Origin of the sequence: Streptomyces niger (genome assembly GCF_000718305.1) — a bacterium.
Classification (GTDB): Bacteria; Actinomycetota; Actinomycetes; order Streptomycetales; family Streptomycetaceae; genus Streptomyces; species Streptomyces niger.
Genome location: NZ_JOFQ01000033.1, coordinates 1 through 51,649 on the forward strand (window position 1 = coordinate 1; position 51,649 = coordinate 51,649).

Annotated in this window: 40 protein-coding genes; 15 read left to right on the forward strand and 25 right to left on the reverse strand. The window is 69.5% G+C overall.

The features are described from left to right. Both IF20_RS34615 and IF20_RS34620 read left to right on the forward strand, forming a co-directional pair. A partial coding sequence (locus IF20_RS34615) for a hypothetical protein (RefSeq protein ID WP_052869416.1) occupies positions 1 to 1,988 on the forward strand: 1,988 nt, incomplete at its 5' end. 6 nt (positions 1,989 to 1,994) lie between these two features. Next, positions 1,995 to 2,861 (forward strand): immunity 49 family protein, encoded by an 867-nt coding sequence (locus tag IF20_RS34620; protein ID WP_199896892.1) that lies wholly within the window; start codon positions 1,995 to 1,997, stop codon positions 2,859 to 2,861. Positions 2,862 to 3,208: 347 nt separating this feature from the next. On the opposite strand, the gene IF20_RS34625 is transcribed toward IF20_RS34620, so the two are convergent. Both IF20_RS34625 and IF20_RS34630 read right to left on the reverse strand, forming a co-directional pair. Continuing rightward, positions 3,209 to 5,908 carry an ATP-binding protein gene (locus tag IF20_RS34625; protein ID WP_052869417.1) on the reverse strand — a complete coding sequence of 900 codons (2,700 nt, stop codon included), beginning with the start codon at positions 5,906 to 5,908 and terminating at the stop codon, positions 3,209 to 3,211. A gap of 128 nt (positions 5,909 to 6,036) precedes the next feature. Continuing rightward, a complete protein-coding gene (locus IF20_RS34630) occupies positions 6,037 to 6,669 on the reverse strand; it encodes a helix-turn-helix domain-containing protein (protein ID WP_052869418.1) in 633 nt (210 codons plus the stop codon). A 513-nt stretch (positions 6,670 to 7,182) separates the two neighbouring features. Here IF20_RS34630 and IF20_RS34635 point away from each other — a divergent pair. The 3 genes from IF20_RS34635 (at position 7,183) to IF20_RS34645 (ending at position 10,570) form a co-directional block, all read left to right on the forward strand. Then, entirely contained in the window at positions 7,183 to 7,401 is a 219-nt protein-coding gene (locus IF20_RS34635) for a DUF397 domain-containing protein (protein ID WP_052869419.1), read from the forward strand. Positions 7,402 to 7,764: 363 nt separating this feature from the next. Further along, entirely contained in the window at positions 7,765 to 10,023 is a 2,259-nt protein-coding gene (locus IF20_RS34640; RefSeq protein WP_199896893.1) for an ATP-binding protein, read from the forward strand. Between the two features lie 163 nt (positions 10,024 to 10,186). Then, a complete protein-coding gene (locus IF20_RS34645) occupies positions 10,187 to 10,570 on the forward strand; it encodes a hypothetical protein (RefSeq protein WP_052869421.1) in 384 nt (127 codons plus the stop codon). 539 nt (positions 10,571 to 11,109) lie between these two features. On the opposite strand, the gene IF20_RS34650 is transcribed toward IF20_RS34645, so the two are convergent. From IF20_RS34650 to IF20_RS34665, 5 genes are all read right to left on the reverse strand, one after another. Beyond that, positions 11,110 to 11,646, reverse strand: a complete 537-nt coding sequence (locus IF20_RS34650) for a hypothetical protein (RefSeq protein WP_052869422.1) — start codon at positions 11,644 to 11,646, stop codon at positions 11,110 to 11,112. A gap of 152 nt (positions 11,647 to 11,798) precedes the next feature. Continuing rightward, the gene (locus IF20_RS39585; protein ID WP_324605617.1) at positions 11,799 to 13,613 is read right to left on the reverse strand and encodes a hypothetical protein; all 1,815 of its coding nucleotides are present in this window, start codon (positions 13,611 to 13,613) and stop codon (positions 11,799 to 11,801) included. Positions 13,614 to 13,637: 24 nt separating this feature from the next. Next, complete coding sequence (locus IF20_RS40310; RefSeq protein ID WP_110944834.1) at positions 13,638 to 13,856, reverse strand: hypothetical protein; 219 nt, start codon at positions 13,854 to 13,856, stop codon at positions 13,638 to 13,640. Next, positions 13,853 to 15,046 (reverse strand): 5'-methylthioadenosine/S-adenosylhomocysteine nucleosidase family protein, encoded by a 1,194-nt coding sequence (locus tag IF20_RS34660; protein ID WP_052869423.1) that lies wholly within the window; start codon positions 15,044 to 15,046, stop codon positions 13,853 to 13,855. Before IF20_RS34660 ends, IF20_RS40310 begins: the two co-directional genes overlap by 4 nt. After that, on the reverse strand, positions 15,047 to 15,811 hold the full coding sequence (locus IF20_RS34665; RefSeq protein WP_052869424.1) for an NUDIX hydrolase: 765 nt from the start codon (positions 15,809 to 15,811) through the stop codon (positions 15,047 to 15,049). Between the two features lie 167 nt (positions 15,812 to 15,978). Here IF20_RS34665 and IF20_RS40630 point away from each other — a divergent pair, with 167 nt between their 5' ends. Then, positions 15,979 to 16,242, forward strand: coding sequence for an oxidoreductase (locus IF20_RS40630; protein WP_267881158.1), 264 nt, complete (start codon positions 15,979 to 15,981; stop codon positions 16,240 to 16,242). Positions 16,243 to 16,369: 127 nt separating this feature from the next. Then, positions 16,370 to 16,591, forward strand: a complete 222-nt coding sequence (locus IF20_RS40635; RefSeq protein ID WP_052869426.1) for an oxidoreductase — start codon at positions 16,370 to 16,372, stop codon at positions 16,589 to 16,591. Between the two features lie 413 nt (positions 16,592 to 17,004). Here IF20_RS40635 and IF20_RS39600 read toward each other — a convergent pair whose 3' ends face one another. The 4 genes from IF20_RS39600 to IF20_RS34695 all read right to left on the reverse strand — a co-directional run bounded on the left by IF20_RS39600 (position 17,005) and on the right by IF20_RS34695 (position 24,741). Then, positions 17,005 to 17,526, reverse strand: coding sequence for a hypothetical protein (locus IF20_RS39600; protein WP_199896894.1), 522 nt, complete (start codon positions 17,524 to 17,526; stop codon positions 17,005 to 17,007). Between the two features lie 713 nt (positions 17,527 to 18,239). Continuing rightward, complete coding sequence (locus IF20_RS34685; RefSeq protein ID WP_324605618.1) at positions 18,240 to 19,019, reverse strand: hypothetical protein; 780 nt, start codon at positions 19,017 to 19,019, stop codon at positions 18,240 to 18,242. Positions 19,020 to 19,280: 261 nt separating this feature from the next. Continuing rightward, a complete protein-coding gene (locus IF20_RS34690) occupies positions 19,281 to 23,948 on the reverse strand; it encodes a DUF6531 domain-containing protein (RefSeq protein WP_052869428.1) in 4,668 nt (1,555 codons plus the stop codon). A gap of 154 nt (positions 23,949 to 24,102) precedes the next feature. Continuing rightward, positions 24,103 to 24,741: a hypothetical protein gene (locus IF20_RS34695; protein WP_052869429.1), complete on the reverse strand. Its 639-nt coding sequence runs from the start codon at positions 24,739 to 24,741 to the stop codon at positions 24,103 to 24,105. 154 nt (positions 24,742 to 24,895) lie between these two features. On the opposite strand from IF20_RS34695, the gene IF20_RS34700 reads away from it, so the two are divergent. Beyond that, positions 24,896 to 25,204 carry a hypothetical protein gene (locus IF20_RS34700; RefSeq protein ID WP_234426957.1) on the forward strand — a complete coding sequence of 103 codons (309 nt, stop codon included), beginning with the start codon at positions 24,896 to 24,898 and terminating at the stop codon, positions 25,202 to 25,204. 380 nt (positions 25,205 to 25,584) lie between these two features. Here the strand turns inward: IF20_RS34700 and IF20_RS34705 are convergent, their stop codons facing one another. The 5 genes from IF20_RS34705 to IF20_RS34725 form a co-directional block, all read right to left on the reverse strand. Then, positions 25,585 to 27,303, reverse strand: coding sequence for an ABC transporter ATP-binding protein (locus IF20_RS34705; RefSeq protein WP_324605619.1), 1,719 nt, complete (start codon positions 27,301 to 27,303; stop codon positions 25,585 to 25,587). Positions 27,304 to 27,551: 248 nt separating this feature from the next. Continuing rightward, positions 27,552 to 29,303 (reverse strand): ABC transporter ATP-binding protein, encoded by a 1,752-nt coding sequence (locus IF20_RS34710; RefSeq protein WP_052869431.1) that lies wholly within the window; start codon positions 29,301 to 29,303, stop codon positions 27,552 to 27,554. A 245-nt stretch (positions 29,304 to 29,548) separates the two neighbouring features. Further along, the gene (locus tag IF20_RS34715) at positions 29,549 to 29,680 is read right to left on the reverse strand and encodes a SapB/AmfS family lanthipeptide (RefSeq protein ID WP_052869432.1); all 132 of its coding nucleotides are present in this window, start codon (positions 29,678 to 29,680) and stop codon (positions 29,549 to 29,551) included. 41 nt (positions 29,681 to 29,721) lie between these two features. After that, entirely contained in the window at positions 29,722 to 32,349 is a 2,628-nt protein-coding gene (lanKC, locus tag IF20_RS34720; protein ID WP_052869449.1) for a class III lanthionine synthetase LanKC, read from the reverse strand. 540 nt (positions 32,350 to 32,889) lie between these two features. After that, positions 32,890 to 33,375 carry a hypothetical protein gene (locus tag IF20_RS34725; protein ID WP_052869433.1) on the reverse strand — a complete coding sequence of 162 codons (486 nt, stop codon included), beginning with the start codon at positions 33,373 to 33,375 and terminating at the stop codon, positions 32,890 to 32,892. A 990-nt stretch (positions 33,376 to 34,365) separates the two neighbouring features. Between IF20_RS34725 and IF20_RS34730 the strand changes: the two genes are divergently transcribed. Together IF20_RS34730 and IF20_RS34735 are read left to right on the forward strand one after the other, a co-directional pair. After that, positions 34,366 to 34,980, forward strand: coding sequence for a PadR family transcriptional regulator (locus IF20_RS34730; RefSeq protein ID WP_234426958.1), 615 nt, complete (start codon positions 34,366 to 34,368; stop codon positions 34,978 to 34,980). A gap of 107 nt (positions 34,981 to 35,087) precedes the next feature. Further along, positions 35,088 to 36,461 (forward strand): FAD-dependent oxidoreductase, encoded by a 1,374-nt coding sequence (locus IF20_RS34735; protein WP_052869434.1) that lies wholly within the window; start codon positions 35,088 to 35,090, stop codon positions 36,459 to 36,461. 478 nt (positions 36,462 to 36,939) lie between these two features. On the opposite strand, the gene IF20_RS34740 is transcribed toward IF20_RS34735, so the two are convergent. Together IF20_RS34740 and IF20_RS34745 are read right to left on the reverse strand one after the other, a co-directional pair. Next, entirely contained in the window at positions 36,940 to 37,908 is a 969-nt protein-coding gene (locus IF20_RS34740; protein WP_052869435.1) for a M56 family metallopeptidase, read from the reverse strand. A 7-nt stretch (positions 37,909 to 37,915) separates the two neighbouring features. After that, positions 37,916 to 38,173 carry a BlaI/MecI/CopY family transcriptional regulator gene (locus IF20_RS34745; protein WP_052869436.1) on the reverse strand — a complete coding sequence of 86 codons (258 nt, stop codon included), beginning with the start codon at positions 38,171 to 38,173 and terminating at the stop codon, positions 37,916 to 37,918. 841 nt (positions 38,174 to 39,014) lie between these two features. Here IF20_RS34745 and IF20_RS34750 point away from each other — a divergent pair. Continuing rightward, positions 39,015 to 40,109 carry a DUF418 domain-containing protein gene (locus IF20_RS34750; RefSeq protein ID WP_052869437.1) on the forward strand — a complete coding sequence of 365 codons (1,095 nt, stop codon included), beginning with the start codon at positions 39,015 to 39,017 and terminating at the stop codon, positions 40,107 to 40,109. 181 nt (positions 40,110 to 40,290) lie between these two features. On the opposite strand, the gene IF20_RS34755 is transcribed toward IF20_RS34750, so the two are convergent. The 3 genes from IF20_RS34755 to IF20_RS34765 form a co-directional block, all read right to left on the reverse strand. Beyond that, on the reverse strand, positions 40,291 to 40,470 hold the full coding sequence (locus IF20_RS34755) for a metal-sensitive transcriptional regulator (protein ID WP_052869438.1): 180 nt from the start codon (positions 40,468 to 40,470) through the stop codon (positions 40,291 to 40,293). Between the two features lie 13 nt (positions 40,471 to 40,483). Then, positions 40,484 to 42,748 carry a heavy metal translocating P-type ATPase gene (locus tag IF20_RS34760; RefSeq protein ID WP_110944838.1) on the reverse strand — a complete coding sequence of 755 codons (2,265 nt, stop codon included), beginning with the start codon at positions 42,746 to 42,748 and terminating at the stop codon, positions 40,484 to 40,486. A 67-nt stretch (positions 42,749 to 42,815) separates the two neighbouring features. Next, the gene (locus IF20_RS34765) at positions 42,816 to 43,106 is read right to left on the reverse strand and encodes a heavy-metal-associated domain-containing protein (protein ID WP_052869440.1); all 291 of its coding nucleotides are present in this window, start codon (positions 43,104 to 43,106) and stop codon (positions 42,816 to 42,818) included. A gap of 117 nt (positions 43,107 to 43,223) precedes the next feature. Between IF20_RS34765 and IF20_RS41020 the strand changes: the two genes are divergently transcribed. Together IF20_RS41020 and IF20_RS34775 are read left to right on the forward strand one after the other, a co-directional pair. Continuing rightward, entirely contained in the window at positions 43,224 to 43,622 is a 399-nt protein-coding gene (locus tag IF20_RS41020) for a hypothetical protein (protein ID WP_052869441.1), read from the forward strand. Between the two features lie 367 nt (positions 43,623 to 43,989). Further along, on the forward strand, positions 43,990 to 44,811 hold the full coding sequence (locus IF20_RS34775) for a hypothetical protein (protein WP_052869442.1): 822 nt from the start codon (positions 43,990 to 43,992) through the stop codon (positions 44,809 to 44,811). A 197-nt stretch (positions 44,812 to 45,008) separates the two neighbouring features. Here IF20_RS34775 and IF20_RS34780 read toward each other — a convergent pair whose 3' ends face one another. Together IF20_RS34780 and IF20_RS34785 are read right to left on the reverse strand one after the other, a co-directional pair. Then, positions 45,009 to 46,733, reverse strand: a complete 1,725-nt coding sequence (locus tag IF20_RS34780; RefSeq protein WP_052869443.1) for a flavin reductase — start codon at positions 46,731 to 46,733, stop codon at positions 45,009 to 45,011. Between the two features lie 82 nt (positions 46,734 to 46,815). Next, positions 46,816 to 48,036 carry a styrene monooxygenase/indole monooxygenase family protein gene (locus tag IF20_RS34785; protein WP_052869444.1) on the reverse strand — a complete coding sequence of 407 codons (1,221 nt, stop codon included), beginning with the start codon at positions 48,034 to 48,036 and terminating at the stop codon, positions 46,816 to 46,818. 327 nt (positions 48,037 to 48,363) lie between these two features. Here IF20_RS34785 and IF20_RS34790 point away from each other — a divergent pair, with 327 nt between their 5' ends. Together IF20_RS34790 and IF20_RS34795 are read left to right on the forward strand one after the other, a co-directional pair. Continuing rightward, a complete protein-coding gene (locus IF20_RS34790; protein ID WP_052869445.1) occupies positions 48,364 to 49,344 on the forward strand; it encodes an AraC family transcriptional regulator in 981 nt (326 codons plus the stop codon). 302 nt (positions 49,345 to 49,646) lie between these two features. Next, positions 49,647 to 50,189 (forward strand): NADPH-dependent FMN reductase, encoded by a 543-nt coding sequence (locus tag IF20_RS34795; protein WP_052869451.1) that lies wholly within the window; start codon positions 49,647 to 49,649, stop codon positions 50,187 to 50,189. Between the two features lie 66 nt (positions 50,190 to 50,255). Here the strand turns inward: IF20_RS34795 and IF20_RS39605 are convergent, their stop codons facing one another. Together IF20_RS39605 and aroC are read right to left on the reverse strand one after the other, a co-directional pair. Beyond that, entirely contained in the window at positions 50,256 to 50,417 is a 162-nt protein-coding gene (locus IF20_RS39605) for a hypothetical protein (protein ID WP_199896895.1), read from the reverse strand. After that, complete coding sequence (aroC, locus tag IF20_RS34800; protein WP_110944840.1) at positions 50,414 to 51,598, reverse strand: chorismate synthase; 1,185 nt, start codon at positions 51,596 to 51,598, stop codon at positions 50,414 to 50,416. Before aroC ends, IF20_RS39605 begins: the two co-directional genes overlap by 4 nt. Positions 51,599 to 51,649: the final 51 nt, after the last annotated feature.

A 51,649-nucleotide genomic window follows, 5' to 3' on the forward strand; every position in this document is an offset into this window, starting at 1 on the left:
CCGGCCTGGCTTTCGCTGTCTCGCCCGGCGTGCAGACGCTGTTCGGGACGCTGCCGGATGACCAGTTGCCTTCGTGGATTCGTGAATCGCGCAACACGCTGAAGGCGACCGGCAAGGCGTTGGTCGCTTGGGATGAGTGGGGCAAGAATCCTGCCCGTGCCGCGGGCGGGGTCACCTTCAACGTCCTGACCACGGTCTTCACCGGTGGTGCGGGCGGCGCTGCGGCCGGGGTGGGCAAGGCCGGCGCAGTCACCCGGGCCATCTCCGTGGCCGGCAAGGTCGGCAAGGTCATCGACCCCATGACGTATGTGGGGAAGGCGGCCGGGGCGGGCCTGTCCAAGGTCGGCGACATCGCGAAAAGCCTCAAGGGCATCGGGAAGGTGGACGTCTCGGCCCTGCCCGCGGACGCAATCAAGCTACCGGAAGGCTCACTGAAGCTGCCCGACGGTACGGTGCACCTTCCGGAGGGTGCGCCGCTGCCGGAGGGTGCCACCCGGCTCCCGGACGGCAACGTCCAGCTCCCCGACGACGTCCCGGCCCTGCCCAAGGACGCCAACCCGCTGCCCACCGGCCCCGGCGAGTCGGCCCGCTACTTCGACGGCCAGGGCAACCTCCTCGACGAACACGGCAAGGTGCTCCACAGCATCGACGACGCCCCCAAGGAAGACGTGGGCGACGTTGGCCGCACAGGAGACGACGTACACCCCACCGGCACCCACGCTGGTGACCGCCTTCCCGGTGCAGGTGATCATCTGTCGTCGGGGCGACCCGGTGAGCACTTCTCCGGTGGCAGCCTGGGCGACCACATGCCTGGCAGCCGTGCCGATGACCTGGGTACGGGCCCTTCCGCCAGTCACGAACCACCCCCCAGCCACACTGGTGGCCACGGCGGTGGCGCCGGAGAGGGACATGGAGGGCATGAGGCCATCGGCGGCGGTCACGGTAGCGGCCCCGAAGCGGCGGACCACCATGGTCCCGCCCGTGGTCACAGTGGCACCCCGCACGGTGCCGACCACGAAACCTCCGCAGGCGGTCATGGCAACGGCCCTGGCATTGGTGATGATGCAGCTGGTTCCGGGAGTCAGGTGGACGAGGGCGGTACCCCACGCAATGGCGTTCACGGCCCGGAGCAGGAGCTCACTCCCGAGAGGCGGAAGGAGATCCTCGAAGAGCAGATTTGGAAGGCCAACAACGACGACGCCTGGTTCGAGAAGTACTACCGGCCCGACGGTCACCGCTGGAGCATCCGTGCCAAGGAGAACGGTGTCGAGCTGCCCATCTTGGCCAAGGACCGGCAGGGCAACTGGATCTCCAAGCACGCCCTGCCGTCCGGACCGTCCGAGGTCAGGTTCGACCAGCAGGCATTCCACCCCGGTTCAGTCCGTGATGAACATGCCGGTCATCTCGACGATGTGGCGAAGGGACGCAGGGTGTCCGTGGACCTCAACAATGCCGAGAGGGAATTCAAGGACACCCATTCGGAGGCTGCGCACGAGGCACTTCACGACGCGCAGGAGGCGTACACCGAGCATCATGGCGATACGCCGAACAACAGCAAGCACTCGGAGAAGCTTGGCGAGGATGCGGCCCGGTACCACGTCATTCCGGAAAAGTTCCCGGATGCGGAGTGGGTGGAGCTCCCCAAGACTCCCAGCGGCGCCAACATGTTCGATCAGCTGTACAAGCTGGACAACGGTGACTACCTCATCGTCGAGGCGAAGGCCCCGTCCGCCGATCTCGGCTGGCGCCAAGGCGTCGGTGACACGGCGGGCGGCATGATGGTCAAGCAAGGCACGAAGGAGTACGTCCACACCATCCTTCAGGAGATGTGGAACCGCGGTCTGCGCTCGCCGCGGGACGCCGAGCTCGCGGATGAGCTCTTCGACGCGCTGGAAGACAAGAAGTTGCAGTACGTGCTGGTCAAGGCGAATGACAACCCGGGTACCACCTACGCTGGGGCGGTGCTGGAACACTTCAGGATCAGTTAGAGGAGAATGTCAGTGGTCACGAGCGTTCCTCGCCATGGCTTCCCCACGGACAACGCGGCCGAGGGACTGGCGGTGCTCACCAAGAGTGCAGGACGAGTGCTGGGCCGGCTCGAGGGGTCGGAGACTTCCCGTGCGCGGGCCCTGAACGCCACGCTCAGCCTGGCGAAGGCGCGCTGTGCGACGGACCCCGAGGCCGCGCAGATCGAGACGTGGGAGGCGTGGGTCACGGCGATGCAGGTCGGCTCCGGGCTGTTCGCTGCAGCCTGTACGACTGAGGGCAGCGTTCCGTGCCGTATCGCGGGCGAGACGAAAAATCTCCCCGCGACGGGCCCCCAGCCCTACACACATGCGGGGGCCTGGGTCACCTCGTTCTACCTCGCGATGATCTGCCGTGAGAAGCAGCGGCTGACGGAGCTGGCCCAGGTGCCCGTCTCGCTCCTGCGGGAGTCCGGGCAAGTATTCGACGAGTACATCTATGCCTGGGTGGAGGCTCTGCAAGGTGCCTGGCTCGGGCGGGACGATGTGGGGGACAAGCTGGTTGCCGCGGTCGACGGAACCAAGCCCGAGGCGGCCCGTGTGGCCGATGTGGAGCTGATGTCGAACATCCTCTATCCGCCGATCATTCTCTTCTACCGCTACCTGCGCGGGGACCGCGAGCATTTCACCGAGGCGCTTGTCGACGCCCTGCGCTGGCACAAGGCCTACTGGACGCGCGACGAGGACCGGTCCATGAGTAGTGAGGGCCTTGTCTCGCTCGGCCCGCTGGCCATTGCCTGCCTCGCCCGCGATACCGGTTTCCCCATCGAGGTCGAGTCGGAATACCTGCCCAAGGCACTCCTGGACTTCGCCTGGGCGGGCGAGCTCGACACCTGATGCCAGAGGCGCGACGGTCGGGCGCTCCGGGGTTCGGTCCTGAGATCCTGCGCCTGCACCCAACAGAGGCCAGCAGTCTCGCTGAGCGAAGAAGGCACCGTCACCTGGGCACTGACCATGCTGGCTGAGGCCTGCGAGTTGGTAGCCCAGGCCGCAGGCGAACTCGACACGGCTCAAGCCAAGGAACGTCCGGACGTCTTCCCGCCCCGAGTGCGGCACGCGCTGCCGGCGGGGGCGTCGCAGTTCTGTGAATGGCAACCTACGGAAACGGATCGCGGCAATGTTCCCGCAGCACTTTCGCCGATGATGGTCATTCGTGAGACCGCTGCTGCCCCTCCAGTCTCAGGTCAGCGCATGCCGAGTCCTGTGGCTCGTTCGGTTTCCAGGCGGGTGAGGCATTCGGTGGTGGCGGGTATCTCGGCGGCGCCGATGCGTTGGTAGATGGTCACGGCCTTGCGGAGGTAGGCAATGGCGGCCTGCGTGTCAGTGGGTACTTGGCAGCGAGCGATCCCTTCGAGGGCGTGTGCTTCATCGAGGGGGCTGCGGACCTGACGAGCCAAGAGTAGAGCTTGCTGGTAGGTGGCAAGCGCCCGCTGCGGCGTCCCGGAGCGGATGAGTAGGACACCCGCGCTGTTCATGGCTTCGGCTTCCCCCCGGGTGTCACCGACTTCTGCGAACAGGGACCGTGACCGGGCCAGGAGATCGGCTGCTGCGGTGAAGTCCTTCAACTCGGTCTGTACCCGGCCCAGGTTTTGCAGGGCGTTGGCTTCGCCGTGGCGGTTGCCGAGGGTGCGGTACAGCTCCAGGGCCTGCCCGAACAGCTCACCTGCTGCCGTATAGTCACCCGTCAGATACCGCACCCGGCCCAGGCTCTGTAAGGCGTTGGCTTCGCCGAGGCGGCTGCCAAGGGTGCGGTACAGCTCCAAGGACTGCCCGGCCAGCTTCCCCGCCCCCGTGAAGTCCCCCGTCAGCCGCTGCACCCTGCCCAGGTTCTGCAGGGCGTTGGCTTCGCCGTGGCGGTTGCCGAGGGTGCGGTACAGCTCCAGGGACTCCCCGATCAGCTGCCCAGCCCCCGTGAAGTCCCCCGTCAGCTCCCGCACCCGGCCCAGGTCTTGCAGGGTGCCGGCTTCGCCGAGGCGGTTGCCCAGAGCGCGGTACAGATTCAGGGCCTGCCCGGACAGTTGCCCCGCCCCCGCATAGTCCCCCGTCAGCCGCCGTACGCGGCCCAGGTTCTGCAGGGCGTTGGCCTCGCCCAAGCGGTCACCGAGACCCTGGTACAGATTCAGGGCCTGCCCGGACAGTTGCCCCGCCTCCGCGAAGTCCCCCGTCAGCCGCTGCACCCGGCCCAGATCCTGTAGGGCGTTGGCCTCGCCCAGGCGGTTCCCCAGGGTGCGGTACAGCTCCAAGGACTGCCCGGCCAGCTTCCCCGCCTCCGCGAAGTCCCCCGTCAGCCGCTGCACCCGGCCCAGGTCTTGCAGGGTGCCGGCTTCGCCGAGGCGGTTGCCCAGAGTGCGGAACAGTTCCAGGGCCTGCCCGGACAGGTCACCCGCTCCCGCATAGTCACCCGTCAGATACAGCACCCGGCCCAGTTCCCGCAGGGCGCTGGCTTCGCCGAGGTGGTCGTTGGCGTGGTGTGCAGCGTTGGCGGCGTCGCGGTGGAGGCTGAGGGCCCGGTCCCAGGGGCCTTGCTGGCGTAGGTAGGCGGCCACGTGGTGGGCGAGTTGGATGTGGATGGGCCGGGTGTGGTCGGTGGTGTGGTGAGCACAGGCGATCAGGTTGGGGAGTTCAATGCGCATCCAGGCCAGTGCCTGTTCGCGGGTTTTGAGGTCGGGTGCCGCGGCGGGTGCGGGGGTGGGGCGGGTGTGGAGGCGTGGCATGCCGTCGAGGTGGTGATCGGCGGTTTGGGCGGTGTGGGTGTAGTAGTCCAGGAGGCGTTGGATGGCGTGGGCGCGGGCTTCGGTGGGGTCGTGAGTGGTGAGGGTGTGGGCGTATTCGCGCAGGAGGCCGTGGAGGCGGTAGCGGCGGGGGGCGGGTTCTTCGATGAGGTGGTCGGCGTAGAGGGTTTCCAGTTGGCGTCGTGCCTGAGCTAGACGGATGCCGGTGAGGGCAGCGGTGGCGTAGGGATCGATGTCGGGGCCGGGGTGGAGACCGAGGTGGCGGAAGAGACGTTGCAGGTGGGGTGGGAGGTCTTGGTAGGAGAGGTCGAAGGCGGCGGCGACGGCACGGTTGCCGACTCGGAGTTCGCTCAGGCGATCCTGGGCGGTGGCGAATTCGTCGGTGAAGGTGGTGAGGTCCCAGGCGGGGTGGTGGGCGAGGCGGCCAGCGAGCAGGGTGATCGCGAGGGGGAGGCGGCCGCATAGCCGTACGGCTTCGGTGACCGCGCTGTGGTCGGCTTCCGTGGAGGTGCGGCGGGCCAGGCGGGTGAAGAGGTGGGCGGCTTGGTCGGGGGGCAGGGGGTCGAGGGGGAGGGGGGCGGCGCCGTCGAGGGCGATCAGGCGCCGCCGGCTGGTGATGAGGACCAGGCACTGCTGTGAAGCGGGCAGGAGAGGTTCGACCTGGGCCGGATCCGCGGCGTTGTCCAGGATTAGCAGCACTCGGCGTCCGGCCAGGCGGTCCCGCCACAGGGCGGCGCGTTCCTCCAGGGTGTCGGGAAGGTGCTGTGGGCTGATTCCGATGCTGATCAGCAGGGTGGCCAGGACGTCGGCAGGGTCGGCGGGAGGCTGGCCGGTGGTGTGGGCGTGGAGATCGATGAAGAACTGTCCGTCCGGGTAGCGCGCGATGAGCTGGTGGGCGGCGTGGATGACCAGGGCGGTCTTGCCGACGCCGGGCATGCCGTCGACGGTGTGGATGCTGATGACGGGGACGTGTCCGTCTTCGGCCGCGTGCAGGAGGCGGTGTAGTTCGCTGTCGCGGCCGGTGAAGTCCGCGATGTCGCGGGGAAGGGTGCTGTGCAGGGCGACGGGGGTGGGCCGAGGTGAGGCCTGGTAGGTGATGTACTGGATGTTGTGATCGCCGATCTGCATGTTGGCGGTGCCGCGCGGTTCCATCCGTGAAGGTCCCTACTGTGCGCTGCGGTACCCGGGGACCTGGGGTACGAGATGGGTGGTGCGGAGCCGTCGCGCACGCGCGGCACTGCCGCAGGGTGTGGGCGCGTGTGCGTCGGGCGGGGCGGGTTTCAGCAGGTGATGTGCTGGGTGTTGTGGTCGCCGTACTGCACGTTCACTTTTGCTCCGCGCAAGTCGAAAACCGGCAAAGCACCGGGCTGTCCGCCGCTGCCTGTCTCGGGGACGGCGGAGGGATGCTCACCCGCGTCATGCGGATCGCGTGCTGCGGCCTCCGGGCCGGGCCCCTCCAAGGCGTCGACCGTAGACCGGGCGTCTTGCGGTGGCTGGCGCCGACCGGCGGCGCGGGCGGTGTGGTAGGCGTGCCACAGGCGTGACAGGGCTCCGCCGGAGCCCAGGAAATGGTCGGCTTGGCGGGCGACGGGCTGGGTGGGGGCCTGGGTGCAGCGTTCGAGATGGGTGACGTAGGACTTGTCATACCCCAGGCGCCGGGCCAGAGCGGACTGGGAGAGCCCTGCGGCGGTGCGCAGCCGGATCAGCTCGTCCGCGAACGCCTCGGCAGCCTGCCGCACCGGATCGTCCGCGACCGGGAGAGGGGCCTCCGGTGCGCGGGATCTCGGCGGAGGGTGCGGCTGGTCTTCGGCCGGCGGCCCGGCGGCTGCGTCTGACACAGCCGCCGGGCCGCCGGCCTGCCGGAGCCGGTCCGTCATGTCTTCGCCGTCTGATGTCGTGCCGGTGGCGTCCACGTCGCGCCCCTCATCGTCCAGGTCCCCGTCACCCGCCCTCGCGGGTCGGCGGCTCCTGGCCCCGCGGAAGGCATGTCCTTGGCAGGGTCATGATCAGATGACGCGCCGGGGGCGTACCAGAAGCGCACAGGAGCACATTCCAGCGCAGAGGTACGACCTCGTCACGTCAGAGCACTCCTGCCTCGGTTGTGATCGGTCGTCCGCCGCACGGAACGGCGCCTGCGCCTCCCGCCGCGCGCTTACACCTACGGACGGGCCGTTCCGCGGACTCGCCGAAGCGTTGGTGCCCGTGGGCGCCGGGAGCATTCCGCCACCGGCCCGCCTCGTCGGCACGCGCCCGGGCCGGTGGTGATCTCGGTGACGGCCGGGCGCACAGCTCGGCCGACGCGGAATGGTGAGCGAGAGGTGAGTGAGTGCTGCTCACCGTGGTCTCACCTGTGGGTTCACCGGTGTGCTCGTGGCACCGGGACGCCGCAGCAGGGCGTGCGGCCCGCGCAGGGGAAGGAGAAGGCGATGACCGTGAGCACGGTGATCCCGCCGGGGGACGACGGATGGTTCAAGAGCAGCTTCAGCCCGAACCAGGGAACGTGTGTGGAAGTCCGGTTTGCGGAGGGCCTGGCGCACGTGCGCAACACTCGTGACCGCAGCGGTCCCATGGTGGCGTTCGACCGGGCCGAGTGGGAGGCGTTCCTGCTCGGGGTGTGGAACGGCGAGTTCGAGATGCCCGCCTGAGGCAGGCGGCCGTCGCCAGGTGCTGTGGGCCGAGGCCGGTCCACAGCACCCTTTCGTCTGGCTTGCGCCAGGCCCCGGAGTCGGCCCCGCCCTCCAGGCGGTCGTGACAGACGGCCTTGGGTGTGTGAGGTTGGACAGCGGCACAGACTGTATCGCTCTTGCCGCGGCACTGGACTGCCGCGCAGAGCACAGGGGGAGGGCTCGGGAATGAGAGATGCCTTGCCCGGCAGACCAGGGGACGGGACGGCGGCCGGTGGGGTGTGGTCGGATCTGTCCGGGGCGGCCCGGGACGTGGTGCAGGCCGGGCAGGTGCACGGGGGTGTGCACTTCCACAGCCCCGCCCCGCTGAGGGGGGAAACGCCCGTGCCACGTCAGCTCCCGGCCGATGTGTCCGGCTTCGTCGGCCGGGCCGCCGAACTCGCTGAACTGGATGCGCTGCACGCCGTCGACGCCCCGGACAGCTGGGTGCCGGTGGTGGTGATCGCCGGGACGGCCGGGGTGGGCAAGACCTCGCTCGCCATTCGCCTGGCCCACCGGATCAGCGGGCGCTTTCCCGATGGCCAGTTATTCGTGAACCTGCACGGTTACGACACCGGACCGCCTCTGGCGCCCGCAGCAGCCCTGGAACGGTTTCTGCGCGCGTTCGGCGTTCCCGCACCGGCAATCCCGGCCGGGCTGGAGGAACGTGCGGAGCTGTACCGGTCGCTGGTGGCGGGCAAGCAGGTCCTGGTGGTGCTGGACAACGCCGCCACCGTCGGGCAGGTCCGTCCGCTGCTGCCCGGCACCACGGGCTGCCTGACGGTGGTGACCAGCCGACACCGCCTGTCCGGTCTGGCCGTGCGCGACGGCGCCCGCCGCATCACCCTGGGCATGCTCGCCGAGCAGGAATCCGCCGACCTGATCACCGCGGCCACCCGCGGCTACCGCGCCGGCGACGACCCGGCCCAGATCGCCGAACTGGCCCGGCTGTGCGCACGTCTGCCCCTGGCACTGCGGATCGCCGCCGAACGCGCCGCCACCCATCCCTGGCTCGCCCTGCCCGATCTGACCGCCCAGCTGCGCGACGAATCGACCCTGTGGGAGGCGCTCTCCAGCCCCGACCAGGAAGAAGCCGACGCGGTCCGCACCGTCTTCGCCTGGTCCTACCGCACCCTCCCGTCGCCGGCCGCCCGCCTCTTCCGTCTCCTGGGCCTGCACCCTGGCCCCGACTTCTCCGTCCAGGCCGCCGCCGCTCTCACCGGCCAGGAGGTCCGGCAGACCCACGGCCTGCTGGACCTCCTGGCCGGCGCCCACCTGATCGAGCCCACCGGGGCGCAGCGGTATCAGTTCCACGACCTGCTGCGCGCCTACGCCACCGACCAGGCCCACCAGGAAGAAACCAGGGAAGAACAGCACCGTGCGCTCCACCGGGTGGCCCTGTGGTACCTGCACACCGCTGACGCCGCCCGCGCGGCGGCCCAGACCTTTCACCCCTCGGTCCTTTCGCTCGAGCAGGCCCGCCCGGCGCCGGCAGTGGCCTTCGACGGACAGCAGGACGCGTTCGCCTGGCACCGGCGGGAGCAGGCCAATCTGCTGGCCGTCGCGCGGGCCGCCGAACAGGCCGGGATGGACGAGATTGCCTGGCAGCTGCCGGCGACCCTGCACTGCCTCCACTCCGCCCGCAGCACCTTCGACGACTGGCTGGCGATGGCCCACACCGGTCTGGATGTCGCCCGGCGCCTGGGCGATCAGCAGGCCCAGGCTCTGATGCACGACACCCTGGGGACCGCGTACAAGGACTCCAGGCGGCTGGCTGAGGCCGGCGAGCACCATCAGGCCGCACTTGATCTGCGCACCCGTATCGGCGACCTGCCCGGTGTGGCCGAATCCGCCGGCGGCCTGGGCTTGGTCCGCCTGTGGAGCCGCGACCTGGAAGCCGGCCGCACCCTCCTGGAACAGGCCCTGGCCTTCTACCAGCAGCACGGTCCCCATCACCGCACCGGTCCCGTCCTGTGCGGTCTCGCCTACGTCGCCGCCGACCTCGGCGAACACCAGCAGGCTGCCCGATTGGCTCACCAGGCCCTGGCCGTGTATCGCGAGACCGGAGCCGACCAATACATGGACATCGACGCCCTGGTCCTGCTGACCCGCGTCGCCCGGGAAGCCGGCGATCACGCTCAGGCCGAGGAGCACTTGGCGCAAGCCACTGCGATGCTGGACGCCACTGCCTCCCCCGCGCTCGAAGCGGCCCTCCGCCTCGAACAAGCCACCCTGCACCGCGAACAGAACCGTCACGATGAGGCCCTTCAGACGTACTGGGCGTGCGAGACCCTCCAGCGCTCCGTCGGCAACCGCCTTGGCCAGGCTCTGGGCTACGACGGCATCGGCCAGACCCTGCACGCCCTCGGCCGCATGCCCGAGGCCATCGACTTCCACATCACGGCCGCCCGCATCCTCCGCGACCTCGACCAGCCATGGGACCTCGCCCAGGTCCTGGTCCACCTCGCCGACGCCCATACCGACAACGGCCAGCCCGAGCAAGCCCGCCAACACTGCACCGAGGCCCTCACCCTCATTGACGGCTTCACCGACCCGCCCGCCACCGACCTGCACCGGCGTTTGCAGGAGCTGACTACCGGATGACGACACAATGGCTCCGTTAGCGCCGGTGTGCCATGCGACCCGCCCGCCACTGATGTCAGCAACTGCGCAACGCCATTCACCCGCGTGCCAGTTCACCCTGCATCCCACTGCTGTATCCGCGACGTACGCCCCAGATCACCGGACTCGCCGGAGGAGAACAACCGTGGAACCCATCGCCCCAGCCTTGCTGATGGCCCTCGCCGGAGGAACGGCGGGCGCTGCAGGACAGCAACTCTGGTACTCGCTGCGGGACTTGATCAGACGCCGTCCGACGGGCAGCGAACCGCACGGCGAAGACGAATTGACAGCCCTCGACGAGACGTCGGAAGACACGCAGCGGGCACAGGAACTCTCCCAGACACTGGCTCTCCGGGCCCAACAGGATCCAGCATTCGCCCAGGCGCTTCAGGCCTGGCGCAGGCAGGCCGAGGCCCTGCCCGCTATCCGGACAGGCTCGGGCGATGTACACAACCAGATTCCCGGCACGGTCTACGGCACGGTGGTACAGGCACGGGACATCAACGGGCCGCTGAACTTCGGCCGTTGAAAGTATTGCCTTCTCGGTCCCGAGCACCCGGCTTCGATGGGTGAGGTCACCCCGGCGACCGCGCGCCTGTGGTGGGAGAGGCTCACCCGCCCCCGCCCCCGCCGCCGACCGAAGACACAGGCTGTGCGGTAGGGCGGTGAATGGCGGGCGACCGCGCCTTCCGCTGCCCCGGCGCTCACCATCTGAAGGGGCGGTTGAGTCGCCGCCGGTAGCTGTCGCTCATGTTCGTCATGGCGGTATCTTTCGCCGCGGGCAGTATCTCGCGGTGCCGCCACCTGCGCGACGGCAGGTCACTCCTGTGGGGGAGGGGGGATTTACAGCCACAGGACCGGAGGCCGCTGCCTGCAGGCCATCCGGCGGGTATGGCCTCGTGGCATTGGGCCATACCATCCCGATGCCTGTCACTCAACCTTGCAGCAGACCCGCAGGTGGTTGCCGAGATGGCGACATTCAGGCGAGTGATCGAGACCAGCGCCGAGCCTCCATCAGCCCCGGAACACCTCAGAACGAATCTTCAGTCCGTAGCATCGGGCAGCGTCTCACCTCTCGGCGTATTGCAGGAACAGCACACCCAGGATGACGAGCCCGGCGGTTTCCAGGATGGAGACGGAGACCAGCAGAGTGTTGCCCGTGCTGTGGCACCAGAAGACGATAAGTGCGGCAAAGGGAGTGACGAGGAAGGTCACCAGTTCGATGATCGTCTGGGTGATCTTGCGTGAGCTCCGCTTGGCGTCGCTGCGATGGTAGGCCTCCCAGCCGAACAGCGGGTCTTCTACGCCTATGGTCTCTGCAAGCCGGGACGCGAGATCGGTGCGGACGTACCGTCCGATGGCTGAGATCTTTTCGTCGTTGACCAGGTGCGTCCATCCGAGCACAAGACACACCACAGGAAGGGCCAGGATCAACTGCAGGTTGTCCGACTGCACAGCGACGGCTGCAACGGCGGTCACGGCTGCAAGAGTCACGTACAGCAGGTTGTCACGGAAGCCGATACGTGCGCGCTGCTCGTCCTTGATCTGTGCGTACTCGGCAAGGAGTACGGCGCTGGTGCTCCGGTTTCTGTTACTGGCGGTCATGACTGACTGTCACCTTCGTTTCGCGACACCTTGGCAGGGGGTGGCTCGGTGGTACGCGTACTCGGCCCTCGTGGTGCCTGGACCTTCAGGGAACTGCCGTGCTGCTCAGCAGCTCCCTGGCCGGTCGGCCTCCGTATCCGGTCCCGGAGGACTCAGTCGGTGCTGCCCGCAGGCGGCGGATTGTCGGCGTTGTTCCGCTCGATCCAAGCCTTCCCGTCGGCCGCGATGCCCTCCAGGAGACGGAACGTATGGGCGAAGCCGGCCGCGTCGAGGTTGATCTCCGAGAGTTCCCGGGCGTTCTCATTCGGTTCGAGCTGGTGGCTGTCGGCGTCCTTGATTCGGATGGTTCTGGCCGGGCCGCTGGAGAGTAGTAGCGCCATCTCGTAGCCGACGCGGTCATTCTCGGTAACCTGCACGGAGGAGAGCGCGTCGAAGCGGTAGTTGGTGCGTTGTTCGCCCAGGCGGGTGGCTGGGGCGAAGTCGGTTTCGGTGCTGATCTCGCGGATACCGTCCCGTGTGGCCAGGAACAGCCGGAGAGTGTACCGGGAGTAGCGCCAGGGTCCGCCCCGCCTCCGTGCTCGTCTGTAGGGGTGTGCCGGTGTCGTCAGGATCGTGTGAGCGATGATGTCGTACCAGGTGAGCTGGTAGTGACGGAGCACATCGGCGGTGAACAGAACCTTGTCGTGGTTGAGCCACGTCTCCATCTCGGCGTCGGAGGGCCGGACGGCTTCCAGATGCTCCTTCCAGCGCTGGAACTCCGTCTCACGCGCGTACATCCGCCGGTGGTACTCCTGCGTCTCCTCGACGAACCTCTGTTCCTCGCTGCGCATGTCCAGCCACACCGACGCCGCCCGCCGCCCGCTCACGACTGCGCCGAAGAGCACGGCGAAGGTCAGGAGGACGTGGAACACACTCGCCGAAGCCGTTGCGGCGGTGACGGTGACGGCCAGGGATGTGACGCCCAGGACGGCGAGGGTGAGCACGCAGGCGAGTTTCGTCGTCACCGGTGTCCGGTACCGCTGCCGGTGGGTGAACAGCGTGCCGTTGTTGTGGCGCTCCCTGGCGTCCCGGGCCAGGTAGCGGATCAGCCAGTTGAGCCGGTCGACGCTGATTCTGCTCTCCCGGTAGAGGAACGCGACCTCGGCGGCCAGAACGGCGCGGACGCCGACGGTGTGGGCGAGCCACTCGGACCGGTCGAGCCCGTGCGGCACGTGCTTGCTGAAGTAGCGCTTGAAGGACTTACGGACGTGGCTGGTGAACCCGTCTTTCGCGAGAGTCCCGCCGCCCGCGGATGCGAGGGAGGGGACAGCCGGGGAGTGGTCCGAATCCTGTAGCGGCTCCTGGCCCGGCCCTTGGTCCGGCTCCTGGCCCAGTTCCTGCTCCTTGGCCTGCAGCCGGAGCTGGTTGTGCCACCATCGCTGACCGAAGCGGGCGGCGAGGAATCCGGTGCCGAGCGCGATCAGCAGCTCACCGATCGCGGTCAGCGGCTCCGCGATCATTGCCGAGACCTCGAGGAAACCAGCGGCGACGACGAACAGACCCGTCCAGGCGGCCAGGCGGGGACGGTAGCGGGAGGCGGTGCTCTCCTCGGGAGGCCGGGTCCGTGCCCCGATGGGATCGGGTTCGAAGTAGTACCGGACCCGCCGGGAACGGTCACCGCTGCACTGCCCGGCCGTGGCGAGCTCGCAGGTCTCGGCCCACAAGGTGGTTTTCGTTCGGCTGTTGAGCACGAGGTCCAGGTGGTGGACGATCAGGTCACGCTGGAGCGGCGCCAGATCCCTCAGCCGCTTCAGTACGTCGGCAGTCTCACTGTCCGCTTTGCCAGGCAGCGCCAGCAGATCGAATACGACCTGCAGACCGGGTTTCCAGGTATCGTTGTCGGCGTAGCTCTGCACGACGTCCCGTGTCCGGTCCAGCTGACGGCGCTCCTCGGCGCTGAGGTCATGGTGGGCGCGTTTGCTGAGCATGGCGAGCGCCCAGTGAAAACGGATCTATGGGCCGTCGTGGTTGTGGGTGATCGCTTCCCAGATCAGTTCCCGCGCCCGGCCGGGCAAGCCTTCTTCCAGACAGCGGACCCCGACCTCGTACTTCTTTTGGGGCGAGGCGTCCGGCGGGACGATGTTGATGGTGGAGTCGTGTACGGCCTCGGCCTGGAAGCCGACGAAGGAGTCGTGCGCCTCGTTGTGCGTGTAGGGGAAATCCTCGGTCATGCCGGGTCACCCGCCGCCGCGGTCAGGGCCGCAAGGCCGGCGGCCAGTTCCGCGTGATCGGCGAGCAGACCGCGTAACTTCCTGAGCGCCAGAGCTGCCTTCTTCGGAGGCGCAGGGGCGTCCGCGGTGCATTCCTCCGCTGCGCGCCTCGCGATGCTCAGCTCGACCTGCGCCTCGTGGTGAATGTCTGCGTCGAGGTCCCCGTCGGCGTGGTGTCGTGTCAGTTGCTCACGGAAGCGGTCCAGCTCCGCGACCAGTTCCGTCGGGGTGGACGCCTTCAGATCTGCCGCGTTGACGTGGACGGTGCTGCCGGTGACCTTTCCGGCCATGAAGCCCACAGTGCTGGAAACGGCCGTGTTGACGACGCTTCCGTTGCCCCTGCCAGTTCTGTCTTTCTGGGCCATGACGATCTGCTCCTCTTCCTCCGCTTTCTCTGCCAGTTCTGCTTCCTTGATCAGTTCCGCAGCCAGACGTACCGCGAAAGCCGCCGCGTTCGCTGCGGCGCGCGGTTGCCGCTCGCGGTCCTCCGCGCCGTTCTTCGTGCCGTCCGCTCGGTCGCTGATGCCGCGGATGATGCCGACCGGCAGACCGCTGAGATGGCCGGCCTGTGCCACACCGGCGGCTTCCATGTCGATCGCGAACGCGTCGTTGTAGTGCTGCCGGAGCCATACGGCCTCGGCGGAGTCCCGCGAGTTCTGCAGGACCTCACCTGCGGCTATCGGGCCGAAGTGCACCCGCGGCACTTTCCCGTTCTTCGGCGCGTGGCCGACCCGGTCCGTCCTACGGGCCAGATCCTCGCCGAGCTGGATGAGAGGGTGCGGTGTCTCCCACACCCGGGGCCGAGCCTTGAGTCCGTCGTCCTCGCTCGTAGCGCCGTGGTAGGCGTACACATGGGTGGCCATCACCACGTCGCCCAGCGCGATCGAGCTCCGCATGCGCCCGGCGACACCGACGAACAGCACGGCTGCCGGGGAGAAGTGCTCGATCGCGCGTTCTGTCAGCACCGCGGCCGAATGGTTTCCCTTGCCCATCAGACTGAGCGCCACACGGCACGAGGTGCCCGGCACGGTCCCGACCTCGAACCGCGTGCCGCTCTTGTGCACGGTCATCTGCGGATCGGCCAGTTTCCGGTGCACAGCCTCGTACTCGAGATTGAGGGCGGTGAGAATCACCACCAGGTCGTTCGGCATCTATCCTCGTTCCTTTGCGTGTTCTTCTGTTTGTTCTTCCGCCTGCTGTTCCGCCAAGGGCGGAACGGGCCGGACCAGTGGGGGCGACAGCACCGTTGTCGGTCCCGCGCGGAACAGTCGCGCGGGTCGCCCCACCGTCGTCCTACGTTCCGTTCCGGCCGGTACTATGAACCCATCTACGGCTTGGATCTTCCGGTAGAAATTCCGAGTGTCGAGCGGGACGCCCCACACTGCCTCGTACACCTGCTGCAACTCGGCGACGGTGAAGAGGTCTTCGCAGAACGCCGTGGCCAGCGCCGAGAACTCGAGTTTCGTACGCGCTCGTTCAATGCCGTCCGCCAATATCCGGTCGTGATCGAAAGCCAGCTTCACTTTTCCGGAAAGGACCACCTCCGCGGGGACCCATGAGGCATCCGCGGCATCCGTTCCCGCGACCGGATCAGGAAGGCGCGGGGCGATCGCCAGATGTGCCACGGAGACGACCCGCCCACGTGGGTCACGCCCTGGATCCCCGTAGGTGGCCAACTGCTCCAGGTGAAACCGTCCGGCATCCACGGCGGTCTCCTCGCCCAGCTCACGGCGAGCGGCGTCGGGGATCGCCTCATCGACGTGGTCGAGAAAACCACCTGGCAGTGCCTGCATGCCCGCAAAGGGCTCCTTGCCTCGTTCCACCAGCAGGACACACAGCTGCCCCTCGCGCAACGTAAGGATCACCAAATCAACTGTGAGCAGAACGGACGGCGGCAACCAGGAATCATCACGCATGATGCCGACCGTATCGGATTACTGTCACATTGACAATATACCTCTTCGATCTGCCACCTGCGGCAGATCACCTCCACGACGTGGGCGAGCGAGAAACCGGTGAGTGGTGTAACCCCCAGTTGGTCAGCGTCCGTTAGGGCTGCTGAGCCTCCTGGGAAGGAACTCTCCTGCTCAACCGGGTCGTGATGCCGCCGCTGACCCGCAACCGGGCCGGCCAGGGCGACATGCCCACAGGTCTGATGGCGCTGTACTACGCCCAGCGTGCGAGCGCCGGGCTCCAGATCGTCGAGGGCGCCCAGATCGGCGGTGAAGCCGCCGCCTGTCCGGGAACGCCTGGCATCTACAACGCCCAACAGGTGGCCGCATGGCGGCGGGTGACGGACGCCGTACACGCCCGCGGTGGTGTGGCCTTGGTCTTCCTCCAGCTCTGACACGTCGGCCGGCAGTCCCACTCCTCCGTCCAGCCTGGCGGTGCCCTGCCTGTCGCCCCTTCTGCGGTGTGCATTGACGGCAAGCTCTTCACGCGCAATGGTCCACAGTCGTTCGAGCCCCCTCGCCATGGAGCTCGAGATTGAGGGCGTCGTCGGCACCTACGCCGTAGCCGCGCGTAACGCTCTGCGGGCCGGTTTCGACGGCGTGGAGATTCACGCGGCCAACGGCTACCTGCTCGACCAGTTCCTCAATGACCAGGTGAACCTGCGGGCCGACGCCTACGGTGGGCCTGTCACTCATCGGATGCGCCTGCTGCTGGAGGAGACTGACGCCGTCTCCAAGGTCTGAGGATCTCGGCGTGTCGGGGCGAGGCTCTCGACATCCAGCACATGGATGGACTGCCTGGACTCCGGTCCAAGACATCTCTACTCGGAGGTCGTGAGCGCGCTCGCTCCACGCGACCCGGCCTATGTGCAGGTGTTCCGGTTCTAACCCGGCCGGTACCGTGTTGGATGTCCTCGTCGAGCCAGCGCCGGCGCCGGTGCCGTGGAACGGCTCGCGGAGTGGCTGAGGCGCGGATCGGCTCTGCGGGGAGTCCATGTGGCGCGGTGCACCGTGACGGCGGGGGGAGGCACGGTTCACCATGCGCAGCCACATCCGGGGCGAGGACATGATGGTCAGCGGCACGTGGCGGAACGGGCAGCTGACGCTGGAACAGGCGAGGCAGGGATGGCGGATAGCCCGGCGGCAATTTATGCGTATCAGCGACGGCCGCGCCTGGTAGGCACCGCCCGGCGTACGGTCCCCGTCCCCGCCAGCGCGTCGGCGATGTCGCCGGCGGCGTGAACGAGCCCGCTGACCTGATCCCGGGTGAGTCCGGGGTTCTTCTTCTCCTGCAGCCGGGCGGCGGCGGTCTTGCGGCGGGCCTCGGTCTCGCTTATCCACTGGGCGACGGTGCCGGAATTGGCGGCACCGGAGTCGAGAAGGTTGCGGTAGTTCGTGAGCTTGCGGTCGCAGTCGCGGATGATCGCCTTGGTTTCCTCTGCGGGCTCGGGTGCGGTCAGGCGCTGCGCGGCGTGGAGCCGGTCGATGGCGGCTTGGCGGTGCCCAGGTGTGAATTGCAGGGAGATCCACTCGTCGAGGACAGGGAGGATGTCTTCTCGCGGAGGAAGATGTTGCGGGGGTGGGTGATCTTGTTGGCGAGGGCGTATTCCTCGGCGTAGCGGCAGCAGTAGTAGGGGGCTCGGCGCGGGATGGCGTGGCTGATCATTTTGCGTCGGCACAGAGGGCAGTGGACGCGTCCGGCCAGAACGTAGGTGTAGAGCTTCGCGCGGCGCTCTTTGGGTCCCTTCCCACGGGTGTGGGAGGTGAGGATCTCGGTAGCGCGGAGGTAGTCCTCCATGGCGATCAGCGGGGGATGCGCGGGGTGCTTGGACCAGATCCAGTGGTCCTGGCTGTTCCAGTGCAGGTGGGTCTCGTAGCCGAGGGCGACGTCCTCGGCGTCGAGGAGGACCTCCTCTTTGTGTCGGTGGTTTCACACCTGGTGGCCGGTGTTGCTGACCTCACCCTTGTCGGACATCGGTCCGGCCTCCCAGACGTCGAGCGTGCCCTGCTGCCTCAGAGCGCTCCGGTGGGCCCCGACCTTGTGTGCCCTCTCAAGCAGTCAACGGGCGAGAGGGCGCTGGGCCCTCGTGTGCGACCTCCCGCACCGTCTCCCTGCGGTCGCACGCCCTTCGTACGAGACGGCGGTACACGCTAATCCGGACGAGCCCGTCAGCATCAGACAATCCGCCGGGCTCGTTGCCATCGGCCAACGCCGCCTCACACCGGTCATGCGCAGGCTCGACGCGCGAGACCTCCGCGAGCGGCGGCCGGGCGGCAACTGCAACGGCGTCTTCCAGCTGACCCAGCGCCCGGAGCACCGCAGACGGAAGGCAATGCCAGGAAGAGCATGGGCGGGCGAGGACCGGCGTCGGTGAAGCGGTTGGCGGTCAGGTCACTGCAGGACAATTCGGTGCTCGTGCCGGGGGTCGGCCGCGCACGCGAAGACGTTCAACACGCCGTCCCTGCCAGGGCGGACCTCCGTCGGGTGCTTGTTGTCCTGGGGGCTGGGAGCCTGGCGGTCTTCCAGCGGGGTCCAGCTGGAGACGGTGCCGCCCCATTCATAGGTGGCGATGGTGAGGAAGAGCCGCAGGGGACTGCCGCACGAGCAGGTGATCTCGGCCGGGCCGGTCACATTCCACGCCGCGAAGCCTCCGATCTTCCACCCTGGGGCGATGGACAGGTCGCCCTGGTAGCTGAGGATGTCCTCCTCATCATCCTCGGCCTCCTCCTCAAGCCGCACCTCCCATTCCTCGATGCGCTCTTGCAATTCGGCGTCGAGTAGCTCGATGTATTCGTGCTCCACGACCTGTTCAGGGGCGATGGTGCAGGGCTCGGGTACGTAGCCGTCGAATCCGACGACTTCCGGGAGCGGGGGAGTCGCCAGGACCTCCCCACACCGTGAGGAGTCGCGCCACCGCACGTCGACGGCGACCGTCCCTTGCCGGCCGTGTCCGTCAAAGGGGCACCACAACACCTGGACCAGGTCGGTACCTTGCGGTGCCTCCAGTCCGGGCACGTCCTTGGTGAAGAACTGGGCCACCGGCAACAGCGGAACCGGCGCGGTTTCACCGAGACCGGGGGCCTCGTGTTCTTCGCGCAAGGTGGCCAGCAATGCCCGGTCTTCTTCGGTGAAACTGGTCCCGGGGACAAGATTCTCCGCCTCGCGCAGCATGGCCCGCTCGCGGTACACATCGGGTACTCGCCGGCCGCGGCTGCGCGGGTGCGCGTGTTGGCACGTGGGCCAGGGCTCGTCCGCCGGCCACAACAGCGGTCCGCCGATGGAGCTGTCGTGGTGTTTCGGCGCTCCGGGCCGGGGGTGGAGGCGGGTGCTGGTCGCACGGTGGGCTGCCAGCTCGGGGAAGACCTGCTCGATGTCCAGGGGCCGTGGCGGGGTGGTCCGGGTCATCGTCATCCTTTCTTCGAGACGGTCTCATCACATCACGGCCGTCCGCACGCCTGCAGCGGGATTCTCCAGCACATCCGTCAGCTTGAATCCGCGATCTCCGAATGCTGATATTTCGAGTTGGATCGGGATGGGATTGGTTCCCTCGTAAATCGGTTTCACCGAGTACTGGACGTTCTGGCCTGGAATGCCATTGGCAGGATCGCCCTTGACCGCATTGTAAACCTGGGCTTCGAGGCCCTTCATGTCGGGGGTATTGGTCGGGTTCTGGGTGAGGGTGACGAGATTGTGTCGCGCCAGGGGGCCCGTGCCGGGGCCACCCAGGCGGTTGGCCAGCAGATGGCCGCGCGCCTCGTTGAAGAGGGTGCCGTTACCTCGCCAGCCCGGCGTCCGGGTCGCTCCGGCTTCCGTTCCGGTGTCGAGCATTTCCTTGCGCAACGACGCCCATACACCCGTGGGTCGGCCGAGGTCATCCAGTTTCCCGAATCGGACGCTGCCATCCCACTTGTACCGGTCCTGCAGACAGGACTTCGGGACCAGGCCGAGCGGGTCGCTCCAGGTCTGCGGGTTCGTCGTGTAGGCGACGGGGTTGGGCGCCGGTGCGAGGCCGAAGGGGTCGGGGGTGGTGTATCGGGCGGTGTCGGGATCGTAGTGGCGGAAAAAGTTGTAGTGCAGGCCGGTCTCGGGGTCGGCGTATTGGCCGGGGAAACGCAGCGGAGTATAGGCCGATGCGTTTCGGTTCCAGGCGATGGTGCCCCAGATGGTGGTGCGGGTGTGCCAGGCGATCTCGCCGTGTTCACCGACGAGTTCGGTGGGGGCGCCGACCAGGTCGGTGACGATGGCGAAGAATCGGCGGTCGATCTCGTCCTGGCTCAATTCACCGTTTCGCGACCGGCATTCGAGCTGAGCCAACGGATGCTCATCGTCGTCGTACTCCCAGGTGGTGACGATATCGGTGGCAGTGTCGGCCTGCTCGGCGAGGTTCGTACCGTCCCAGGTGAAGCGGATGGTCTGCTCGATGCTTTCGCCGTCGGGGGCCATGCGGTGCTTGGCGCTGCGGCGGCCCAGCGGGTCGTAGCTGTAGCGCCAGAGAGTGCCGTCGGGCGTGGTGCAGGCGACGAGATGGTCCTCGGCGTCGTACTCGTAGCGCCAGGTATCGGGCTTGCGCGACAGCCGGGTCCGTTGCCGCAGGACGGTGCGGCCGGCGCCATCGTGTTCGTAGCGGATGGCACCGGCGGAGCGTATTCGGGTGCCGCTGTAGCTGCGCTCGCCGCGGGCCTCGGAGTGTGGTGCGGCGTCGGGCCAGTGGGCGGCGGTCTGGTTACCGGCCGCGTCGTAGGCGTACGACTCGGTCCAGCCGTCGGCCGTGACCTGGAGCGGTCGGCCGACCGGGTCGAGATCCATTCGCCGTTGTTCACCGGTGGCGTGGTCGGTGGTGCCGATCAGGTTGTCGTCGCCCCGGTAGGCGTAGGCGCGTGAGCGCAGCGTGCGGCCCGGGACCGACACCTGCTGGCTGGTCCGCCGACCACGTGGATCCCAGGAGGTGCCGAGGCTCAGCGGCGCGGTGGGTAGGCCGATGGTGCGCCTCGTTTCGCGGCCCAGCGCATCGCGGGTGAAGTCGAGGTGGTGGCCTGCCAGGCTCATGGCCGTGGGTCGGCCGGCGGCATCGTGAGTCATCTCGGTGCGTACGCCGCTGGGGGTGATGCGGTGAATGCGGCGTCCCATGGCGTCGAAGCCGAAACGGGTGGCGCGCCCGTCGACAGTCTCGGACAGGACACGGCCCGCAGCGTCGTAGCTGAGCTCCAGGATCGAATAAGGAGCGGTCGCCCGGGTGAGGTGTCCGGCGGCGTCATAGGTGTACGTGGTGCGTTCGCCGTCGACATCCTTGGCCAGGATGCGGCCGGCCGGGTCGAGGTGGTGGCTGATGAGCTGCCCGAGCGGGGTCGTCCGGGAGATGAAGCGGTTCGCGGCGTCGTAGGTGTAGGCGAGGGTGCGGTCGTCGAAGTCCGTCTCGGAGGTCAGACGACCTGCTTCGTCATAGCTGTAGCTCCACGTGAGGCCCTGGGGGTTGGTGACCCCGGTCAGTCGCAGCTCGGTGTCGTGGGCGAACGTGAAGCGGGCACCGTCGGGGGTGGTGCGGGCCGTGGGGAGGTCGAAGACTCCGCACTCGAAGTGCGTGACGCCACCCGAGGGGGCCGTGTGCGTGGTGCAGTTGCCCTCCACGTCGTAGGTCCAGGACTCGCTGGTGCCGTCCGGGTGGGTACGGCGGGCGAGCCGTCCCTCAGCGGTCCACTCGAGCCGCGTCGTGTTGCCCAACGGGTCTGTGAGCACCGACTGGCGGCCCATCGCGTCGTACTCGCAACGCGTGACCGCACCCAATGGATCGGAGACCTCCACAGGCAGGCCGGCCCGGTTGTAACGGAACTCGGTGGTGTGGCCGAAGGCGTCGATGATCGACTCGAGCAGGCCGGACGCTGTGTAGGAGAAGCGCACGGTGATACCGGTCGGATCGGTGACGGCGGTGCGCTTGCCGTGCTCGTCGAACTCCTGGTGCCATACGGCGCCGTCCGCTCCGGTGATCGCTACCGGCCGGCCGGCCTCGTCGTACGTCGAAGTGCTCTCCTGGCCGTCCGGACCGTGGACGGAGGTGATCAGGCCGCATGCGTCGTACTGGACACGCGTGGTGTGGCCCAGTGCGTCTGTGGTGGCGACCAGGCGTCCTTCGTCGTCCCACTCCTGGAGGCGTGAATGGCCGAGCGCGTCGGTCTCCCGGATCAGTCGGTACGCCTCGTTGTGCTCGAATGTCGTGGTGTGGCCGAGGGAGTCCGTGTACCGGGTGATCCGGTGGTCGGTGTCGTAGCTGATGGCGCAGCTGAGAACCCCGTTGATGCCTTCGCCACGTATGCAGCGGTCTTCTGCGTCGTAGATGAAGCGGTACCAGGAGCCGTTGCGGTCGGTCCAGGACGTGATGCGTGCGTCGTCGTCGTAGGTGAGCTGGAACGGCACGCCGGAGGAGTTGTAGATCTCGGTGAGATGGCCGTCGCTGTTGTAGGCGTAGCTCAGGAGCTGGGTGCCGTTGGGGGCTTCGTCCGAGCCGAGGAAGCGCAGGCCGGTGACCCGGTCGTCGGCGGTGTCCACGGCGATGTGATAGCCGCCGGTGTGCCTCACCGCTGCCGGCATCCCGGCGTCGTCGTACTCGAAGGTGATCTCATTGCCGTTCCGGTCGGTGATCGACTGGAGAAGCAGAATTCGCTGCCTCGGAGAATCGGCGTGGTCGTCCTTCCCGGCACTCGCCGCAGGCGCCGCGAAGCTGCGGGTAAGGCCGGACTGCGGGTCGGAGATGGTGATGGGGCTGCTGGGTTGTCCGTCCCATTCCAGCGGCCAGCGCGGGCCTGCCGCGGGCATGACGGGCCGACCGGGCTGGGGAGCGGGATAGGCCAGGAGCATCCCGTCCTCGCTGGCGAAGACGGCGCCCTCTCCGTCGAGTTCCAGGCGCTGGTCGAGCGTGGAGGCCCAGGACTCACCGAAGAAGCGGCCCCAGCGGTAGGTGGACAGATGGGTGCGCTGCAGGACGAGCGGCAGTACGCCCGGCAGCACGACGTCGGTCTCTTCCATGAGCATTTCGCCGGAGACCATGTCGATCGGGTCGCCGTTGAGGCACCGGCCCTTGGCCGGCTTGGCCTTCTTGAGCAGGTCCTTACCAGTGCGCAGGGCGTTGCGCAGCCCGCCGGCGCGCAGGCCCTTCGCTGCGGCCTTGATGCCCTTGGCGGCTCCGCCGAGCGTGGTCAAGCCCTTCATGCCGGGAATGCAGTCGAGGGCGGCCAGGCCGACGTCGAAGAGGCTGGCTTTCCCGTCCTTGTATTTCATGAGGGTGTCGGCGAGCACGACCAGTGCCGCGACGACCACGATGGCGGCGAGGATCGGGCCGCCGATGATCATCGCGACGATGCCGACGACGGTGACGACGACCTTGCAGACGGAGACGATCGCGTCCCAGTTGTCGATGACGAAGTGGGTGGCCTCCTCCCACCAGTGGCGGTTCTGGATGCCGGCGTCGGAGGCTTCGTCGAGTTTGTTCTTGCACTCCCGGGCGGCCTCCTCGCGCAGTTCCTTGGCCTCGGCAGCCATCGCCTTCGCGGCATCCAGAGCCGACTGGGCACTGTCGACCGAGCCCTGGGCGTCGCTGCGGGCGGAGTTGGCCTGCTGGGCGTTGCGGGTCGCGGCACGCACCTTGGACTCGTCCGGGGCCTCGGGGCCCTTGGCCTTGTCGTACGCGTCGGTCCTGGCGGTGGCGGTCTTGACCCAGTCGTTGGCGGAGTCCAGCCGTCCCTGGGCGGCGGTCAGGTCGGCGCGTGCTTCGCGCCCCTTTTTCAGTGCCCGGTCGGCCAGGGACTGGGCGCGTTCGAGCTTCGGCCAGTAGGCGGCGATGGCATCGCCGGCCATGTCGTAGGAGGTCCGCAGCTTCCGCAGGTTGCCCGGGACGCCGTCGAACTCCTCCTTGAACTTCTTCGCGGAGCGCCCGGACCACTTCAGGACCGCGTCCTCGGACGCCATGTCGGTGATCTGCCGCAACGCGGTACCGACATCCTCGGCGAACTCGTGCAGCTCGCGGGCGAGTTTGCGTACTCGCTCCGGATCGCCGGGAGTCGGGTCCCCCTCCAGGTCCAGTACGTGCCAGTCTGTCGGCCGATGGCCCACGTCAACGCCCCCGTAACGCACTCAACTCGAGTCTACGTGATCTTGGTGGGCAACCCTAACTCCTGGCACTGACACGGGTGAAGGGTGGCAGGCGAAGCTTCGCGGGAGCGGGCTGGTCAGCGAGGTGCGGGACGGTTGCCGTGCGGCGAAGCCATCATGTGAAGCGGAAGGTGGAGGTGATGGCATCGAACATGTCGAAGAACGAGTCCGCCAGGCCCAGCACCTGACTGCTGCCGGACACCAGCGCCACCGCGTCTTCCTGCCCGGGGACAGGGATGAAGGTCTGCATCAGCACCGCCCGTACGGTGCGCTCGTCGCCGGGGACGGTGATGTCCTCGATCCCGCGGGTCCGCGCCACGGTGCCCACCTGTGGGATCTCGACGGTGGTGACCTCGCGCCACGCGTCGCCGTCGCGCTTGGCCTGCCGGGGGCTGATCTGCTGGGCGATGAGCTGCGGATCGGTGGGCAGGGTCTCGCCGTCGTCGGTCTGCGCACCGATCACCGACACGGTCACCGAAGCGGTGACGGGCGCCTCGCCACCGAAGGACTGCGCCATGCAGCCGCAGTACAACGCGCCGGACTGCCAGGCGTCGCGGGCAGCCGCCCGGAGGAAGGAGGTGAAGGCGTCCCGGTGATCGGCCAACTCCGGGTACTGCCGTACGCGTTCGTTGACCAGCTGGCGGATGGTGTCGTCCCGCGAGGCGGGGCGGATGTCGAACTCCCACCAGGACTTCGGCACCTTGATGTGGAACCCGCTGCGCTCGATGGTCTGCGCTTCGCTTCTACGGCTCATCGCCTGCTCCCCTCCGTGGCCCGACGATCTTGTAGCCGGGGCGGCTGCCCACCTTACGGCCGGGCGGGACCGCGGTGGCGCGGTGGTGGGTGCATGTGCATACGCTGGCCGCTCACGTGACCGGGTAATGGCGTTGCTACAGGGGAGGTTCCGGGTGAGCGGCGACGAGGGGCGGCTGGCGATACCGCTGAGCGAACTCGAAGGCTTCGGCAGCCGACTGCGGTCCATCAAGGGCCGGATGAACGGCACCAAGAAGATGTTCGAGAACTACGCGGACGACATCGGCGACGACGGCGTCGTGGAGAAGATGGAGAGCTTCGAGTCGAACTGGGAAGACGGCCGCGGCGACATCGACAAGCAGCTGTCCGGGCTCGCGGACATGGCCGACACGGTGTACCGCGAAGCGACGAAGGCCGACCTGGACCTTGCGAAGCAACTGGAAAAGGGAAACAAGGGTTCCTGAGAGAATGCTGACTGCAGACGGCGTCAGTGGGTGAGTGAGCAGGCGAGTGCGGGCCGTCCCAGCGCGCCCCGCACGGGGACGGCCCGTTGTCGCTGTCGGCGGTCCCACTGGCCTGACCGACTGCGGACCAGCAGCGTCTTCCAAGAACGATGAGGGCCGGACAACACGGCCGAGGGGTTGGCGGTGCTCACCAAGAGTGCAGGGCGTGTGCTGGGGCGGCTTGAGGGGTCGGAGACTTCCCGTGCGCGGGCCCTACTTGCGGTTCACCACACTCCCCGGGCAGATCGTCCCGCAAGGCCCCCGGTGGGGGCTGTGGGGGCTGTGGGTGCTCCGATGGTGACCGGTGGGTGCTTCGACGGCGGTGGGCGTCGGGGTGAGGTTCAGTGGGCTGTGTCGCCGTGCCAGGCCCCGGCCAGGTCCCGGTAGAGCGGGGAGCGGGTCAGCAGTTCGTCATGGGTGCCGAGCGTGGGGTGGGTACCGTCCAGTACCAGCACGCGGTCGGCGCGGCGGGCCGAGGAGAGTCGGTGGGCCACCACGATGAGCGTGCCCGGCCGCGCGGCCAGCGCTGCCTCCGCGCGGTCCTCCTCCCGCGGGGACAGATGACAGGTCGCTTCGTCGAGCAGGAGCAGCGGGGCGGGGGAGAGGTGGGCGCGGGCGAGGGCGAGGAGCTGACGCTCGCCCAAGGAGAGCCGGTGCGGTTCCACGGGCGCCGACGGCCCACCGAGCCCGTCCACCAGCCGGTTCAGGTCCAGCGCGTCGAGGGTGGCGCCCAGCTCCTCGTCCGTGGCGTCCGGCCGCAGGTAGCAGATGTTCTCGCGGACCGATCCGCTGAAGACGTACGCCTCCTGCGGTACGAGCGCACGCCGGTCCGCCAACTCCCGGGCGGGGCGGCCCACGACCGTGTCGCCGGCCACGAGGACGTCACCGGCCCCGGGTGTGAGCATCCCGGCGACCAGCGCGGTCAGCGTGGACTTGCCGATCCCGCTGGGTCCCACCACGGCCAGGTGCTCCCCGCGCCGTACGGTGAGGTCCAGCCGGTCCAGTACGGGCCGACCCCCGTATCCGAAGGTCACGGAGCGGAGTTCGACCGCGGGCGGGCACGGCACCGTGACGTCGGGCGCGGGCGTGCTGCGGCGGCTGTGCGCGGTGCCGGTCGTCATCGGAACCGGTCGGTCGGCCGGTACGCCGCCGGTACCGGGGCGAGGCGCCGGGGAGGCGGTCGGTCCGGCCAGCCGGTCGAGTATCACCAGCAGCCGCGTGCCCGCGGTACCGAGCGCGGTCATCAGCGTGTTGAGGGCAGGCAGCAGGGACTGCGTCAGATAGGTGAGAGCTCCGAGGAGGGCTCCTGCGGTGACGCCGTTCCGCAGCAGCCACGGCGCCCCGGTCAGCAAGGACAGCATGGGGAGGTGCGCCGCGACCCCGAGCGCCCCGGTGCGTGCGGCGGACCACCGGGCCAGCGCCCGGGAAGCGGCGGCCTCGGCCGTGACGAGCGCGTCCAGCTCCCGGGTGGTGCGCGGGCCCGCGCCGCAGGCGGTGATGTCCCGCAGCCCCTCGCAGGCCCGTCCGGCGGCGGCCGCCAGCGCTTCGTCGGCGTCGAGAAAGGCACGTTGCCACCGGGCCATGGGCGAGAGGGTCAGGAGGAACAGACCGATGCCCAGCGCGAGCGGCAGCAGCACGAACGGCAGCAGCACCGGCGCGAGCGCACCGAGCCCGAGCAGCGCGCCGACCGCGGTGAACACGAACGAGCGCAGGGTGAGCAGCACCCCGGCGAAGCCGTCCCGCACCGCCTCGGTCTGCCCGGTGAGCCGGGACACCGACGAGCTGTCCGCGCGGGCGGGGTCGGTGAGCGCGTCGTCCAGCGCACGCTGCACCGTCCGCCGTACGAGCCCGTTGCGCAGCGGTTCCACCAGCCCGGCCAGGCCGGCGAACACTCCCCGCACGGCGCAGCCGCCGAGTACGATGCCCGTTGCCGAGGCCGCCAGCCAGAGCAGGCCGGCCACCGGACGGCCCGCCAGGAAGCCGTCGTCCAGGGCGCGCGCCGCGCCGTACCCGCCGAGGAAGGTCTGCCCGGACTCCAGCAGTGACCAGCCCGCGAGCACGGCGAGGGAGCGGCGGTGCCGCCCCAGGAAGCGGCGCCCGGGACGCCGGAGCCGCCGCAGTGGCCCCCGCGCCGTGGCATTCGGCTCCGGAGATGCCTTCGTATGGCTCGTACGGGGAGACGTCGTACAGTCAGATTCCGTACGGGGAGGTTCCGTGCGGTCAGGTTCCGTACGGGGAGGCTCCGTACCGGGAGGTTCCGTACGGGGAGGTGTCGCGCGGGAAGGTGTCGCGCGCTCGTGAAGCGCGCTCACCGCTCGGCTCCGGTTGCCGTGGGCATCGGCGGGCCCGTTGTGGTGAAGTTGGCGCGGTAGTCCGGGTCCTGCCACAGTTGCTGATGACTCCCGGTGGCCCGTATTCTCCCGCGCTCCAGCCAGACCACCGTGTCGGCGAGGGCCGCACACGACGGCCGGTGCGCCACGATGAGCCGGGTGGGGGCCCGTACCGTCGAGAGCAGCGCGCGGTTGACCTGCTGCTCGGTGACCGTATCGAGGCTGGACGTGGCGTCGTCCATGATCAGCAGGCGTTCGCCGCCCACGAACGCGCGGGCCAGGCCCAGCCGTTGGCGTTCGCCGCCGGAGAGCGGAGCCGCATCCAGGCGGGTGCGGTAACCCTCCGGCAGCAGCGTGACGAAGCCGTCCGCACCGGCCGCGCGCGCCGCCTCCCGTACCTCCGGTGGCGTCGGCCGCCGTGGGCCGCAGGCGAGGGCCTCCTCGACGGTCGGCCCGAAGAGCACGGGGCGCGCGAACGCGGTGCCGATCGCCCGCCGGGTCTCCTCGTACGTCAGGTCCGGCAACGGTACGCCGTCGAGGAGTACCGTGCCGGTGTCCGGGTCGAGCAGCCGCCCCGCCACCGCGGCCAGCAGCGTCTTGCCGGAGCCCGACGGGCCGACGACGGCCGTGGTCGTGCCGCCCGGCAGCCGCAGCGCGGGGACGTCCAGCAGCCGCTTGCCGTCCCGGTCGACGACGACGTCACGCAGTTCCAGCGCGCCGTTGCCATCCGCCGGAAGGCACGCGCCTCCGTGACGCAGCGGCGGCAGCTCCTCCAGCACTGCTGCGCGGTGGGCCGCGGCACGCCCCCGGACCAGCGCGTTGAGTGCGCCGGTGACCGTACCGACACCTGCCGCCAGGGTCCCGTAACGGGACAGCGCGAGCAGGTCGCCGACGCTGAGCTGCCCCGCGGCCAGCCGGAGCCCGCCCACGGCGAGGACGACGGTGGTCAGCACCGGCATCAGGACGCCGCCGCGCGCCATGGCGCGTCCGTAGACCCGCCACATGCGGCGGCCCTGCGCGTCGAGTTCGGGCAGAGGGGAGAGCACACGGTCCCGTTCCCGGTCACCGGTACCGGCCGCGGCGATGGTCCGCGCGCCGGCCAGCGCCTCGCCCAGCCGGCCCGCGATCGCGGCCTGCAGACGCTGGTACGCGGCGTTGCTCTCGGCGGTGCCCCGGACGAACGTACGCAGGAGGAGCAGCAGCAAGGGCACGCCGGTCAGAAAGGCCACCGCGGTCCACGCGTCGATGGCGAACAGGGCCACCAGCGCCCCCACCGGTGGGAGCGCCGCGGTCACGACGGTCACCGCCGTGACGGGCACGGTCCCCGCGTCGGCGGTGTTGGCGGTCAGCCGGGTGGTCAGGTCTCCGGCGCCGATCGAACCGGCGCGGTGCGGTGCGGCCGCCAGCAGCCGGCGGGTGCCGCGGTGCCGCAGCCATGCGGTGGAGCGGGCCGTGGCCGTACCGCCGAGCCAGGCCACGGCGGCGTCCAGCCCGATCTCCGCGGCGAGCAGTGCGGCGCAGAGCAGTACCGCGCCGCTGCCGTCCGTACCGCCGGAAAGCAGTACATCGACGGCGTGGCCCAGCGCCGTGGGCACGGTGAGCGCCGCACCCGAGGCCGCGACGGAGCAGAGCGCCACCGCCACGAGTCGCCCCGCACTGTGCCGGGTAGCGGCCCGCAGCAGGGGGCCGGGGGCGCCCGTCTCCGCCGCGGTCGCCGTGGGCGAGCCCATGGTTCCTCCTGAGAGAGCGCGGGAACGACCGTTGAGTGAGCGGCGAACGACCGCTGGGAGAGCGGGGAACGACCGCTGAGTGAGCGCGGGATCGACCGCTGAGTGAGCGCGGATCGACCGCTGGGAGAGTGCGGGAACGACCGGTTCCGGGCGGATCGGAGTCCGCCCGGAACCGGAGGGCCGTCCCTTCACCGGGCGCCGGCCGGGGCCGGCGCCTCAGCGGCCGGACGAAGGACGGACCTGCGTCACGGGGTGCAGGCGACGACGCTGAGGGAGCTGTACTCGCAGATGAGCAGGGACACCTGGCTGCCGTGGGCCAGATCGCCGGCGGCTTCCTCGGTGGGGGTGTCCATCGCCTGAAGGTCGAGCAGTGCCATGACTGTTACCTTTCTGGGGACTGAGCGGTGTGTTGGTTGTGCTACTTGCCATCGGCCCCTGGCTGGGACCGGTCCGTGGGCCGCCGCAGCGGCGGGAGGAAGGGCAGGTGCGCCCGGTCGGGGCGGTGCACACTGCCAAGGGCGAGCAGACACCCGGCGGTACCGGTGGACAGGTCCATCGACAGCCGGGACAGCTGCTCCCCGGGGAACGCGAGCTGCCCCTGGTAGGGGATCGCGTGCCAGGCGAGGAGCTCGGACTGGCGGACCACGTCCTGGTGTCTGCCGTCGCCGGGTGCGGACGTCCGGGCGAGGTGCAGGATCAGGCCCGCAACGCCCCGGAAGAGCCCCGGCTGGATGTAGAAGGAGGAGCGCGCGGCCTGGCGGATCTCCGCCCGCGCCGTGGCGAACTCCCCGTCCTCGCGGTGGACGAGGTAGTCGTCGAGGACCATGCCGATGCCCACGCTGCCGCCACCGAGGTACGGCATCGTACGGCGCGGCTCGCGGACCAGCAGCGCCCCGCGGTCGTCGCGGACGCAGCGGGTCAGGTCGCTGCGGAGCGCCGTTGCCGCGGCGTCCAGGAGGGCGGGGTCCCCGGTGTGTTCGTAAAGGCGGAGGAAGAGCAGCGCGGGCCCGGCGGCGCCGTGCAGCAGACCGGCGCGCGCGTTGCCGGCGGGCTCGGCGGAGAGGCGGTCGGCGGTCAGCTGGGCGCAGCGCAGCGCGGTGTCATGGAGCGTGGGTTCCTCAAGGAGCCGGGCCAGCTCCAGCAGGGCGAGGCCTACCCCGGCCAGCCCGGAGTGCAGGCCGGTGTTCAGGCCGTCCAGCGGCTGCCTGGCGACCAGGTGCGCGAGTTCGGTGGCCGCCGCGCGGTGTCCCAGTCCCGCCAGGGTCCAGGCGATGCCGGACAGCCCGTCGTAGAAGCCGACCGGCGTCCCGGTCTCGGGTTCTTTGCTGCGCAGCAGCAGCCACTCCTCGGCGTCCTCGCAGCGGACGTCCGCGCTCTGCAGTGCGTACAGCACGCCGGCGGTGCCGTACCCGAAGGACTGGCCGCCGCACGGTGTGGCGAACTGGGCGATGTCGCCCGGGAAGTAGCGGTCGCTGCGCTGCGGCGTGGCGGAGGCGAGGACGGCCCGCACCATGGAGTCCCGCGCCGCGGGCCAGTCGCCGGGACGCACCGGCAGGTACGCGGGCGGCACCGCCGTGGCGGACGGGGAGATACCTGTTGAGGTACCTGTGGAGGTACTTGGAGAGGTACCGGTGATTTCCCCGACCGCCCGGTCGAGCGCCTCGCGTCGTACCGGATACCGGTCGGCGATGATGTCCGCCAGGTGTCCCGCCTTGGTGCGGTCGAGCGGGAAGAGGGTGGTGAGCGGGGCGAACAGCGCCAGTCTCAGGCAGGCCAGCGCGTACCGGTCGATCTCCGTCCCGCGGCGGTCGGCGGGGGCGACGAACGCGGGGTTGGCCACCACCTGGCGCCGCATCTCCTCGGCTGGTGAGGCGGACTCGAAGTCGAGGAGGGTGACCGAGGACCCGTCCGGCGAGACCATCACATTGCTCATGTGCAGGTCACCGAAGACCAGCCCCCGGTCGTTGACCTGCCGCACCGCCCGCTCCACCAGCCCGTACATCCGCTCCGCCCACTCCGTGTGCGCGGCGAGCCGGTCGGCCGGCGGATCCGTTTCGGAGAGGGGGAACTGCCGCGCGAAGGCAGTGTTGAGCGTGGTGCCTTCGACGTACTCCAGCACCAGGAAGTGGTGCTCGCCGAGGGCGAAGGCGTCCAGCACCTGCGGTACGCAGTCCAGGCCCGCCAGCCGCTCCAGTGCCCACTGCTCACGGCGCAGCCGGCTCACCGCGTCGGCGCCGTCGGCCGCGAGCCCCGCGTGCGGGCGGCCCTCCTTGAGCACCACCGGCCGTCCGGTGCGCCGGTCGCGGCCCGCATAGACGCCACCGCCGTTGGAGAAGTGCAGCGCTCGCTCGATGACGTACGGCAGGTCGGCCAGGCTCTGCGCGGAACGCGCCGCCAGGTGCGGGGCGAGGAACTCCGGCGGGGAAACCCACTCCGGCAGCCGGAACGACGGACCGCGCAGATCGGGTACGAGCTCCCCCGCCGGATCCGCGACGGCGGGGACGAGTTCACCGTTGTCACCGTGACAGTAGCGCCGGGCGAACGCGCCGTAACGCACGTGCACCGGGCCGTCACCCCAGCGCAGATCGCTCAGGACGTACGGGCCGTGCTCGCCGGCCAGCAGCCGGTCCAGCTCCCGCGCCGTCTCCTCGCAGTGCCTGTCGTCCACGGGGTACACCGTGATGAACTTGCCGCTGCTCGCGCGGTCGGCGTACTTGGCGTTCTTGATGTGGAGCAGGTACCGGCTCGGCACGAACTTGAACGCGATCCGCTGCGCGAAGCAGTACTCGGTGACCGTGCGCAGCACCGTGCAGGCGTTGTCCAGGCCCGCGGAGACATGGATTTTCCAGCCCTGGGCGGGGAGGCGCATGCCGGTCGGCGACAACGCCGTCCAGTCGCCGCTGTGCAGCTCCTCCCACCCCTCCGGGGCCGCGGGGCACGCCGCTTCCTCGAAAAGGCCGCCGCCCTGCTGCTTCTCCGTCACCCGGCGCGGGGCGTCGTAGAACCAGCGGTCGGCGTCGCAATAAGCGGCGTACTCCGGATTCATGCCCACCCCCGCGTTGTTCCTCGGACCGTCGCCAATGGCCGGGAGCGGCACTGCATTTGCGCCACGTTCCCGGCACAGCGACGTTCCCACGGGAACGGCGGGCACCAACATTCACAAATGTCACCTGATGCCTATGAGAAATGCATATGCCGAACCCGAGGGACGCGCCGCCCGAACGGTCTGGCCAGGTCAGGAGCGTCGGCACCAGGACGCGCCCGCGCCCCGGCTGCCGCCGGCACCCGGCCATCTGTCATGCGGTACGTGTCCGACTCGGTCCGGCCCACCGCGCCCACGTCTCGAGGAGGCCAGGCGATCCGGACAAGGAAACGGCCTGCCGTTCGCGGTATGCCGACCGAACACCGACGTGGCCACGGCGCGCCCGCACCGGCCGCCCGGCCCGGAGGGCGGCGGGACACGTGCGGTGATGGTGGGCGGCAGGTGGCCTGGTCGGTGGTTATGGCCGTGGCGTGATCGAGGGATGACTGAGAGCGGAGCGGGCCGTTCGTCCGCTTCCGGCCACTGAGTCTCTGAGGAAGCCGGTCACAGCTTGAGCGCGTCCGCAGTAACCCTGGTAGGGAATTCCGGAAGGACTCGAAGCGCCATGACTGTGCCGTCCTCACGGAAGGACGCCGGGCCCCAGCAAGGTGCGGTGGTTTCGCTCGGCCAGTCGTTGCGCAGCGCATAGGTCCGGCGCCGGTACTGCTCGACCTCGCCGTCTGCCAGCAGGTCATACAGTTCCTCGGCCATCTCCGAGAATGCCTCCACACGGACGCCGCCCAGCCGAAAGACATGGTCAGTTCCGACGAAGGTCGTGGAGCCGAACCTGTGCGAGGCGTCGTGAACGCTGGAGGAGCCCGCGAAGGTGCGCTGCTCGTAGTGACGGCGCCCTTGCTTGGCCGTCAGGTACTGGGCAACCTCACGGCCTGCCCCGGCAAAAGCCAACTGCGCACCGGCCGCCGTGCGCGCCAGGATCTGTCCGAACCACGCCAAATGCTTCGTGGGTACGGCGAAGGCGTCGTATTCCATTGCCCCAGGTGGAATTGCTCGGCGCGCTCGCTGCCCCGAGCCAGCTGGCGGAAGGCGGAGCGGTCCGGTTTGCTGGTGCGCTCGGTGGCGACTTGGTGGTTGCCATTGACCGTTACGGCGAAGACGGACGAGGGCTCGCCCGGCATCCAGGCCTCGATGAGGTAGTCGGGGCGCGGACGTGCGCCGAGAGTCGGTCGCGAACCGGCTCTGGCGAAGCCGGCCAGCAGCACCGCGTCGGCGTCGACCGTTGAGATGACACGTTCGGGGCAGCGCTGACGCACCGTCCGTTCCGCGGCGAGTAATCCGAAGGCGCGGCCCAACTCGCCCGCCTGCATGGCACGGTAGGACCGCTCAGGGCTCTGCCCCTCTTCGGTGAGCGCCAGATGCCCGTTCCTCCTCGCTGCCAGTGCCTGGCAGTACTTCAACACCTGCCAGTGCTCCGCCAGGCCCCGCCCGAGTCCTTGCCGGGCCAGGGTGGTCGCCCGGGCGAGCGTGCTGAGCAGCTGCCAGGGCGCCACCGTGAGGTCCTGGCGATCAGCACGGTCAACCGGCCGCACATCGGGCTTGCGATGGTCGGCCTCCGCAGCCGAGCTGCTCTTCGCACGCTTGCGGTCAATGGCGCGTGCCGCCTTGTCGATGCTTGTCGATGCCCGTCAGCAGCTCGGCGGTCGAATTCAGGTGCACCTGCGCAGGACGACTCAATCTCTCCAGAACCTCGGCTACGGCGGTCACGGGCCCCTCCCTCGGCGCTGAAGTGCGCGCTCGCTCTTTGGTTGGCGGTGACGGTAGAGGGAGGTTCCGGGGCGCACCGCACACAAGTACGCACCGCCCGTGGAGAAAGAGGCAACGGCGCGCACGAGACCGCGTGTGGCACCGCCCGGTGGCCACGCGGGGTGCTCCGGCTTCGGGGCCCGCTTCGTCGTGCGCGCGGCCGTCCGTGCGGAAGGGGCGGACTTAAATAGTTGCCTTATCACTAGTATCTTGGCGACTATGACGTACCGGCGTTCGACATTGGCCCTGGCTGTGCTCTCCCTTCTGGCGGAGGTGGACCATCAGCAGCAGGTGGGCATGCACCCGTACAAGATGCAGCGGTTGATGAAGGACCGCGGCAAAGGCGAAGTGGTCAACGTCGGCCAGCGCGCCAGCCTTTACCGCACCATCGACCGGCTGCACCGTAACGGCCTGATCGAGATCCGCGAGAACAGTCGCGAGCAGAACCGCCCCGAGCGGACCCTGTACGCCCTCACCGAGGAGGGCAGCCGGGTCTGGCGGGAGTGGATGCTCGACGCCCTGGCCACGCCGACGCGGGAGTATCCGGAATTCCTGGCCGCCATGGCCTTCGTGCCCCTCCTGGAGCCGGCGGACGTGGCGGAGCAGCTGGTCCGGCGGCAGGAGAAGCTCGCCGCCGAACTGGACCGGCTGCACAAGCAGATCTCCGCCGCCGGCGAGTGGGGGCGGCTGTTCACGCTGGAGATGGAGTGCATGCGGGCGACCACCACCGCCGAGCTGAAATGGGTGGAGTCGGTCATCCAGGACCTGCGCTCCGGAAGCATCACCTGGTCCAAGGAGTGGCTGGCGGCGATGAGCGCCGCCCATTCCAAGTGACCCCCTCAGGGTGCGGGCCGCGCGCGGCGCGACGACGCAACGACTCCGACTCCCCTCCGCGCGCGGCGCGGCGACGCAACGACTCCCCTTGACGAGAAGGAATTGCCATGGCCACCACGCCATTACACGTCATCATCATCGGTGCCGGCACCGGAGGCCTGTGTCTGGCGCAGGGGCTGCGGCGGGCCGGGGTCAGTGTCGCGGTCTACGAGCGCGACCGGACCCGCCGGGACGGCCTGCAGGGTTACCGCGTCGGCATCGACGCCGACGGGAAGCGCGCCCTGCGGGCCAACCTGTCGCCGGAGCTGTACGAGACGTTCCTCGCCACGTGCGCGCAGCGTCCGCTCTACGGCAACCAGATGACGCACGAGAAGAAGTTCCTCTTCTCCGCAGGCCCGGACGTCCTCAAGGACGAGGATCAGCCGAGCGAGGAGGACAAGGACGAGTCCGTCAGCCGAATGACGCTGCGTCAGGTCCTACTGACCGGGGTCGAGGACATCGTCCACTTCGACAAGGAGTTCACCCGCTACGAGCAGCACGCCGACGGCAGCGTCACCGCCCATTTCGCGGACGGCGCCTCGTCCACGGGGAGCCTCCTCGTGGGTGCCGAAGGTGCCAACTCCCGCGTCCGCAAGCAGTATCTGCCACACGCGAAACTGGTGGACACCGGCCTGGTCGGCATCACCGGCAAGACCCCGCTCACCGAGGAGACGCGGGCGCTGCTGCCGCGTGAGGTGATGGAGGGCGTCACGATGGTGCACGGCCCCAAGGGCTTCATGTGCATCTTCCATGTCATGCGCTTCAAGTGGGACGAGGAGGGCAAGCCGAAGCGGGGCATCGGCAGCACCGACGCGGAGGCCATCGCCGCGTGGCCCGGCATGCTCTACGACAACAGCCGGGACTACATCATGTGGGGCTTCGCCGCCTCGGAGAAGTGGCTGCCGTCCGACGTCTCGCGGCTGCGCGGGGCGGAGATCCAGCAGCTGGTGCTGGAGAAGACGGCCGACTGGCACCCCGACTTCCGGCGGATCTTCTCACTCGGCGACCCGGGCAGCAGCTTCCCGCTGGTCATGCGGACCTCCGAGCCCATCGATCAGTGGCAGACGCGCAACGTCACGCTGATCGGAGACGCCATCCACACCATGACGCCGGGGCGCGGGGTGGGCGCCAACACCGCGCTGCGCGACGCCCGTCTGCTCGCCCGCAAGCTGGCCGCCGTGCACCGTGGCGAGCAGCCGCTGCTCGACGCCGTGCACGCGTACGAGACCACGATGACGTCCTACGCATGGGACGCCGTCATCAAGTCCCGTGCCCAGATGGACGGTCACTCGGTGATGCACAGGGGCGACCTGATCGGCGCCCTCGCCCGGGGCGGTATGCGCACAGCGATGCGCACCATGAACCATCTGCCGCCGCTCAAGCGCAAGATCGTCGCTGCCGAGAGCGGCTTCCGCGGCGCCGGCCGCGCTGACGAGGACTGACCGGCCCCGGGCGGGCGGGGCACGCACTGCCCGCCCGCCCGGACGCCGTCACATCTGCCACCACTCCTCGGGCCCCGGTTCACGCTCCTCCCGGCCTGCAAGTTGGTCCAACGGCGGGCGTCCGCCCGTCCGGCGGAGGCGACGAAAAGCACTTCGCTGGGGCCGGGTGCTCGGTTCCACCACTGCAAGTCGTGTAGTGCTCGTCACCGTGGGCGTAGCGCACTTCGAGCAGAGGGTCGGCGCTGTGGTCGGCGTCGAGAACGGCGATCGGGACTGCGTACGCGACCGAGATCGCGTTGCACAGGTCGACCACCGGATGCATATGTGGCAACGACACTTGGGGCTCACGTCGGCCGTGGCGTCGGTGCCGGTGGCGTGCAGCACCGTGGTGTCGAGGTTGGGAAGACAGGCGCAACCGCCAGGGCATTCGTGGGGCCGGGACGGTTCCGAAGGCCTCACCACGCGTGGAAGCGGGAAATCAGCAATCCATGTGTGCGGTGCCGGTGAGCAAGGCTGCCGGTGCCAGGACGAGTGCCAGGGGCAGGGTGGGCATGAGCGCCGTCATGGCCAGGCTCAGGGCGGGCGTTGCTGCCCTGACCTGTGTCGGCGCGGCCTTGATCAGGCGTCGGATGCGTTCCGCCGGATCGGGGCCGGTCATCGAGGGAAGCCCTGAAGCCTCGGGCGTGGTTCCCACGGTGCACATCTCCAACAGCGCGGAGGCCACGGCTCGTCGGCCGTGTTTCAGGGCTGCCCGGTCATCGGCGGCCATTTCGGCGAGTCGGCGTACCTGTTGCGCGTACCCACGCGTGAGTCCGCTCCAGCCGAAGGCCGCGGTGAGGACATCGGCGACGAGGAATGCGCGGTGGTGTCGGTATGCGAGGTGCGCTCGCTCATGCTCAAGTGCCGCGGCGAGCTCTGCTTCGGACAACGTCTCCAACGCCGCTGTGGTCGCCACGATGCGTGCTGACTCCTTGCTCCCGGGAATACAGAAGACCGCTGGAGAAGCGTTTGGCAGTACGTGCACGTCGGGATCCCTGGTGCTGCAGGACGTGCCCAGGGCGTCGACGGTCAGGCGGTGGTACTCGCGCTCCCGGCGGTGGGTCAGCAGGCATCGCAGTGTGAGAGCGCCGAGTGTCACGGATCCCAGGAACAGGAGGACGGAGGCGCCTTGCGGGATGTCCGTCGTGACGAGCCAGGGAGCACCGTAAGCCCTGTCGACCAGCGGTTCGTCCGCGTGGAAGAGCCACACCAGTCCGCCCTCCCACAGATTGTGTGCGGCCACAACGAGGGCGCCGGCGACCGAGGCGAGCAGGCTCAACGCGCAGGCGTGCCAACTGCGCAGGGCGGCCTGCGGGAAACGCGTGACCCAGCGCGCACGGGTGAGCAGCCAGGCGACGGGGCCTCCCAGGAGCACGGCGTAGGCGAACAGGCCGGCGATGACGAACACGGAGTCCTCAGCTTTCGGTGGCCGGGTCGGCAGGCATGGTGTTCAGTGCCTCACGCAGCGCTGCCGCCTCCGCGGCTGCCAGCCGGCCGGCGAAGCGCATCAGGGCGTTGGCACGGTCGGCGAAGGAGTGCAAGGCACGCTCCATGAGCTCGGCCGTGTAGACGTCGGCAGAGCGCAGTGCACTGTAGTGAAAGGCCCTGCCGTATGTGACGCGCTCCAGCCAACGTTTGCAGTCCGATCGCAGTTCACCACCGAATGACCGCACCGTCTCCTACCCGCCTTCCTCCCACCCGGTCTCACGCGCCGACCCGGGCGACGATAGCGATTCACCGGTTGCCGTGACACAAAACTTCTACGTCGCGTAGTAGCGTAATCGGGTGGACGTCCACCGACGCGCTGCGGCGCCACTGGATCGATTCGACTCCCACACCTACGACGCCTTCGGCGCTCGGCTCGGTTTCCCGCACATGGCTCGTGTCTTGAAGGTCTGCCGGGTGAGCCTCCTTGCTCCCTCCTTGCCCAGGTCCGCCCAGGGCGGCGTGGCCACCGGTGACAGCCTGCCCGGAGACGCCGCCCTCCGCGCCCCGGTGTCTTCCCCGCGCTGTAATTCATCCCCACTTGAGCACGGGAAGCGGACCGGTCGCGCCCATGGGCGCCGTATGCGCCGTACGCATCGCACCGACCCGGCTCTTCGGGCAGCAGCGGCAGCGACCGTACTGCAGGGCTGTGGGGCCGGGACAACGGCCGTGGTGCCACCTGAGCACCCGATGCTGATTTACCTCGACTTCACCTCGACTTCACCTCAACTTCCACTCAACCCGGAACCGCACACCGTTCACACCGCCAGGGCCTGCGGCAGGGCTGCCGGCCCCGACCACAGAAGGGACATCGTGTCTTCCTCCTCAGCGCCACGCCCGCACGTCCCGCCCACGGAAGAGTTACCCACTGGCCGGCGAGCCTCCTCCCGCGACTTACCGACATCCAGAGTTGCTGCGCCCCGCGGTAGTACGACCGGTTCGGGGCCACCGTCCTCAACGGTGGCTGCTCCGCCCACCACTCGCCGACTGATCGGTGTCGATTGCGCCCGAGGCCTGGCCGTACTGGGCATGTACGCCACGCACGTGGGCCCGGATCCGGACCGTGGTGGGGTGACCGGCTTCGTCTGCGAACTGGCCACCGGCCGGTCCTCCGCACTGTTCGCCCTGCTGGCCGGGTTTTCCCTGACGCTCATCACGGGCCGCCCGCAACCCAGGACCGGTCGTCCGGGCCGCCAAGCGGTGGGGAGAATCCTGCTTCGCGCCGCTGTCCTGCTTGTTCTCGGGACCGCTCTCTCCGTATTGGACACCCCGGTCAATGTGATCCTTGCGTACTACGGGCTGGCGTTCTTCTTCGTCCTGCCGCTGTACCGGCTGCGCGCCTCATCGCTCGCGGCCATCGCCGCCACGACCGCCCTGCTGGCGCCTCAAATCCTGTACGCCGTGAGAATTTCCCTTGAGGAGGGCTCCTGGGGCGACACCGTGAGCTCCTACGACCCACTCACCCGGATCAGTGGCGCCGACAGCCTCATCGACCTGCTGTTCACCGGCTCCTATCCGGTTCTGACGTGGTTACCGTTCTTGTTGGCGGGAATGGCGGTGGGGCGGCTCGATCTCACTCGGCACGCGGTACGCGTTGGGTTGGCCGCAACCGGCGGTGCACTGGCGGTGCTCGGCTACGGAGGGTCCTGGCTGGCCCTGCACCTGGTTCCGAACGCCCTTGCCGCCATCGTCAGGAGGACGGACGGACCCTCACCCTCCTCGGCCTGGTGGTCCGACACCGTCGGCGATCCCACTCATCCGTTCCGCGAATGGCTGCTGGTGGCGGCGCCGCACAGCGAGACCACGCCGTCCATAGTGGGCAACACCGGCGTCGCCCTCGCCGTCCTGGCCGCGTGCCTCATCGCCGTCGACCGGCTGCCCCAGTTCCGGCGCCTGGCCGCCCCGGTGATCGCGGTAGGCACGATGGCGCTGACGACGTATGTCCTCCAAATCCTCGCGATCTGGCTGTTCTGGGACGATGACCTGCCCAGCTCGCTGCTGGTGCTCCTTGCATTCTCGACCGCTGCGATGGCGTTCGCAGTCGTGTGGTCCCGATTGTTCCGACGCGGACCACTTGAGTATCTCCTGCACACTGCCACCAAGCCGGCCCGTCTCATCAAGTGACGGGGCAGACGCCCTGGGGCCTGGTGACCTCGAACCCGCACCACCGGGCCCCGCCCCAGGCCCCGCGGTGAGAGGCCGCGGGGCGGATGCGGTGCCCACCGCCACCTCCGGGGACGCAGCCGGAATCGCCGGGTACGGCAACACCCTCCATACCCGCGGCGGGTATGGAGGGTGCTCCGTCTCACTCGTCGAGCATGACCAGGGCCACGGACCGCAGCGCCGCACGGGTCGCGGAGGTTTGGGTGAGGATGTCGATGCGGTAGGTGTCCTCCTCGACCATCCGCTGTACGCCGCGTACTTGACCTTCGATGAGCCGCAGGTGCCGCAAGACGCCGTCCCGCTGTTCCTGGTACCCGGGCATCGTGGCCTCCGTATCAGTGGTCCGCTGCTCGGAAACCCCGCAGCCGGAGGCTGTTGCCGACGACGAAGACCGAGGAGAAGGCCATGGCCGCGCCCGCGATCATCGGGTTGAGCAGGCCGGCGGCGGCGAGGGGGAGGGCGGCGACGTTGTAGGCGAAGGCCCAGAAGAGGTTGGACTTGATCGTGCCCAGCGTCTTGCGGGAGAGCCGGATGGCGTCGGCCGCGGCCCGCAGATCACCGCGTACCAGGGTCAGGTCGCCGGCCTCGATGGCGGCGTCGGTGCCGGTGCCCATGGCCAGACCGAGGTCGGCCTGGGCGAGGGCGGCGGCGTCGTTCACGCCGTCGCCCACCATGGCCACCGACCTGCCCTCCTGCTGGAGGCGCTTGACCACGTCGACCTTGTCCTGCGGGAGCACCTCGGCGATGACCTGGTCCGGCGCGATGCCGACCTCGGCGGCGACGGAGCGGGAGACCGCCTCGTTGTCGCCGGTGAGCAGGACGGGGGTCAGACCGAGGGCGCGCAACCGCCGGATGGCCTCGGGGCTGGTCTCCTTCACCGCATCGGCCACCTCCAGTACGGCGCGTGCCTGGCCGTCCCAGGCCACCGCGATGGCCGTCCGCCCCGCTGCCTCCGCGTCGGCCTTGGCGCGCGCCAGCTCGGCCGGCAGCCCGATGGCCCACTCGGTGAGCAGCTTCTCGCGGCCCACCAGGACGGCGTGGCTCTCGACGACGCCCTGGACGCCGAGCCCGGCGACGTTGGCGAAGTCCTCGGGAGCCGGCAGGGTCCCCACCTTCCGTGCCGCACCGTCGGCGACGGCGCGCGCGATGGGGTGCTCGGAGGCGTGCTCCAGGGCCCCGGCGAGCCGCAGGACCTCGCTCTCGTCGGTGGAGTCGGCGGTGTGCACGCCCAGCAGCGTCATCCGGCCGGTGGTGACGGTGCCCGTCTTGTCGAGCACGATGGTGTCGACCTTGCGGGTGGTCTCCAGGACCTCGGGCCCCTTGATCAGGATGCCGAGCTGGGCGCCGCGGCCGGTGCCGACCATCAGCGCCGTCGGGGTGGCCAGGCCCAGGGCGCAGGGGCAGGCGATGATCAGTACGGCGACGGCGGCGGTGAACGCGGCGGTCAGCCCCGCGCCGTTGCCCAGCCAGAAGCCCAGCGTTCCCAGGGCGAGGGCGATCACGACCGGGACGAAGACGGCGGAGATCTTGTCGGCGAGGCGCTGCGCTGCGGCCTTGCCGTTCTGCGCGTCCTCCACCAGCTTCGCCATCCGCGCGAGCTGGGTGTCGGCGCCGACCCGGGTGGCGTCGATGACCAGCCGGCCGCCGACGTTGAGGGTGGCGCCGGTGACACCGTCACCGACCGCGACCTCCACGGGCACGGACTCACCGGTCAGCATCGAAGCGTCCACGGCGGAGGAACCCTCGACCACGGTCCCGTCGGTGGCGATCTTCTCGCCGGGCCGCACCAGGAAGCGGTCGCCCACCTGTAGCTCGGCGGTCGGGACGGTCACTTCGCGACCGTCCCGCAGAACGGTGACTTCCTTGGCACCCAGCTCCAGCAGCGCCTTGAGGGCGGCGCCGGCCTTGCGCTTGGAGCGGGCCTCGAAGTAGCGGCCGGCCAGGATGAAGGCGGTGACGCCGGCCGCGGCCTCCAGGTAGATGTTCCCCGCACCGTCGGTACGGGCGATGGTCAGCTCGAAGGGGTGCGTCATGCCGGGCATGCCGGCGGTGCCGAAGAACAGCGCCCACAGCGACCACAGGAACGCGGCCGTCGTACCGACCGAGATCAGGGTGTCCATGGTGGCGGCGCCGTGCTTGGCGTTGGTCCAGGCGGCACGGTGGAACGGCCAGGCGGCGTACGTCACCACCGGGGCGGCGAGCGTCAGGGACAGCCACTGCCAGTACTCGATCTGCAGCGCCGGGACCATCGCCATCGCGATCACCGGCACCGCGAGCGCCGTGGCGGTGATCAGGCGCTGCCGGAGCGGCCGCAGCTCGTCCGGCTCGTCCGCTCCCTGCTCGCCTTCGGAAACGCTCTCCGTACGGGGCGGGGCGGGCTCGTGCGCGGTGTAGCCGGTCGCCTCGACGGTGGCAATCAGGTCGCTCACGGAGACGTCCGCGCCCTGGTAGCTGACCTTGGCCTTTTCGGTGGCGTAGTTGACGGTGGCCTCGACCCCGTCCATACGGTTGAGCTTCTTCTCGATACGGGCCGCGCACGAGGCGCACGTCATGCCACCGATGGCGAGCTCGACCTCGTGGGATTCCGCGATGGTAGTCATCACTGCTCCTCGAATGCATCAGGGTGCCGGGCCCGCGGGGGGCGCGGGCCCGGCAAGGGGTCCAGGCTCAGGCGGCCCGGCCGGTCAGTTCGTATCCGGCCTCGTCGACGACCTCGGCGATCTTGGCGTCGTCGAGTTCCGCGGCGCTGACGACGCTCGCGGTGCCGGCCTCGACGTCGACCTCGACGCTCAGCACGCCGTCGACCTCACCGATGGTTTTGGTGAGCGTCGCCTTGCAGTGTCCGCAGGTCATACCGGCGATCGCGTAGACCGTGGTCCGGCTGTCGGCGACGGCGGTCGTGGTGTTCTGCGCGCTGTCGGTCCGGCAGCTGCCGTCGGGCGTACAGCAGTTGGACATGGTTCCTCCTGGAAAGCGATCGGTCTGTGCAGCACCGTCACATACCCCCCGGGGGTATCTCGGCGGTACGGCTATGTATACCCCCGCCCCGTATCGATGGCAAGCGGTGGCGCGGGCTTGACTGAGTACCCCCTGGGGGTATGGTGGTCAGGTGTCGGTCGCCCGTGGGGGTGGCCCCAGGAGAAGGCAGAGAAGACCGGCAAGGTCGAGAAGGTCGATAAAACCGTCAAGAGCGGCCACGCCGGCGAGCACGGTGGCCACGGCGCTGCCGCGGCGGCGACACCGGGCGGACTCCAGGTCTCCGAACGCGGCTATTCGCTCGCCCTGCGGACCCCGGAGGTGTCGTTCACCGCGACCGCCCCCAGCAAGGGCGCCTACCGCCTCTTCCTGGACTTCCAGCACGGGGGCAAGGTGCGTACGGCGGCCTTCACGGTCCACACGAACGGCTCTCCGGCGAAGGGCAAGGACGGCGTCGCCGGGCACGACGAGGAGCCGGCGGGCGCCCACACCCACTGAGGGGCGTGATCACCGACGGACGTCCGCCGTCGGTAGGTGAACCAGGGAGGTAACCCGGTGAGCAACGGAACAGGGCGGATGAGGCGGGCCCCTCGCGCACGTGCGCTTGCGGAGTTCGCTGAACCGCTGACCGCTGACCGCTGACCGCTGACCGCTGAATCGCTGAACCGCTGATATCGGTGCGCCGGGTGGGGGCCGGCCGTTGCGGTCGCCCCGCCTGGCCACCAGGGGTTGACTTCTCCGCGACCCCGGGGCAGGGGTTGTGCCTGCTCAAGATCCGCAGCCCGGGTCCGGGCTGTTCCGTCGGTGTGAAAGGGTGGCCGGGCGGCGGAACCAGCAGGGTTTGCCCGCCGGGGGAAGGAGAACTGTGAGCACTGGCCAGGTCCGCACCATGGTGAGCCTGATGGCTCAGGGAGCACCGGTCCACATCACCAGCATGTGGGCGACCGCGGGCAAGTTGACGCGCTTGGCGCACCTCGGGGAGCTCTTCGGCTACCAATACGCGGATGCCCGGTATGTGAGCGGTGGCACCCAACTCCTCATGGTGCCCGACCTGCAGCCACAGGCGCAGCAGCGAGCCCAGCAGTCCTGGGCGCAGTTCCCGCAGGCCGCCACGGGTGGCCCGGTGCCGCCGCTGCCCGCGCAGGCCCCCGAACTCCTCAGAACGCAGATCGACTTCGACCTGACGGGCCGGCACCACGAGAAGCGCCGGGCGTTCGCTGCCATCCCGATCACGGTGGTCGTGCTGATCCAACTGATGCGGGACGGCGCCGACGCGGCAGTGTTCTGGGTTCCCTTCTGGGTCCTGGCGATGTGCCTCGCCGTGGGCATGATCTTCTACACCCGTAAGCGGCACACCGCGCACGAGGCCCGGCTGCAGCAGGCCGGCTATGTGCAGGTCACCGACCCGACGGGCCGAGTGCACTACGTCCCGCCGGGCAGCTCCCTCGCGGCCCTGACCACCCCGCCCGGCGCCCCCCACCCCGGCCCCGGCCGGACCCCGCCGCAGCACCAGCCCTACGCCCAGCCGTCGTACCACCAACAGCCGCAGGCCCCGCACCACCCGCAGCCGTACGGCCAACCGCAGCCGCCACAGCAGCCGTACGGCCAACCGCAGCCGCCACAGCAGCCGTACGGTCAGTCACAGCAGCCGCAGCAGCCGTACGGTCAACCGCCGCAGCAGTTCTGAGCGGGCGGCCCCCGCCACGAAGCTCCATCGAGGTGCTGGTGTCGTGGACGAGCGTCGCTGGGGTGTGGTGCCGGGGGTGCGCCTGTTGCTCGGAGACAGTGCGGTCGTTGCCGGTAGGTGATGTCCTCGCGGACCGAGTGGGCGGCCGGCAGGCCGAGGGGCGGAACTCCGCCCCCTCCCGCATGCTCGGTGGTCGGTCACAGGTCGGGATGTTCCGCCGCTACGTGGTAGTGGCCTGAGTGGAACACCAGAGGGGCGCCGCCGTCGGCCTCGTACTGTTCGACTTCGCCGAGGAAGATGACGTGGTCGCCGGCGTCGAGCCGTTGCACGGTGCGGCATTGGAAACGGGCGACCGTGCCTTCCAGGAGGGGGGTGCCGGCGATGCCGGGGGTGGTGGGCAGGGCGCGGAACTTGTCGTCGGCCGGGGTGGCGAAGCGGCGGGAGAGGTGGTGCTGGTCGGCGGCCAGTACGTGGACGGCGAAGTGTGAGGCGTCGGTGAAGTCCGGGAGGCTGGGCGCGTTCTTACCGGGGCACCACAGGACGAGGGGCGGGTCCAGGGAGACGGAGGTGAAGGAGTTCGCGGTCATGCCGACGTTGCGCCCGTCGGGGGCGCGGGCCGTCACCACGGTCACGCCGGTGGCGTACTGGCCCAGCGCGCGGCGCAGTCCGCGGCTGTCGAAGCGGGCGGCGTGCCGGGCGCGCTTCTCGGCGAGGAAGCGGTGTGCCTCGGCCTCCTCGAACCACCAGCGGTAGAGGGTGCGCGGATCGTCGAATCCGGCGGCGAGGGCGCTTGCCACCGAGGGAATCTCGGCCGCCGCCGTCACGAGCTCGCGTTGGTGGGGGCTCAGGTCGGCCAGGAGGGAGTTGGTCCAGCCGACGGCCCACTGGGCCCAGCCTCGCCAGAAGCCGTCGAAGGTGCGCTGCATCCACTGCGGGGTGAATTCGCCGGTCCCGTGGCGGAGGATGGCGTCGAGGTAGTGGGCCGCGGCCTGAGCCGCGTGGTTGGGCCCCTGGCCGGCGATCGGGTCGTCGAGTACGACGGCGTCGGCCATGCCGAGGACGTGCCGGCCGGAGGCGAGGCGGGCGACGGGGTGCCGGACGGTCGGGGTGATCGCGTCACGCAACACACCGCCGTCGTCGACAAGTTGGGCGTGTCGGTAGCGCTCGTACTCGTCGGGGAAGAAGCGGCGGAGGATTTCCAGTGAGCGGGTGAGGTGGGCCTCGGGCGCGTGGATGTCGTCCCAGCAGTCCATCGGGCCGCCGGGGACGCCTGCGAAGGCCATGATGTCGCAGGGCCCCGTGGTGGTGAGGGCGGGGCAGGAGAAGTACTCGCCGACGCCGGGGACCATGCGGTAGTGGAGGGTGGCTTCCCCGTCCCGCGGCGCCGCCTCTGCGACGTACGTCAGGGCCAGCGCGCGGCGCGGCCGGTCGTACCGGGAGAGCTCGGCGTTGCGCGGGAAGAGCCGGCCCGGCTCGCCCTTGCCGGTGGAGACCACGACGAGGTCGTGCGTACGGGCGTACCGATCGAGGTCGTTGACGCCCGCCTCGTGCAGCACGATCTCGCCGCGGCCGTCCTCCGCGAACCGCTCCAGCCAGGCAGCGCACTTGACGCGCTGGTCGACGGAGTGGGCCGGCCCCTCCAGCGGCGCGCGCCAGGAGACGTGCGGAGTGCCGTGCGGGCCGACGAGGGAGAGCGCGATGCCGGTGATGTCCGGGGCCCGGCCCTCCCAGTGGTGCAGGCCGAGGGCGCGCTCGCTCTGCAGCGCGGTGTCGAACATGCACGGGCTGGACATGACCGGGCCGCGACGTATCTCGTCGGGGCGCCGGTCGGTGACCAGGGTGACGTCATAGCCGTGCTTCTGGAGCCCCAGGGCGAGTTGGGTACCGGCCTGCCTGGCGCCGATCACCGCGATCCTTCTCATGGTCCTGCTGTCCTGCTGTCCTGTTGCCGTGATGTACGTACCGTTACTGACGCACCGTCAGTCTGTCGCGCCCGACGAGGGGTCAGGCGCTGACCTCGGCCAGGTAGCTCTGCGCGGCTGCCGGGTCCATGAACCAGTGGAAGAAGTCGCGCGGGTCGTCGAAGCCGTTGACGAAGCGGGCGGCGACACGGGAGTTGGCGCTCGCCGCACCGAAGAGCTCCAGGACGTGCTGCGGCGGGGCGCCGAGCATCGCGTTGGTCCAAGCCGTCGCGGACTGTGCGTTGTCCCAGAAACGGCCGAAGGCCAGCTCCATGAACGCGGCGTCGTACGGGCGCTCGCCGTGCTCCAGGATGGTGGCGAGGTAGGAGGCCGCACACTTCGACGCGTTGTTGGACCCCTGCCCTGTGACCGGGTCGTTGAGGACGACGACGTCGGCGAGCCCGAGCACCTGCGCGCCGGAGGGCAGCGTGGCGACGGGCTTGCGGACGGTCGGCGCGAAGCGGCCCGCGAGGGTGCCGTTCCAGTCGGTGAGCGCGACATCGGTGCAGCGCTCGGCCTCCCACGGGACGTACGCCCGCAGCAGCTCCAGGAACTTCGCCAGCTGCTGGTCGGGGGCGAGCCCGTCGAAGCAGTCGAGCGGGCCGCCCGGGATGCCCTCGAAGAACATGATGTCGCACGGGCCGCTGATGGTGAGGCTGGGCATGGTGAAGTACTCGCCCACACCGGGGATGACGTTGAAGCTGACGCCGGGGCGGTCGGGCAGCGGGGCCATGCCGGTGACGTACGCCAGGGCCAGCGCGCGCTGCGGAGCGTCGTACGGGGAACGCTCGGCGTCCCGCTCGAACAGCCCGGCGATCTCACCCTTGCCGGCCGCGACGATCACCAGGTCGGACTCGGCGGCGTAGCGCTCCAGGTCCTCGATGCCGGCCTCGCGGAAGTCCAGCCGGCCGCCGCGGCGCGCGAACTCGCCCATCCAGAGCGGCATCTTCACGCGCTGGTCGACGGAGCGCGCCGTGGCATCGAGGCGGGCGTCGAAGGAGAGCGCCCGGCCGCCCTGGCCGTCGGCGATGTTCACGCCGAGCCCGGCGATGGGCGGGCAGGCGTCGCCCCAGAAGTCGAGTCCGAGGTTGCGCTCGTGGGCCAGCGCGGTGCCGAACATGGCCTGGCTGGACATGACCCGGCCCGCGCGGATCTGGTCGCCGGTGCGGTTGGACACGACGGTGATGTCGTAGCCGCGGTCGAGCAGGCCGATACCGAGCTGGAGGCCGGCCTGACCGGCTCCGACGATGGTGATCTTGCGCATGAGGGGGGCCTCCGGGAGTCGGGTGATGCGTTGTCGGGTCGGGTGGAGGGCGGCTGCCCGCCGGAGGGGGGCCGGCGGGCAGCCGCGGGAAGCTGGGTCACCCGTAGGACCGGGGGAGGGGTCCCGGGCACCCGGCTGGCTGGAGGGGCGCGGCCGACTCGCCCGTGACGAGCGCAGTCCGGCCGGCACTCACTGCATCGTTGAATCCCTGGTTGCGTCTCGCGTCCGCGGCGGTCGGGTGTCAACCTTGGTACGTCATGATCATCTGCACTATCCGGACCACGCGGGTTGCTGTCCCGATCGCGCACCTCGGCGCTGGAGGTTCACATGCCCACTGAAGAGCTGCCCCTCGCAAACCACCAGCAGTTCCACACCGCGGACATTTGGGAGGCGCGGGCCGCGGTCGGCCGCGCCTTCTGCCCGCACGACCTGCGCATCACGCAGCGCTCGGCGACGCTCGACGCCCGGCTGCACGGCGCGCCCTTCGATCGGACGGGGCTGTACTACCTCGATTACGGAACGGAAGTGCGGATCACGCCGGGCGACCTGGAGAGCTTCTTCCTCGTCCAGATCCCGCTCGCCGGCCACGCCGAGATCACCTGTGGCCGCGAGGAGATCATTTCGTCCCCCGAGCTCGCTTCCGTCCCCTCTCCGACCGGAAAGCTGGACATGCGCTGGGCTGGCGGCAATCCACAGCTGATCGTGTGGTTCGACCGAGCGTCCCTGGAATCGCACCTGGGCAGCCTGCTCGGCCGCACCGTACGCCGCCCGATCGTCTTCTCGCTGGGCATGGACCTCACCACGCCCGACTCCCGCTCCTGGCTCAACATCGTCGACCTCGTGCGCCGGGAGGCGGAGACGCCCGGCGGCATGACGAACCGGCCCATCGTGACGAAACAGCTCGAATCGCTGCTCATGACGCAGCTGTTGATGGCCCAGCCCCACAACTACACGCCGGCGCTGCTCGGCGAGCAGCCGCGCGTCGCGCCGCCCGCGGTCCGCCGCGCCATGGACGTCATCGAAGGGCACGCCGCCGAGCCGCTCACGGTCGCGGAGATCGCGGAGTACGTCGGCGTCGGCGTACGGGCCCTGCAGGAAGGCTTCCGGCGGCACCTCGACACGACACCGCTCGCGTACCTGCGCGAGGTCCGCCTGGACCGCGTACGCAAGGAACTCCTGGCCTCCTACCCGGGCGCCACGACCGTCACCGACGTCGCCTCCCGCTGGGGCTTCTTCCACCCGGGCCGCTTCTCCCTCGCGTACCGCCAACGGTTCGGGGAGTCACCTTCGAAGACGCTGCGGTCGTAGGAGGAGGCGGGACGCAGCTCCGCTGCGCCGCCGTCGGCGGTCGGCCGGGCGTCCGCTCCCCGTCTGAACAGGCCTGTTCGCCTGCGGCGCGCCGCGGTCGGCGCAGGGGAAGAAGACTCCCAGCGCACGCCACCTGTTGACCGACGGCGGGCTGCGGGACCGGCTTCGGTCGGTGGGCGGCACGGGAGCGGATCGCATGAGCGCGGCCGAGGGCACCGGCACTTCTCGTACGCGGCCAGGGCCGACAACTCATGCGCGATGCTGATGACTTCTTGAAGAGAAGAAAGATTGGGTGGGATCAGATGAAGTTTGTGGCCTTCTCCGGGAGCTTGCGGGCCAAGTCGCTCAACACCGCAGTAGCGCGTACCGCTGCCGAGCTGTGCCTGCCGCCGGTGTCGATGACGGTCTACGAGGGCCTGGGCAGCCTGCCGTTCTTCAACCAGGACGTGGAGAGCGAGTGCCCGCCGCCCGAGGTCATGGAGTTTCGGGCCCTGCTGGAATCGGCTGACGCGGTACTCATCTCCAGTCCCGAGTATGCGCACGGCACTTCGGGGGTGTTGAAGAACGGCCTGGAGTGGATCGTCGGTGGCGGGGAACTGGTGGACACACCCGTCGCCGTGGTCACCGCTTCGCCGTCGATGACGGGTGGCGACCGGGCCCAGGCCTGGGTCAAGGAGACCCTGGAGGTGATGGGCGCGAAGATCCTCCCGGAGTCGCTGCCCATCCCGCTCGCCAGCGTGAAGGTCGCGGACGGCCGGGTCACTCACGAGGAGACGCTGGAAGCCTTGAAAGATGTGCTCGCGGCCATGGCCCGGGCGGCGAAGGAGCAGGGCGCCGAGGACTGAGCGGGGCGGGAGGGAGCGGGCCGGGTCGGACGTCGCCACGTCCGGCCCGGCGGCAGCAGGGGGCCGTCAGCGTTTGCCGATGTCCCGGAGCGGCAGTCCGCCACCCGTCAGGACCACCTTGGAGAGGGTGGTCCCCGCCAACTCCGTGAGCCGCCGGGTGCCCTCGACCCCCAGATGCTCGTATCTGCTGCGGCCACCTGCCCGGGCACCACGCCTCGGCTCGCTCACCGGATGGCCAGGTTGTCGAGGAAGGACTGTACGTTGCGGCGGGTCTCGGGCACGCTGTCGCCACCGAACTTCTCCGCGACGGCGTCCGCGAGGACCAGGGCCACCATGGCCTCGGCCACGATGCCGGCCGCCGGCACGGCGCACACATCCGAGCGCTGGTGATGGGCCTGCGTCGCCTCACCGGTGGACACATCCACCGTGGCCAGCGCGCGCGGCACGGTCGCGATCGGCTTCATCGCGGCCCGCACCCGCAGCAGCTCCCCGGTGGTCAGGCCGCCCTCGGTGCCGCCGGAGCGGCCGGAGGTGCGCTTGATGCCGTCCTCGGTGGCCACGATCTCATCGTGCGCCTTGGAGCCGGGCACCCGGGCCAGGTCGAAGCCGTCGCCGACCTCGACGCCCTTGATCGCCTGGATGCCCATCAAGGCACCCGCCAGCCGCGCGTCCAGGCGCCGGTCCCAGTGCACATGGCTGCCCAGCCCCACCGGCACGCCGTAGGCCAGGACCTCGACCACGCCGCCGAGCGTGTCGCCGTCCTTGTGGGCCTGATCGATCTCCGCAACCATCGCCTTCGACGCGTCCGCATCCAGGCAGCGCACCGGGTCGGCGTCCAGCTTCGCCACATCGGAGGGCTTGGGGTGCACCCCGTACGGGGCCTTGGCCGCGGCCAGCTCCACCACATGGCTGACGATCTCGATGCCGGCCGTCTCCTTGAGGAAGGAGCGGGCCACGGCGCCCAGCGCGACACGGGCCGCGGTCTCCCGCGCCGAGGCACGCTCCAGCACCGGGCGGGCCTCGTCGAAACCGTACTTCTGCATGCCCGCCAGGTCCGCGTGGCCGGGCCGGGGGCGGGTCAGCGGGGCGTTGCGGGCCAGCTCGGCCAGCTCCGCCTCGTCGACCGGGTCGGCCGCCATGACCTTCTCCCACTTGGGCCACTCGGTGTTGCCCACCATGACCGCCACCGGCGAGCCCAGCGAGAGGCCGTGCCGGACGCCGCCGAGGAAGGTGACCTCATCCCGCTCGAATTTCATCCGGGCACCGCGGCCATAGCCGAGCCGGCGACGGGCCAGGGCGTCCGCCACCATCTCCGTGGTCACGGGGACGCCGGCCGGAAGGCCCTCCAGCGTCGCCACCAGTGCGGGGCCGTGCGACTCCCCCGCCGTCAGCCAGCGCAACCTGCTCAACCGCCGAAGTGCTCCAGCGACACGATGCGGCCGGCGTCGCCGACGTACTTG

Bases quoted from the DNA above. Each gene is read 5' to 3' on its own strand.
- IF20_RS39585 (WP_324605617.1), bottom strand. From the start codon at position 13,613: ATGCTCAGCAAACGCGCCCACCATGACCTCAGCGCCGAGGAGCGCCGT.
- IF20_RS34760 (WP_110944838.1), bottom strand. From the start codon at position 42,748: ATGACTACCATCGCGGAATCCCACGAGGTCGAGCTCGCCATCGGTGGC.
- IF20_RS34620 (WP_199896892.1), top strand. From the start codon at position 1,995: ATGTCAGTGGTCACGAGCGTTCCTCGCCATGGCTTCCCCACGGACAAC.
- IF20_RS40635 (WP_052869426.1), top strand. From the start codon at position 16,370: ATGGAGCTCGAGATTGAGGGCGTCGTCGGCACCTACGCCGTAGCCGCG.
- IF20_RS34785 (WP_052869444.1), bottom strand. From the start codon at position 48,036: ATGCGCAAGATCACCATCGTCGGAGCCGGTCAGGCCGGCCTCCAGCTC.
- IF20_RS40310 (WP_110944834.1), bottom strand. From the start codon at position 13,856: ATGACCGAGGATTTCCCCTACACGCACAACGAGGCGCACGACTCCTTC.
- IF20_RS34685 (WP_324605618.1), bottom strand. From the start codon at position 19,019: ATGCTGCGCGAGGCGGAGAATCTTGTCCCCGGGACCAGTTTCACCGAA.
- IF20_RS34710 (WP_052869431.1), bottom strand. From the start codon at position 29,303: ATGGGCTCGCCCACGGCGACCGCGGCGGAGACGGGCGCCCCCGGCCCC.
- IF20_RS34735 (WP_052869434.1), top strand. From the start codon at position 35,088: ATGGCCACCACGCCATTACACGTCATCATCATCGGTGCCGGCACCGGA.
- IF20_RS34765 (WP_052869440.1), bottom strand. From the start codon at position 43,106: ATGTCCAACTGCTGTACGCCCGACGGCAGCTGCCGGACCGACAGCGCG.
- IF20_RS34780 (WP_052869443.1), bottom strand. From the start codon at position 46,733: ATGAGAAGGATCGCGGTGATCGGCGCCAGGCAGGCCGGTACCCAACTC.
- IF20_RS34625 (WP_052869417.1), bottom strand. From the start codon at position 5,908: ATGGAACCGCGCGGCACCGCCAACATGCAGATCGGCGATCACAACATC.
- IF20_RS34660 (WP_052869423.1), bottom strand. From the start codon at position 15,046: ATGCCGAACGACCTGGTGGTGATTCTCACCGCCCTCAATCTCGAGTAC.
- IF20_RS34635 (WP_052869419.1), top strand. From the start codon at position 7,183: ATGACCGTGAGCACGGTGATCCCGCCGGGGGACGACGGATGGTTCAAG.
- IF20_RS34725 (WP_052869433.1), bottom strand. From the start codon at position 33,375: ATGGAATACGACGCCTTCGCCGTACCCACGAAGCATTTGGCGTGGTTC.
- IF20_RS34790 (WP_052869445.1), top strand. From the start codon at position 48,364: ATGCCCACTGAAGAGCTGCCCCTCGCAAACCACCAGCAGTTCCACACC.
- IF20_RS34755 (WP_052869438.1), bottom strand. From the start codon at position 40,470: ATGCCCGGGTACCAGGAACAGCGGGACGGCGTCTTGCGGCACCTGCGG.
- IF20_RS34715 (WP_052869432.1), bottom strand. From the start codon at position 29,680: ATGGCACTGCTCGACCTTCAGGCGATGGACACCCCCACCGAGGAAGCC.
- IF20_RS34730 (WP_234426958.1), top strand. From the start codon at position 34,366: ATGACGTACCGGCGTTCGACATTGGCCCTGGCTGTGCTCTCCCTTCTG.
- lanKC (WP_052869449.1), bottom strand. From the start codon at position 32,349: ATGAATCCGGAGTACGCCGCTTATTGCGACGCCGACCGCTGGTTCTAC.
- IF20_RS34695 (WP_052869429.1), bottom strand. From the start codon at position 24,741: ATGAGCCGTAGAAGCGAAGCGCAGACCATCGAGCGCAGCGGGTTCCAC.
- IF20_RS34650 (WP_052869422.1), bottom strand. From the start codon at position 11,646: ATGACCGCCAGTAACAGAAACCGGAGCACCAGCGCCGTACTCCTTGCC.
- IF20_RS34750 (WP_052869437.1), top strand. From the start codon at position 39,015: ATGTACGCCACGCACGTGGGCCCGGATCCGGACCGTGGTGGGGTGACC.
- IF20_RS34795 (WP_052869451.1), top strand. From the start codon at position 49,647: ATGAAGTTTGTGGCCTTCTCCGGGAGCTTGCGGGCCAAGTCGCTCAAC.
- IF20_RS34665 (WP_052869424.1), bottom strand. From the start codon at position 15,811: ATGCGTGATGATTCCTGGTTGCCGCCGTCCGTTCTGCTCACAGTTGAT.